Source organism: Bacillus sp. FSL W7-1346 (assembly GCF_038593335.1).
Taxonomy (GTDB): domain Bacteria; phylum Bacillota; class Bacilli; order Bacillales; family Bacillaceae; genus Bacillus; species Bacillus altitudinis.
Genome location: NZ_CP151988.1, coordinates 3,170,785 through 3,228,455, shown reverse-complemented (window position 1 = coordinate 3,228,455; position 57,671 = coordinate 3,170,785). Strand labels below are relative to the sequence as shown.

Annotated in this window: 53 protein-coding genes (1 of these 53 running past the window's edge); 49 read left to right on the top strand and 4 right to left on the bottom strand. The window is 38.5% G+C overall.

What is annotated here, in order from left to right:
- The 10 genes from NST09_RS16685 to tagH form a co-directional block, all read left to right on the top strand.
- Window positions 1-690, top strand: partial view of an alpha-glucosyltransferase N-terminal domain-containing protein gene (locus NST09_RS16685; RefSeq protein WP_116306323.1) — the 3' portion only. The gene continues 777 nt to the left of window position 1, outside the view; only the last 690 of its 1,467 coding nucleotides appear in the window; its start codon lies beyond the left edge, outside the window; it ends in the stop codon at window positions 688-690.
- Between the two features lie 47 nt (window positions 691-737).
- Window positions 738-3,011: a CDP-glycerol glycerophosphotransferase family protein gene (locus NST09_RS16680; protein ID WP_116306321.1), complete on the top strand. Its 2,274-nt coding sequence runs from the start codon at window positions 738-740 to the stop codon at window positions 3,009-3,011.
- Between the two features lie 211 nt (window positions 3,012-3,222).
- Window positions 3,223-4,107: a glucose-1-phosphate thymidylyltransferase RfbA gene (gene rfbA / locus NST09_RS16675; RefSeq protein WP_057078973.1), complete on the top strand. Its 885-nt coding sequence runs from the start codon at window positions 3,223-3,225 to the stop codon at window positions 4,105-4,107.
- A 20-nt stretch (window positions 4,108-4,127) separates the two neighbouring features.
- Window positions 4,128-5,189: a dTDP-glucose 4,6-dehydratase gene (gene rfbB, locus NST09_RS16670; RefSeq protein ID WP_057078974.1), complete on the top strand. Its 1,062-nt coding sequence runs from the start codon at window positions 4,128-4,130 to the stop codon at window positions 5,187-5,189.
- A gap of 102 nt (window positions 5,190-5,291) precedes the next feature.
- The gene (locus NST09_RS16665; RefSeq protein WP_116306319.1) at window positions 5,292-7,292 is read left to right on the top strand and encodes a CDP-glycerol glycerophosphotransferase family protein; all 2,001 of its coding nucleotides are present in this window, start codon (window positions 5,292-5,294) and stop codon (window positions 7,290-7,292) included.
- A 12-nt stretch (window positions 7,293-7,304) separates the two neighbouring features.
- Complete coding sequence (locus NST09_RS16660) at window positions 7,305-8,585, top strand: ATP-grasp domain-containing protein (protein WP_116306317.1); 1,281 nt, start codon at window positions 7,305-7,307, stop codon at window positions 8,583-8,585.
- Window positions 8,586-9,764 (top strand): DegT/DnrJ/EryC1/StrS family aminotransferase, encoded by a 1,179-nt coding sequence (locus tag NST09_RS16655; protein WP_039170374.1) that lies wholly within the window; start codon window positions 8,586-8,588, stop codon window positions 9,762-9,764.
- A complete protein-coding gene (locus tag NST09_RS16650) occupies window positions 9,751-11,583 on the top strand; it encodes a glycosyltransferase family 2 protein (RefSeq protein ID WP_057078978.1) in 1,833 nt (610 codons plus the stop codon). The genes NST09_RS16655 and NST09_RS16650 overlap by 14 nt, the downstream gene beginning before the upstream one ends.
- A gap of 150 nt (window positions 11,584-11,733) precedes the next feature.
- A complete protein-coding gene (locus NST09_RS16645; protein ID WP_116306315.1) occupies window positions 11,734-12,561 on the top strand; it encodes an ABC transporter permease in 828 nt (275 codons plus the stop codon).
- A gap of 19 nt (window positions 12,562-12,580) precedes the next feature.
- Window positions 12,581-14,185: a teichoic acids export ABC transporter ATP-binding subunit TagH gene (gene tagH, locus NST09_RS16640; RefSeq protein WP_116306313.1), complete on the top strand. Its 1,605-nt coding sequence runs from the start codon at window positions 12,581-12,583 to the stop codon at window positions 14,183-14,185.
- Window positions 14,186-14,211: 26 nt separating this feature from the next.
- Here tagH and galU read toward each other — a convergent pair whose 3' ends face one another.
- Window positions 14,212-15,093 carry a UTP--glucose-1-phosphate uridylyltransferase GalU gene (gene galU / locus NST09_RS16635; protein WP_057078980.1) on the bottom strand — a complete coding sequence of 294 codons (882 nt, stop codon included), beginning with the start codon at window positions 15,091-15,093 and terminating at the stop codon, window positions 14,212-14,214.
- A gap of 233 nt (window positions 15,094-15,326) precedes the next feature.
- Here galU and wecB point away from each other — a divergent pair, with 233 nt between their 5' ends.
- Window positions 15,327-16,466: a UDP-N-acetylglucosamine 2-epimerase (non-hydrolyzing) gene (wecB, locus tag NST09_RS16630; RefSeq protein WP_116306311.1), complete on the top strand. Its 1,140-nt coding sequence runs from the start codon at window positions 15,327-15,329 to the stop codon at window positions 16,464-16,466.
- 233 nt (window positions 16,467-16,699) lie between these two features.
- Here the strand turns inward: wecB and NST09_RS16625 are convergent, their stop codons facing one another.
- Window positions 16,700-17,623, bottom strand: a complete 924-nt coding sequence (locus NST09_RS16625) for a LytR family transcriptional regulator (RefSeq protein WP_116306309.1) — start codon at window positions 17,621-17,623, stop codon at window positions 16,700-16,702.
- 182 nt (window positions 17,624-17,805) lie between these two features.
- Here NST09_RS16625 and NST09_RS16620 point away from each other — a divergent pair, with 182 nt between their 5' ends.
- The 15 genes from NST09_RS16620 to NST09_RS16550 all read left to right on the top strand — a co-directional run bounded on the left by NST09_RS16620 (window position 17,806) and on the right by NST09_RS16550 (window position 35,429).
- Window positions 17,806-18,129 carry a LytA gene (locus NST09_RS16620; RefSeq protein WP_342493131.1) on the top strand — a complete coding sequence of 108 codons (324 nt, stop codon included), beginning with the start codon at window positions 17,806-17,808 and terminating at the stop codon, window positions 18,127-18,129.
- 25 nt (window positions 18,130-18,154) lie between these two features.
- Window positions 18,155-20,263 carry a SpoIID/LytB domain-containing protein gene (locus NST09_RS16615; RefSeq protein WP_008348301.1) on the top strand — a complete coding sequence of 703 codons (2,109 nt, stop codon included), beginning with the start codon at window positions 18,155-18,157 and terminating at the stop codon, window positions 20,261-20,263.
- Window positions 20,264-20,285: 22 nt separating this feature from the next.
- Window positions 20,286-21,776 carry an N-acetylmuramoyl-L-alanine amidase gene (locus NST09_RS16610; protein WP_024719256.1) on the top strand — a complete coding sequence of 497 codons (1,491 nt, stop codon included), beginning with the start codon at window positions 20,286-20,288 and terminating at the stop codon, window positions 21,774-21,776.
- Window positions 21,777-21,915: 139 nt separating this feature from the next.
- The gene (locus tag NST09_RS16605; protein ID WP_250026659.1) at window positions 21,916-23,406 is read left to right on the top strand and encodes an N-acetylmuramoyl-L-alanine amidase; all 1,491 of its coding nucleotides are present in this window, start codon (window positions 21,916-21,918) and stop codon (window positions 23,404-23,406) included.
- 135 nt (window positions 23,407-23,541) lie between these two features.
- Complete coding sequence (locus NST09_RS16600; protein ID WP_223255607.1) at window positions 23,542-24,120, top strand: hypothetical protein; 579 nt, start codon at window positions 23,542-23,544, stop codon at window positions 24,118-24,120.
- A gap of 198 nt (window positions 24,121-24,318) precedes the next feature.
- The gene (locus tag NST09_RS16595; protein WP_008348294.1) at window positions 24,319-24,978 is read left to right on the top strand and encodes an exopolysaccharide biosynthesis polyprenyl glycosylphosphotransferase; all 660 of its coding nucleotides are present in this window, start codon (window positions 24,319-24,321) and stop codon (window positions 24,976-24,978) included.
- 18 nt (window positions 24,979-24,996) lie between these two features.
- Complete coding sequence (locus tag NST09_RS16590) at window positions 24,997-26,448, top strand: MOP flippase family protein (protein WP_342493130.1); 1,452 nt, start codon at window positions 24,997-24,999, stop codon at window positions 26,446-26,448.
- On the top strand, window positions 26,445-27,629 hold the full coding sequence (locus NST09_RS16585) for a glycosyltransferase (RefSeq protein ID WP_342493129.1): 1,185 nt from the start codon (window positions 26,445-26,447) through the stop codon (window positions 27,627-27,629). Before NST09_RS16590 ends, NST09_RS16585 begins: the two co-directional genes overlap by 4 nt.
- A 75-nt stretch (window positions 27,630-27,704) precedes the next feature.
- The gene (locus NST09_RS16580; RefSeq protein ID WP_342493128.1) at window positions 27,705-29,042 is read left to right on the top strand and encodes a UDP-glucose/GDP-mannose dehydrogenase family protein; all 1,338 of its coding nucleotides are present in this window, start codon (window positions 27,705-27,707) and stop codon (window positions 29,040-29,042) included.
- A gap of 14 nt (window positions 29,043-29,056) precedes the next feature.
- Window positions 29,057-29,986, top strand: a complete 930-nt coding sequence (locus tag NST09_RS16575; RefSeq protein ID WP_017368146.1) for an NAD-dependent epimerase/dehydratase family protein — start codon at window positions 29,057-29,059, stop codon at window positions 29,984-29,986.
- 39 nt (window positions 29,987-30,025) lie between these two features.
- Complete coding sequence (locus NST09_RS16570) at window positions 30,026-31,492, top strand: O-antigen ligase family protein (RefSeq protein WP_144683529.1); 1,467 nt, start codon at window positions 30,026-30,028, stop codon at window positions 31,490-31,492.
- Window positions 31,493-31,553: 61 nt separating this feature from the next.
- Window positions 31,554-32,231 carry a hypothetical protein gene (locus tag NST09_RS16565; RefSeq protein WP_035389676.1) on the top strand — a complete coding sequence of 226 codons (678 nt, stop codon included), beginning with the start codon at window positions 31,554-31,556 and terminating at the stop codon, window positions 32,229-32,231.
- A gap of 24 nt (window positions 32,232-32,255) precedes the next feature.
- A complete protein-coding gene (locus NST09_RS16560) occupies window positions 32,256-33,011 on the top strand; it encodes a glycosyltransferase family 2 protein (RefSeq protein WP_135226382.1) in 756 nt (251 codons plus the stop codon).
- Window positions 32,980-34,227, top strand: coding sequence for a glycosyltransferase (locus NST09_RS16555; protein ID WP_017368143.1), 1,248 nt, complete (start codon window positions 32,980-32,982; stop codon window positions 34,225-34,227). The genes NST09_RS16560 and NST09_RS16555 overlap by 32 nt, the downstream gene beginning before the upstream one ends.
- Window positions 34,228-34,361: 134 nt before the next feature.
- Window positions 34,362-35,429, top strand: a complete 1,068-nt coding sequence (locus tag NST09_RS16550) for an MraY family glycosyltransferase (protein ID WP_007499956.1) — start codon at window positions 34,362-34,364, stop codon at window positions 35,427-35,429.
- Between the two features lie 37 nt (window positions 35,430-35,466).
- Here the strand turns inward: NST09_RS16550 and NST09_RS16545 are convergent, their stop codons facing one another.
- Both NST09_RS16545 and NST09_RS16540 read right to left on the bottom strand, forming a co-directional pair.
- Window positions 35,467-36,564, bottom strand: a complete 1,098-nt coding sequence (locus NST09_RS16545) for an LCP family protein (protein ID WP_007499958.1) — start codon at window positions 36,562-36,564, stop codon at window positions 35,467-35,469.
- Window positions 36,549-37,217, bottom strand: a complete 669-nt coding sequence (locus NST09_RS16540; protein WP_017357860.1) for a YigZ family protein — start codon at window positions 37,215-37,217, stop codon at window positions 36,549-36,551. Before NST09_RS16540 ends, NST09_RS16545 begins: the two co-directional genes overlap by 16 nt.
- Window positions 37,218-37,438: 221 nt before the next feature.
- Here NST09_RS16540 and NST09_RS16535 point away from each other — a divergent pair, with 221 nt between their 5' ends.
- From NST09_RS16535 to prfB, 23 genes are all read left to right on the top strand, one after another.
- Complete coding sequence (locus NST09_RS16535; protein ID WP_003213166.1) at window positions 37,439-38,614, top strand: sensor histidine kinase; 1,176 nt, start codon at window positions 37,439-37,441, stop codon at window positions 38,612-38,614.
- Between the two features lie 64 nt (window positions 38,615-38,678).
- Window positions 38,679-39,368 (top strand): two-component system response regulator DegU, encoded by a 690-nt coding sequence (degU, locus tag NST09_RS16530; RefSeq protein WP_008348273.1) that lies wholly within the window; start codon window positions 38,679-38,681, stop codon window positions 39,366-39,368.
- A gap of 211 nt (window positions 39,369-39,579) precedes the next feature.
- On the top strand, window positions 39,580-40,422 hold the full coding sequence (locus tag NST09_RS16525) for a DegV family protein (RefSeq protein WP_144683538.1): 843 nt from the start codon (window positions 39,580-39,582) through the stop codon (window positions 40,420-40,422).
- 371 nt (window positions 40,423-40,793) lie between these two features.
- Window positions 40,794-41,921 (top strand): DEAD/DEAH box helicase, encoded by a 1,128-nt coding sequence (locus tag NST09_RS16520; RefSeq protein ID WP_234898350.1) that lies wholly within the window; start codon window positions 40,794-40,796, stop codon window positions 41,919-41,921.
- A 64-nt stretch (window positions 41,922-41,985) separates the two neighbouring features.
- A complete protein-coding gene (locus NST09_RS16515; RefSeq protein ID WP_008348267.1) occupies window positions 41,986-42,279 on the top strand; it encodes a competence protein ComFB in 294 nt (97 codons plus the stop codon).
- Window positions 42,276-42,962, top strand: coding sequence for a ComF family protein (locus NST09_RS16510; RefSeq protein WP_216942854.1), 687 nt, complete (start codon window positions 42,276-42,278; stop codon window positions 42,960-42,962). Before NST09_RS16515 ends, NST09_RS16510 begins: the two co-directional genes overlap by 4 nt.
- Window positions 42,963-43,018: 56 nt before the next feature.
- On the top strand, window positions 43,019-43,438 hold the full coding sequence (locus tag NST09_RS16505) for a TIGR03826 family flagellar region protein (protein WP_017357864.1): 420 nt from the start codon (window positions 43,019-43,021) through the stop codon (window positions 43,436-43,438).
- Window positions 43,439-43,517: 79 nt separating this feature from the next.
- A complete protein-coding gene (gene flgM / locus NST09_RS16500) occupies window positions 43,518-43,781 on the top strand; it encodes a flagellar biosynthesis anti-sigma factor FlgM (RefSeq protein ID WP_003213252.1) in 264 nt (87 codons plus the stop codon).
- Window positions 43,782-43,799: 18 nt separating this feature from the next.
- The gene (locus tag NST09_RS16495; RefSeq protein ID WP_007499977.1) at window positions 43,800-44,282 is read left to right on the top strand and encodes a flagellar protein FlgN; all 483 of its coding nucleotides are present in this window, start codon (window positions 43,800-43,802) and stop codon (window positions 44,280-44,282) included.
- A 15-nt stretch (window positions 44,283-44,297) separates the two neighbouring features.
- Complete coding sequence (flgK, locus tag NST09_RS16490; RefSeq protein WP_216942853.1) at window positions 44,298-45,818, top strand: flagellar hook-associated protein FlgK; 1,521 nt, start codon at window positions 44,298-44,300, stop codon at window positions 45,816-45,818.
- Between the two features lie 8 nt (window positions 45,819-45,826).
- Window positions 45,827-46,738: a flagellar hook-associated protein FlgL gene (gene flgL / locus NST09_RS16485; protein WP_008348257.1), complete on the top strand. Its 912-nt coding sequence runs from the start codon at window positions 45,827-45,829 to the stop codon at window positions 46,736-46,738.
- A gap of 46 nt (window positions 46,739-46,784) precedes the next feature.
- Window positions 46,785-47,363 (top strand): DUF6470 family protein, encoded by a 579-nt coding sequence (locus tag NST09_RS16480; protein WP_216942851.1) that lies wholly within the window; start codon window positions 46,785-46,787, stop codon window positions 47,361-47,363.
- A gap of 28 nt (window positions 47,364-47,391) precedes the next feature.
- Complete coding sequence (gene fliW / locus NST09_RS16475; RefSeq protein WP_025208061.1) at window positions 47,392-47,826, top strand: flagellar assembly protein FliW; 435 nt, start codon at window positions 47,392-47,394, stop codon at window positions 47,824-47,826.
- Window positions 47,820-48,044, top strand: coding sequence for a carbon storage regulator CsrA (csrA, locus tag NST09_RS16470; protein ID WP_008348252.1), 225 nt, complete (start codon window positions 47,820-47,822; stop codon window positions 48,042-48,044). Before fliW ends, csrA begins: the two co-directional genes overlap by 7 nt.
- 164 nt (window positions 48,045-48,208) lie before the next feature.
- Window positions 48,209-48,550 (top strand): flagellar protein FlaG, encoded by a 342-nt coding sequence (flaG, locus tag NST09_RS16465; protein ID WP_191096372.1) that lies wholly within the window; start codon window positions 48,209-48,211, stop codon window positions 48,548-48,550.
- Window positions 48,551-48,570: 20 nt separating this feature from the next.
- Entirely contained in the window at window positions 48,571-50,085 is a 1,515-nt protein-coding gene (locus tag NST09_RS16460) for a flagellar hook-associated protein 2 (protein WP_213407028.1), read from the top strand.
- Between the two features lie 17 nt (window positions 50,086-50,102).
- Window positions 50,103-50,507: a flagellar export chaperone FliS gene (gene fliS, locus NST09_RS16455; protein ID WP_008348247.1), complete on the top strand. Its 405-nt coding sequence runs from the start codon at window positions 50,103-50,105 to the stop codon at window positions 50,505-50,507.
- On the top strand, window positions 50,504-50,845 hold the full coding sequence (locus NST09_RS16450; RefSeq protein WP_008348246.1) for a flagellar protein FliT: 342 nt from the start codon (window positions 50,504-50,506) through the stop codon (window positions 50,843-50,845). The genes fliS and NST09_RS16450 overlap by 4 nt, the downstream gene beginning before the upstream one ends.
- A gap of 13 nt (window positions 50,846-50,858) precedes the next feature.
- Complete coding sequence (locus tag NST09_RS16445; protein ID WP_008348244.1) at window positions 50,859-51,239, top strand: hypothetical protein; 381 nt, start codon at window positions 50,859-50,861, stop codon at window positions 51,237-51,239.
- Between the two features lie 33 nt (window positions 51,240-51,272).
- Window positions 51,273-52,958 carry a methyl-accepting chemotaxis protein gene (locus NST09_RS16440; RefSeq protein WP_342493127.1) on the top strand — a complete coding sequence of 562 codons (1,686 nt, stop codon included), beginning with the start codon at window positions 51,273-51,275 and terminating at the stop codon, window positions 52,956-52,958.
- Between the two features lie 189 nt (window positions 52,959-53,147).
- Window positions 53,148-53,711: a ribosome-associated translation inhibitor RaiA gene (raiA, locus tag NST09_RS16435; protein WP_007499992.1), complete on the top strand. Its 564-nt coding sequence runs from the start codon at window positions 53,148-53,150 to the stop codon at window positions 53,709-53,711.
- Between the two features lie 198 nt (window positions 53,712-53,909).
- A complete protein-coding gene (gene secA, locus NST09_RS16430) occupies window positions 53,910-56,435 on the top strand; it encodes a preprotein translocase subunit SecA (protein WP_035701569.1) in 2,526 nt (841 codons plus the stop codon).
- Window positions 56,436-56,502: 67 nt separating this feature from the next.
- Window positions 56,503-57,604, top strand: a protein-coding gene (gene prfB, locus NST09_RS16425; RefSeq protein ID WP_098680723.1) for a peptide chain release factor 2 whose coding sequence is annotated in 2 segments (ribosomal slippage) — window positions 56,503-56,574 and window positions 56,576-57,604 — 1,101 coding nt in all. Because the reading frame shifts where the segments join, the coding sequence is not laid out codon by codon here.
- Window positions 57,605-57,671 lie beyond the last annotated feature (67 nt).

The following is a 57,671-nucleotide window of genomic DNA, read 5'->3' as shown; positions in this document are numbered from 1 at the left end:
TTGTTTAAAATAAATCAACCGGAATCAACTTATTATGCTGCTTTTGTGCATGAAGCCCATTATGAGGAAAATCCGCTCCATATCAATTCTCAATATGGAGAATTATTTAAACAAATAAGAAAACAGCAAGTGGATGCCGTCTTCTTTGGCGATACTAAGCATAAAGAAGATGTTGAGAAGGTTTTAGGAGAACAAACTTATTTCTACCATGTGCCTTCTGATGAAATGTCAGCTTGGAAAACAGTACTTCATCAGATGCTGGAAAACCGTATACGTAAAGATGAGCTGAGAAAGATCGTGGATCGCACGAAATGGGTACTGCATGATCTTAGCTCTGAACACCATGTTCTTCATCTTCAGCTTAAGATGACAGACGAAATGAGCCAAGTGGATCATGTGGAAATTGATTTTGCAGGATATGATCGAGTGAATGGAGCTGAAATCATTTCTCAAACAATTGATGAGAATGATCAAGTCAGTTTCCCAATTGGTCATTTTCAAACAAAGAAAAACATCGAAACCAACCAAACAAAATTTGTGGATTTTTACATCCGCTTTAAAACAGAAGAACTTCAAGAAGTGTTGCAACGTCTAGAAGTAGAGGGAGAGCTCCTTACCAATAAACCATCTTCAATTGATGGTTGGTCGTATCAAACGAAACAGGGGAACTATTCTTGGAAAGTAAAATAATGATACAAATAACGGTAAGATTTTTGAACAGAGGAGATTAACGATTAATGATTGAAGAGGGAATCCATAAGAAGAGTGTCGTTGAAGGTTTAAAAAATCATCATGAAAAATTGGAAATGCTCGTTCGCATCTACGATGACATGCCATTAGCAGATAGAGAGTTTTATCTGTTTATGAGGGAAAGGGTCTCAAAACAAGAACTATTCCTCCCGCTTGTTCATCAAGAAGGGAATCTATTCAAATTGGTACTGAGTGAAGCATCGCTTCCGCTTGCGTTAGAGCAAGGCCAGACATACAACTTGTATGTCACGGACTATCTGAGCACAAACAAAGAAGAGGACGAAGACGAGCTTGAAGACTCAGCCTATGATTCTGATTCGGAAGAAGAGGATGAAGACGCAAAAGAAGCGGATACCAGCGCGACTTCCGAAATAGAAGAAAAAACACCATATTATAAACGTCGTTTGAAAATGGAAATTGAAACGCCAGAGCTGACATTTTTAGAAAATAAAGAAGCGCTGTTGTATGTTATTCCATATCGTACAGACAAAGGCAATGCTTCATTGAAAATCAAACGGGAGCTCAAAGTTGTGAAATTCCATCATATCGAGCTCAACAAAGAATGCACGCTATCTTTATCTGGGTATGCAGGCGTTCTAAGTGCAGAGCATCCTTATCAGATCAAAGAAGTAAAGCTTCTATTGAAGAAAAATGGTGAGGAACCAGTTGAGCATCGTTTTCCTGTCAAGATGACACATAAAAAAGATGAAGTCATTCAATATCGTGACGACCATCAAACACCACAACTGTATCAATTTTCAGCAGAAGTTCCTTTAGAGGAGTTAACTTATTCTTTAAATAAACGTCTTATATACCGCTTTTATCTAGAATTTATTTGCGACGTCAACGGAGTGGAGGAAACATTAACAACTGCTTCTTTGGTACTTGGAGATCGTTCAAACAAACTCAAAGGGCTTGTTCAAATTCATAAAAGAGACGACGTACCAATTCGTTATGAAGTGTACAGAAAGAAAAAAAGACAAACCCTTGGTATTCGAATTAATGATTACACCATGAAGACACGTGCTAAGTACTACGTGAAAAGCAAGTGGAAGAAATTCAAAAAGCAATTTGGGAAAATCAAAAAAATTCGAAATCGTCTTGTAACAAGAACCTTTAAAACAACCTTTAAGCTGGCGAGTAAGCTGTCCGTCAAAAAGAAAACTGTTGTGTTTGAAAGCTTTAATGGAAAACAATTCAGCTGTAACCCGCGTGCTATTTATGAATATATGAAAGAAAATCACCCTGAATATACGCTGATCTGGAGTGTTAAAAAAGGGCATGAAGCACCATTTAAAGAAAAGGGCATCTACTATATCAATCGTCTGTCATTGAAATGGATTTTTGCAATGGCAAGAGCCGAGTATTGGGTCGTAAACAGTCGTTTGCCGCTATGGGTTCCAAAACCAGAACACACCCAATACTTACAAACATGGCACGGCACGCCATTAAAACGACTGGCGATGGACATGGACGAAGTGCATATGCCTGGAACAAACACGAAGAAGTACAAAAAGAATTTCACGAAAGAAGCATCGAATTGGGATTATCTGATTTCTCCTAATGCATACTCGACCGAAATCTTTACCCGTGCGTTCCAATTCCAAAAGACCATGATTGAGTCAGGATATCCGAGAAATGATTTCCTTCACAATCAAAACAATGACGAAACAATGAGAGCGCTCAAACAAAAAATGAACTTGCCACTTGATAAAAAATTGATTTTATATGCACCGACATGGAGAGACGATCAATTTTATAAAAAAGGGCAGTACAAATTTGATTTAGATCTTGATCTGCATGAGCTACGAGCATCAATCGGAGAAGAATATATCATCATCCTTCGTATGCACTATTTAGTAGCGGAAAACTTTGATCTCGGACCATATGAAGGCTTTGCCTATGACTTCTCTCATTACGAAGACATTCGAGACCTTTATATGATTTCCGACCTACTCATTACAGATTACTCTTCCGTGTTCTTTGATTATGCAAACCTTAAACGTCCGATGCTGTTCTATGTACCAGACATCGAAACATATCGTGACAAGCTCAGAGGATTCTACTTCGACTTTGAACAAGAAGCACCTGGGCCGCTTGTGAAAGAGACAGCAAGTGTCATTGAATGGGTAAGAGAAACAGAACAACCGACTTTTACATTACCAGCTTCATTCGCACCGTTTTATGAAAAATTCTGCTATCTAGAGAGTGGAAAGTCATCGAAGCGAGTGGTGGAAGTGGTATTTAAAAAGGAATATTGAGAAGCACTACTAAGGGATCCTCATGCCTAAGAGTGAATCCCTTAATAGTGCTTTTTTTGGTTTATTTATTTAGAATTGTAATTTAGGACCGAATTTTAACTATTAACTTTGTATTAGGTATATGTTATTATAAAGCTGATATTCAAATAAAAAACAAATAATTTCTTAGGATTTAAGGCTTTTCTGAGTATTTTTTCATAGGAGGATCATCTTGAAAGGAATAATTTTAGCTGGTGGTACGGGCTCGCGGCTTTATCCAATTACAAAGGGTATCTCTAAACAATTAGTTCCCATTTACGACAAACCAATGATTTATTATCCACTATCAGTTCTAATGCTAAGTGGTATTAAAGAAGTACTTATTATTACTACCCCAGATGATTTAGAACAATTTAGACGTCTTCTAGGGACGGGAGAAACTTTAGGAATACAAATAAGTTATGAGGTACAAAAAGAACCTAAAGGACTTGCAGATGCTTTTATTATTGGAGAAGAATTTATAGGCCAAGATAATGTGTGTCTTGTGCTCGGTGATAATATATTTTATGGACAAGGTTTAACTGAAATCCTAAACAAAGCAGTAGAACTAACGACAGGTGCGCTTGTTTTTGGGTATTATGTAAAGAATCCAGAGGATTACGGTGTTGTCCAATTTGATAATAGCGGAAATGTTCTTGGCATTGAAGAAAAACCTAGCCAACCTAAATCAAACTATGCGGTACCTGGTCTCTATTTTTATGATAATAAAGTGGTGGAAATCGCAAAAAATGTTAAACCCTCTGCAAGAGGGGAAGTTGAAATTAGTTCTATTAATGATTTTTATTTGAAAAATGGTGAATTGAAAGTGGAAATTATGGGTAGAGGAATGGCTTGGCTAGACACTGGTACACATAAAAGTTTACTAGAGGCAAGTAATTATATTGAGGCAGTTCAAAATAGACAAGGGCTCTATGTCGCTTCATTAGAAGAAATTGCTTATCGTAAAGGGTATATAAATGAAGAACAACTTTCTCGTTTAGCTCTACCATTAACGAAAACTGAATATGGCAAATACTTATTAGATTTAGCTGAAAATAAAGAAGTCATTCTTAAATAGAAGTTACAAAGGAGAGAATAATGAAAACTTACCTTGTTACAGGTGGAGCAGGTTTTATTGGTTCTAACTTTATATCATATATGTTAGACAAGTATACAGATATAAAAATTATAAATCTAGACAAACTAACTTATGCAGGGAATCTTGAAAACTTATCTCAATATGAACATTTCGTGAATTATAAATTTATTAAAGGTGATATTAAGGATTCGGAATTATTGAGTGAAATTTTTGAAAATAACGAAATTGATTATGTAGTGAATTTTGCAGCTGAATCTCATGTAGATAGAAGTATCGAAAATCCGCAAGTATTTGTGGAAACCAATGTGCTTGGTACATTGAATCTTTTGAATACAGCTAAAGAATTCTGGCAAACAGATGCAGACTCTTATAAAGAAGGAAAAAAGTTTATTCAGATTTCAACAGATGAAGTGTACGGTTCATTGAGTGAGGAAGGGTATTTTACAGAAGAAACACCTTTAGATCCTCATAGTCCGTATTCAGCTAGTAAGGCTTCGGGTGATTTACTGGTACAATCGTTTTTTGATACGTATAAATTCCCTATGAATATTACAAGATGCTCTAACAACTATGGACCATTTCAGTTTCCAGAAAAATTGATACCACTTGTTATTCATCACTGTATTGAAAAAAAGAGCATCCCTGTTTATGGAGATGGATTGAACGTTAGGGATTGGCTTTTTGTTGAAGACCATTGCAGTGCTGTAGACTTAGTTATTCAAAATGGCCAACTTGGAGAAGTATATAATATTGGCGGACATAACGAAAAGACAAATATTGACCTTGTGAAAAAAATCATAACTTATTTAAATGAGAAGGTAGATCACACGGTTACCGAAGACTTAATAGCCTTTGTTAGAGATCGAAAAGGTCATGATAGACGTTATGCGATTGATCCAACAAAAATAGAAAAAGAACTCCAATGGCAGCCGAAATATCATTTTGAAACAGGTATTATAAAAACAATTGATTGGTATTTAGATAACTCTCTATGGTTTAAAAATATTATAGACGATGAGTATAAAAATTACTATCAAAAAGCATACAATACAGTAAAGTAATATTTTATTTTTGAAAAGCCCTATTCAACACCATGAATGGGGAATTTTTTCTTTATTGCTATTGTGAAAAATGTAATTGAGATGAGGTTACGAAGACTAAAAATGAAAATTAAAAAATTAGTTTCTAAAATATTAAAGTCAAAAATAAGTAAACATAAAGTGAAAATCCAAATTAAAAAAGAAGAACTCCATTTAGTTGTTAATCATTTAGGCTTTAGTTTATTTAATAAATATGTAATTTTGAAAGATCGTGAGAGTGGCAGATTTTTAAAGAGCAAAATTAAAAAAAACATCTCTGTTTTTAATCTTCAAGATATTGTAGATCTTAATAGTAATGGAACTTTGGATGTGTATATTACTCTTCAATTTTATAGTAAATATTTTCGTAAGAGAACTGTATTTAGCATAAATAATCAAGGGTTTACATCATATTCAGAGGATTTGAACTTAAAACTAAAAAGTTTTAAAACCAAAAACGGAAATCTATCTTTTGATTATAAAAAAAATATTTTTACTCAGCATATAAAAAATTTAAAAAGTGTAGGCTCGAACTTTTATATTGAGGGGGAAGTAATCCAATTTTCAGATGAATATTCAGTTAGACAATTAGAATTAATTGCAGTAAGAAGAGACAATAACAAGTCATATGGCTACTCTTTAGATTTTCAGAAAGAAAAGAATAAATATATTTTTAAAAAAATTATTTTGATAGATAAATTAAAACAACATTTGGATCTCAATAGCAGATGGGACTTCTTTTTGCAAATAAGGGATGATAAGAAACGAATCTGTTATAAGGAACTAGTAGATATGACAGGTTATAATGATTTCTCAAGAGAAGAAGATAGGTATCTACTAAATAATGAATATAAAGATAACTTCAAGCTTATTATATATGTAACTATGGGAAAAGAGAGCTTAGCATGCTGGTTTACTGATAATGAACAATATATTAAGACATACAATATCGCTAGAGGTAAAACTATCTTTAATAATACTTGTGATAATCATCCAATTCATAAGAAAATGATTTTCTTTGAAAGTTTTTTAGGAAAAAGTTACTCAGGAAATCCAAAATATATATATGAATACTTATTGGAAAATGGATATGGTGAAGAGTATCAATTTGTATGGTCTTATCAAGGAGAATCGAAATTACCAGGAAACCCAATTGTAGTAAGTAGAGAAGAAGAAGATTATTATCGATACCTGGCGCTTTCAAAATATTGGGTGAACAATATTATTTTCCCGGTACATCGGAAAAGAGAAGGTAATGTGTATATCCAGACATGGCACGGAACGCCTTTAAAAAGATTGGGTTATGACATAGAAGTAGATGGTCCTGAAAAATTGGCTAGGGAAAATTTTTATTTAGAATCTCGTAATTGGGATTTTCTATTGGCAGCTAATAAATACTCTGGTGATATCTTTAAGCGGGCTTTTAAGTTTGAAAAAGAGATCATATTAAATGGCTATCCATCTAATGATATTTTTTATAAAACGAATAATATAGAAAAAATTGAATCCATTAAAAGAAAGTTGAGTATTCCTAAGGAAAAACAAGTTATATTGTATGCTCCAACTTGGAGAGATAATGAATCCAATGGATCATGGAACCATTCCTTTGAGATACAATTCGATTTAGATCAGTTCCAGAATGAATTTGGTGATGATTATGTATTAATCTTAAGAATGCACCATTTAATTTCAGATTATTTAGTGCTTAATCCAAGCAAACATTCTTCAATCATTGATTTATCTAAATATGATGATATTCAGGAATTGTATTTAGTCAGTGATATTTTAATCACGGATTATTCTTCTGTGTTTTTTGAGTATGCAAATAGCAAAAAGCCGATATTGTTCTATGCTTATGATTATCAACTTTATAAACAGGAGATAAGAGGTTTTTACTTAGATATGTACAAGGACTTGCCAGGTCCAGTATTACAGGAACAAACAGAGTTATTTGATGCGATAAAAAATATTCATCGTGTGGAAAAAGAATATGAAGAAAAATATAATGAATTTTTCCAAGATTATTGTAGCCTGGAAACAGGAAATTCAGCTAAATTAGTTATCGAAACAGTATTCAAAAAATAATTGGAGGTAACAATGAAAAAAGTTCTAGTGTTTCCATGTGGTTCTGAGATTGGCTTGGAGATTCACAATTCTCTTAAGTACTCAAAAGACTTTGAATTGATCGGTGCTTCCAGCGTCTCTGATCATGGTAAGTATGTATATAAGAATTATATAGAGGGTATGCCAAATATCCATGACGAAGGCTTTATTGATCAATTAAATCGTATAATTAAAGAAAATGAAATTGATTTTATTTTCCCTGCACATGATAGTGTGGTATTAAATTTAGCACAGAATCGAGAGCGACTTCATGCCATAGTTATAACATCAGATCAATTGACTTGTGAGATTTCAAGATCGAAAAAGAAAACGTATGAATTTTTTGAAAAACAATCTTTTGTTCCAAAAATGTATGAAAAGGTTGATGATGTAGATACATTCCCCGTATTCTTAAAGCCAGATGTTGGACAAGGATCAAAAGGAGTAGCACTTGCAAGAAATAAAAAAGAGCTGGAGTTTTATAAAAATAATCAATCCGACTTATTAATACTAGAATATCTCCCAGGTAAAGAATATACAATAGATTGCTTTACAAATAGAAATGGAGAACTTGAATATACTGGGAGACGTGAAAGAAAGCGTATTAAGAGTGGTATAAGTGTAAACTCTTCCACGTTACCGATGGATGAGCAAACAACACAGATAGCGCAAGAAATTAATAAACATCTTAAATTTAGAGGAGCTTGGTTTTTTCAAATTAAAGAAGATGTGAACGGTCAATACAAGTTGTTAGAAGTGGCACCGCGAATTGCAGGAACTATGGCATTATATCGTAACAAAGGTGTAAACTTCCCTTTACTGAGTTTATATGATCGAATGGATTTTGATATAAAAATAGAAGATAACGGTGTGAACCTTGAAGTAGACAGGGCTTTGATTAATCGATTTAGCATTCAATACTCTTATCAAAGAGTGTACGTGGATTTTGATGATACGATTACGTATAAAGATAAAGTTAATCCTCATTTAATGTTATTTTTATATCAATGTTTTAATAATGAGAAGGAAATTATCCTAATTACAAAGCATATCAATGATATCAAAGAAACTTTGGAAAAGCTTCGAATCCACATTAACCTTTTTGATCGTGTCATTCATCTAAAAAAAGAAGATATGAAATCAAAGTTTGTAGATAATCAAATACCTTCTATATTTATTGATGATTCTTTTAGCGAAAGAGATCAAATTAAAGCAATTGACATCCCTGTGTTTGACGTAGACTCGATAGAAGCATTAATTGATTGGAGAAATTAAATGATAAGACAATTTAAATTTCAAACGCCAATTCATGTGACAAAACCAAAACTTCCAAAACTTGAATATTACACGGATAAGATAAAAAGTATTTGGGAGAATAAATGGTTAACAAATGACGGTCCATTACATGAAGAGTTTAAAAAAAATCTTCAAGAATATCTTGGGGCACCCCAAATTGAACTCTTTACCAATGGCCACTTAGCATTAGAAATTGCTTTAAAAACAATAGAAGAAAAGGGTGAAGTGATTACAACACCTTTTACTTTTGCTTCTACAGTTCATGCAATAAAAAATACAGGTTTCCAGCCAGTTTTTTGTGACATAGAACCAAATACATTCAATATCAATATCAATCATATTGAAAAACTCATTACTGAAAAAACAAAAGCAATTGTAGCAGTGCATGTTTTTGGAAACCCTTGTGATGTGAATGAATTAGATCGAATTTCAAGGGATTATGGAATACCTGTTATCTATGATGCAGCACATGCTTTTGGAATTAAAATAAATGGTAAACCGATTGCAGAATTTGGCTATGCATCTATGTTTAGTATGCATGCAACCAAAGTTTTTCATTCGATTGAAGGTGGAGTTCTTTGTTTTAAACAGAAAGGATTAATTCAACAATTAAAAGCTTTGAAAAATTTTGGTATTACTTCAAATGAAACAGTTGATTATATTGGAATTAACGCAAAGATGAATGAATTCCAAGCTGCTATGGGATTAGTGAATTTGGAAGAAATTGATCAAGATATAATAACAAGAAAAAAAATTTATCATCAATATGAAGAAAAATTATCTGAGATACCAGGAATTAATGTTGTAGCAATTGATGATAATGTCCATCACAACTATTCATACTTTCCAATAATTTTAGAAAATCAAGAGATGAGAGATTATGTAAATGAAGAATTGAAAGCATATAATTTGTTTACCAGGAAATATTTCTATCCTCTTTGTAATGACTTCGGTTGCTATACATTTGATTCAAGTGAAACGCCAGTAGCAGTATATGTTAGTAATCGAATTTTAGCATTGCCAATGTACACAGAACTATCCTTAAGTGAAGTTGAACAAATCTGTACCATCATGAAAATAGTTTTGGACAATTTTCATAATCAAGTCAACATAAGAATGACGAATCAAGTGGGTGAACTATCGAATGAGTCAGTATAAACTAAGCGTTGTTGTATTGGTTTATAATACAGAATACTATTTGAAGGAGTGCCTTGATTCACTTGTTAATCAATCATTGCCAGATTTGCAAATTATTGCAGTAAATGATGAGAGTCCTGATAATAGTGCCGAAATTTTAGATGAATATGAAAAAAAATATTCAAATATGATGGTAATTCATCAAAAAAATAGTGGGGGCGCCAATGCGGGGAATCACGGATTAAAATATGCAACAGGAGAATACATTACGCTCATGGATTCAGATGACATTCTTCCTCTTGATGCCTATGAAAAATTATATTTAGAAGCAAAGAAAACTGAGTCTGATATTGTGATAGGAAGGCCTAATATCTTAATAAACGGTTTTCAAAAAGAAATTATTTATAAAAAGGAAAGAGAAGTTTGGCAAAAGAATAAATTAATCGAGAAAGTAAAAGATTATCCTGATGTTTTTTATGATGGATTTTATTGGAACAAGATATTTCGGAGAGAGTTGATCTTTGAATATCAATGTTTTATGCCTCCAGGTATGCTATATGCAGATCGCCCAATGGTTCATAAGGCATTTTTATATGCGAAAAAAATATCAATCATTACGGATGTTGTTTATCTTTGGAGAAAAAGAGGAGAAGAAGCAACTCAAAAGTCAATAACTCAATTAAATGGTGATTTACGAAACTTTCAAGATCGGATAGAATCACTTAAATATCAATTAGAATATTTCGAGAATTATGGTGATAAAGAGCTTTTAAATGAATTTCTTAAAAGAAATATTGAACGTTTGTTCTTTCCGATTAAAAATATCGTTTGGGATAAAAAGTTTAGGCACGTATTTTATAAAGAAATTAAACCGATTTTACAAAAGATTGATAATATCTTTGACAATGATTTAGGGATTACTAGTAATTTATATATCTACTTTATTTTGAATGAGCTTCATGAGGAATTAATATATTATTTAGCTGGTAATCAAAAAGGAAATATATTAAAAGAGAATGGTAAATACTATTGGGCCCTTCCCTTTTTTAGAAACGAAAGTCTCAATATTCCGGATGAACTCTTTGAAATTAAAGTACTAAAAGAAGAATTTATCAAAATAAATCATATAGATGTTGATGGTCAAAAAATTATATTCAGAGATATCGATATACCAAAAACGTTTAATGATGCTCAGGTATTTCTTTCTTTTGAGTCAAGACATAATTTATCGGAAAAAAAATTGATCAATACATTTACAAATGATGTTGGTCAATTAAATGCGGAATTTTCTTTAGAAGATTTGAATCAAATTGCAACATATGATATTTATCTTATTGTTCAAAGAAACGACAAAGAAGATAAATTTAGAATTTCTAAGCAAATGTACAAGGGAGCCCTTAATCATTGCAATCAATCTAATTTTCATCTCTTTTTCACTATTAACGGAAACCTATCTATTGAAAATATAAATGTAAAAGTAGAACAATTGATTTTGAATGATGAAGGTGTTTCTATATTAGCAGAAAAGCCAATAATAGAAACAGGGACATTCTATTTGAAAAATCGAATAACAAGAGAAGTAATTTTTCTGAAAAGAACATCAAGTACAGAGTTCAATATTAAATGGGAACATTTCTTTGAAGGGTTTAAGACATATGACCTTTTTTACTGCTCGCAAGATCGTCACTTTAGATTAAGAAAAAATTTATTAACAGATAGACTATATAATAGGTATAACTTAAGACCTTTTCAGGTAGAAATATACGAAACGGCCAAAGGAAACATTTCTTTAAAAAGTTCAACGAATATTACCCGATTCTTATCAAGATTGAAAGTTTAATTTTAAAAAGGAGGAAGTAGCTTCCTCCTTTTTATATTGTTTATGATGTGTATTTCCTGATAAGTGAAATATTCCTCAACTTCTGGTACAATTATGAGCGGTGCTTTTAAAAAAAGTAATTCCAAAAACTTATATCTAAGGAAGATTAGAATGAACGCAATGTTGACGATATTAAAGGAGCAAATCAGCTCATTTCCGCTGATTATGCGACTTGCTGTTTATGAAACAAAATCAAAATATCAGATGAATTATTTAGGTGTTTTATGGCAGTTTTTAAATCCATTGATTCAAATGCTGGCTTACTGGTTTGTTTTTGGTTTAGGCATTCGCGGAGGACAGCCAATTATCATTGGAGGCATGGAGATTCCATTTATCATCTGGATGCTTGCTGGATTAATACCGTGGTTCTTCATTAGTCCGACGATCCTTGATGGATCAAACAGTGTGTTTAAACGCATTAATATGGTATCAAAAATGAATTTTCCGATTAGTGCGCTGCCGTCTGTGGTCATCATGTCCAATTTGTTCAGCTATTTTGTCATGATGGGTGTCTATCTGATTGTGCTGATTTCTTATGGCATATATCCTGACGCGCATTGGCTACAATATATTTACTACCTTATATGTATGATCGCGTTTATGTTTTCGTTTAGTTTGTTTAATTCAACAATTAGTGTACTCGTAAGGGACTATCAATTTCTTTTACAATCAGTGACACGTTTACTTTTCTTTTTGCTGCCGATTTTTTGGAATATCTCAGAAAAGCTCACTGGAGACAAAGCATGGATAGGGGATATTTTAAGATTAAATCCTCTTTTCTACATTATTGATGGTTTCAGAAATAGCTTGTTAAAGGGAGAATGGTTCTTCCATGATGTGAAATATACACTTTATTTCTGGTTGATTACGCTTCTTCTTTTAACAGTCGGTTCATTGCTTCATATGAAATTTAGGGATAAATTTGTCGATTTTCTTTAAAAAGTAAGGAGATTATACGATGAAACTAAAGGTTTCGTTTCGAAACGTATCCAAGCAATACGTCCTATATAAAAAACAGTCGGATAAGATTAAAGGGCTGTTTTTACCTAATAAAAATGAAAAAGGTTTCTTTGCCGTTCGTGATGTATCGTTTGATGTCTATGAAGGAGAGACGATTGGTTTTGTAGGGATCAACGGGTCTGGGAAATCCACAATGTCGAACCTTCTAGCGAAAATCATTCCACCGACAAGCGGTGAGATTGATATGGACGGTCAGCCATCGTTAATTGCCATTGCTGCAGGGCTGAACAATCAGTTAAGCGGTAAAGACAACATTCGTTTAAAATGCTTAATGATGGGTCTGACAAATAAGGAAATTGACGATCTTTATGAAAAAATCGTAGAGTTTGCGGATATCGGTGACTTTATTGATCAACCCGTGAAGAGTTATTCAAGCGGAATGAAATCACGTCTAGGTTTCGCCATTTCAGCGCATATCGATCCAGATATCTTGATTATTGATGAAGCGTTGTCCGTTGGTGACCAAACCTTCTATCAAAAATGCGTGGATCGTATCACAGAATTCAAAGAACAAGGGAAGACAATCTTTTTTGTCAGTCATTCCATTAGTCAAATTCAAAAAATCTGTGATCGGGTTGCTTGGATGCATTATGGTGAGCTTCGTATGTTTGATGAAACGAAAAAGGTCGTGAAAGAGTATAAGGAGTTTGTTGACTGGTTTAACAAGCTTTCCAAAAAAGAGAAACAAAAATACCAAATGGAACATAAGGAAGGTAGAAAAGGCGTTCAAAAGACGGAAAAAGTCACCCGTTATAAAGAAAGTGGGAAACGACGTTCATTTTTTGGACCAGCCTTTCAAGTGACCATAATAGCTGTTTTAACCATCTTACTTGCCCTTTCTATGTTTTCGGATCGTCCGCTGCGTACACTGGCGACATTTGGTGCAATTCCCTCAGGTAAAACAGAGGCGCCCCAATCAACGAACCATGAGACGAAAGGTGCCTCTGATGATATGAAAAAGATTGATCAACAGGCTGTAGTTAAGGCAGATCCAATGACGGTTTATACAGACAGGGCCATGAAAAAAAAGGCAGACGTCACATTATCGTTTGGACAAGAAGTGAAGGCTGTGGCTAAAAATAAACAAGTCGTTCAAATCAAAACAGCATCAGAGACGTATTATGTGCAACCTGATGCGCTACAAAACGCAGATGAATTGAAACCATTATCTATCGGACCAGCACAGTTCAATTCCTACGTATCACCCGCATCTGCGGGTTCGTATGAGTACTTACTTTCTTTCCTTGGAAAAGAAGAGTCTGTGCTGAAGCAAAGAATGCAAACACTTAGCTCGGTCAAAAGTGAGCAAGGTGATACCGTTGAGCGGCTGACCACTGAGAAAACCGATTATGTGATTCAAAATGGTCTGGCGAATACGATGGTGTTCCGCGAGATCATGCCTATCTCTCCTTCAACACTTGGACTGACAGAACAGAATGTCTGGATGAATGAGAAACAAACGAAGTTCGCAGTAAAGGGCGAACATAACCTGTTTGTCATTGATAATGAACAGCATACGCTGACCGTTTCAGCGACCAAATAAAAAAGCTGCCGATGCCGGCAGCTTTTTTAATTCACTTCTTCTTTTTCAAGAAGCTGTTTCATAAATGGGATGAGTTTTTTCTTTAGCTCTTCATCTTGAAGGGCAAACTCTAGCGTCGTTTCGATGAAACCTTGCTTCTCTCCAACATCATATCGTTTTCCTTCAAAATCATAGGCAAATACCCGCTGGATGTCATTGAGCTTTTGGATGGCATCTGTCAGCTGAATTTCTCCGCCCGCACCAATTTCTTGTTGATCAAGGTACATAAAGATCTCAGGCGTGAAAATGTAGCGCCCCAAAATGGCTAAATTGGATGGTGCTGTTCCTTGCGGCGGCTTTTCAACAAAGTTTTTCACTTGATAGCGGCGTCCTTCTTGGGTAAGAGGATCAATGATTCCATAGCGATGCGTATCGCTGTCTGCTACCTGCTGAACACCGATCACGGACGAAAGGGTTTTTTCATATTCATCCATCAGCTGGCGAAGTCCAGGTGTTTCGGCTTGGACAATATCATCACCTAATAAAACAGCAAAGGGTTCATCACCGATAAAGTTGCGTGCGCACCAAACGGCATGTCCTAAACCTTTTGGTTCTTTTTGGCGGATGTAATGAATATCTGCAATATTAGATGATTTCCTTACTTTTTCTAGTAATTCTATTTTTCCTTTTTCTTCTAGATTCCTTTCTAGTTCGGGAGCAAAATCAAAATGATCTTCTATAGCTCTTTTCCCTTTCCCAGTCACAATAATAATATCTTCGATGCCTGAATCAACAGCTTCTTCAATAATATACTGAATAGTTGGTTTATCTACGATAGGGAGCATTTCCTTAGGCATGGCCTTTGTTGCAGGAAGAAAACGTGTTCCTAGACCGGCAGCTGGTATAATGGCTTTACGTACTTTTTTCAATGAACTTTGCACCTTCCTTTTGTATATATACAGAGTTTACTATTAAATTCTATCTTACTTTTAAAAGGAGTCAAACTCTATTGTGATGTTTAAAATAATTTTAAGATAAATTTGTAAACATGATTGATGTTTTGTATAGATATTTTATTAAGCTATAATGAAGTTCAATTATCAATTGTAGATAATTTTTGTATAATGGACTCATAAAATGAGAAGAAAAGAGGCATCGACTATTGAGAACATTACATGTAATGACTGTATTCGGGACGAGGCCTGAAGCGATTAAAATGGCACCCCTTGTCCTTGAGCTAAAAAAACATCCACAAATTAAATCTTCAGTTACTGTGACGGCTCAACATCGACAAATGCTTGATCAAGTGCTGAAAGCTTTTGATATTACGCCCGATCATGATTTAAATATTATGAAAGAACGTCAAACATTATCTGAAATCACATCAAATGCACTGTTGAAATTAGATCAATTATTCCAACAGGAAAAACCTGATATTGTGCTTGTACATGGAGACACAACAACAACCTTTGCAGGAAGTTTGGCTGCGTTTTATCACCAAATTTCAGTAGGTCATGTTGAAGCGGGGTTAAGAACACATAATAAATACTCACCGTTTCCAGAAGAATTGAACCGTCAAATGACAGGAAATATAGCCGATATTCATTTTGCGCCGACACATGAGGCAAAGCAGAATCTTTTAGTTGAAAATAAAAAAGAAGAGACCATCTTTGTAACAGGAAATACAGCAATTGATGCATTGCAAACAACGGTTACAGAGCAGTATCAACACCCTATTTTAGAGAAAATAGGCACAGATAAAATGATCTTGTTAACGGCTCATCGCAGAGAAAATCTTGGTCAGCCGATGAAGAACATGTTTAGAGCGATTCGCCGTGTTGTAGAAGAATTTCAAGATGTTCAAGTCGTATACCCTGTCCATTTAAATCCTGCTGTTCGTGATGCGGCACAGACGGAATTCAGTGATCTTGATCGTGTGCACTTAATTGAGCCGCTTGAAGTGGTTGATTTCCATAACTTTGCTGCTGCGTCGCACTTTATTTTAACGGATTCAGGCGGTGTGCAGGAGGAAGCTCCCTCTTTAGGAAAGCCAGTATTAGTGCTGCGTGATACAACAGAACGTCCTGAAGGCGTGAAAGCTGGTACGCTTAAGCTTGCAGGAACGGATGAAGAAACCATTTATCAGATGGCAAAAGAGCTGTTAGAAGACCGGGAAGAGTACGATAACATGTCGAAGGCTTCTAACCCTTATGGTGATGGACAAGCGTCGAAACGAATTGTTGAAGAGCTTCTCCATCGTTATGGTTTAAGTGATGAAAAACCAGCCCCATTCCAATCATAAAAAAAGAAGACTACATTTCTGTAGTCTTCTCAGCATGTAGACAAACCCTCGCATTCTTTGTCAGTCCTGCGTGCTGGTGCTCACGAATTCAAATTCGCTCCGCGTCAGTACTCGTCCTTCCTAGACTGCAAAGGTTTTCTATCACGCTGAAAAGAAGACAAAAGGCTAAAATAAAGTTCATTTTAGCCCTTTGTCAACAATCTGACACCTTTCTCAAAAAAGGTGTTTTTTATTTACGAAGCTTCCAAACTATCCTTCAATTCCTTCTTCACTTTCGCTAAACTGCTGTCATCAAGCTGATAGTAATAAATATTATTGATTCGTGCGCCTGTACCTTTCAGCTCGTGCTGTTTCACATTTTGTCTTGCATCACGATAATCATTCATCATCGTCCACATGTCGTCAAAGGACATATTGGTTTTCATGTTGTTTTCAACGACTTTAAACATATCGCCGAATTTCGTAATAGAGGAAATGTTAGCCCCTTTTGCAATAATACCTTCGATGACTTGGCGCTGTCTTTGCTGACGGCCGAAATCACCTTTAGGATCTTGCTTTCTCATTCTTGTATAGGCAAGGGCTTGATCGCCGTTCAGGTTAATTTCTCCTGTACCAAATGAATGTCCATCATAGCTGAAAGCAAACGTGCTGTTCACCGTAATGCCGCCAAGTGTATCGACAATGTCTTTAAAACTTTCCATATTCACTTTCACAAAGTAATCCACAGGTACATCAAGCAGTTCCTCTACTGTATCTGCCGCCATTTGTGTACCGCCGAAAGCGTAGGAGTGGTTGATTTTATCCATTGTGCCTTTTCCGACAATTTTTGTATACGTATCACGGGGGATACTCACCATTTCAGTTGTTTTCGTTTTCGGATTCACTGTCATGTATATTAATGTATCTGCACGGCCTCGGTCATTCTTTCTTTCATCGACACCCATGACTAAAATGGAGATCGGGTCTTTTTTACTTAAATCGACATCTTTGTCACGCTTATCTGACTTCTTTAAGTTCTCTTGAATGCCTGCGACAGTTGATGCGGCTGTATTCCAAAGATGATACGCGTATCCGCCAGTGGCTAATACGAATAAGCCAATAATCGATAAAACAATCCAAAGAACCTTCTTTTTCTTTCTTTTTCTCTCAGCTCTCATAATGTCCCTCACCTTTTCTATCATTCTTCCATGATTATAGGTTTACGAATCTTGATAAACAAGTTATTTTTTTACTCTGAACCTAGATATAGACGTTGTAACAAAAAAAAGGTTTCAAAAAACCTTAAATTTACCTTAAAATATTAAGTTATAAGACGATACAAAGACATGAGGTGAAAAAAATGAAGAAAATCGTCGTTTTACCGTTCTTAATACTACTACTAGGTATCGTGCTCACAGCATGTGGAACGGCTGAGCAATCCTCAGGAGAAAACAAGACAAGCAGTTCAACTCCTCAGGTGCTGGAAGAAAAAGCTGAATTTATTGGAATGGCTGATGCACATACAGTCGAAGCGAAAAAAGTGAATACGACTTTAAGCTATGAATTTACGGATAATTTTAAAGATGTATTAAATGAATTTAAACCAGGTGACAAAGTAGAAATCTCTTACTTTATCAATGACAAAGGTCAAAAAGAAATTCAAAAGATTGAAAAACAGAAGTAAAAAAAGATGGGCGGGATGAACAAAATTGAAGAAAACAGGCATTACACTTATCGTTCTCATGACACTGACACTACTAATTGCACCTTTTCAGTCTGCCATGGCCAGCTCGACAATTTCAGTAAAACTGTCTAACTATATCGGAAACAAAAACAGCATGGATTTCTCAACAACGGGGGAATACAAACTATCAGGATCAAATGTCGCTGTGACGAAAAGATACGACGGCAAAAATCGTTACGAAGTAGCCAATAGTATCGCTTCTGCAGGCTGGAAAAATCCTTCAACTGTTGTGATTGTGAGCCGAGATGCATTTGATCATGCCATTTCTGTATCGCCGTTAGCATACAAATTAGGCGCCCCAATTTTGTACACGAACATTGAAAAGCTAACGAAGACAACCGAAAATCAGTTGAAAAAGATGAATCCTGATAACATCTTAATTGTCGGGAATACGAAAAGTATTTCAACAGCTGCTGAGAAATCAATCAAAAAGTATGGAAAAGTGAGACGCATTAGTGGGAAAGACAAATTTGAAATTTCCCAAAAAATCGCCAAAGAAATGGGTAACTATAAGCAAGCAATTGTTGTCGGCGGGAACTCATTCATGAATGGGATTGCAATTGCATCCTATGCATCGAGAAAAGGATACCCAATCCTATTAACAAAAAAAGATTCCATTCCGTCTTATAAAATGCCAAGTAAAGTCATTATCATCGGCAGTACAAAAAGTACGGGACAAAAAGTAGAAAATCAAATCAAGAAAACCTCACAGGTGACACGAATCAGCGGTGCCAATCGCTACGAATTATCTGTGAATATCATTAAAAAATTAAACATTAATGCAGATAAAGTGTACTTGGCAAAAGCCTCTAGCTATATTTATGCAATGCCTTTGTCGCAATTGGCTGCAAAATCTAACAGTACCGTTGTGTATGTGAAGCCGGATTCTGTCACAGCGTCATTAAAAGCATTGCTGAAAGAAAAAGGTACATATGCTTACCATCTTGCTGGTAGCACAAGTGCGATTACAGATAGTTTAAAAAATTCTTTAGCCAAACAAGTCTATCTGAAAAAAAATCAAAACTACCAATTGAATATTTCTAACGGAAAAATTTCATTAAAAGGCATTAAGACGTATAACACATTAAGAGTTGTTCCTGAGAAATATTCAACCAAAAATGTCCTTCAAATCGCAGGGAAGCCTTACTTAGGTAACGTCAACTTTGCCATTGAATCAGGATATATCAGGCCGACTAATGAAAATATTCCATTTGAAGACTATCTAAAAGGTGTTGTGCCAAACGAAATGCCTGCGAGCTGGCATGTTGAGGCATTAAAAGCACAAGCTGTTGCCGCTAGAACGTATTCAGTGAAAAGTATTGGAAAAGTCGTACCTGATACAACAGCCTTCCAAGTATATGGAGGATATAACTGGTACACAAATTCGACAAAAGCTGTGGATGCCACAAAAGGCAAGGTTCTGAAATACAACAATCAACTTATTTCAGCCACCTATTATTCTAGTAATGGCGGATACACTGAGGCGAGTGAAGAAGTATGGGGGAATGCACTGCCATACTTAGTCGCCAAAAAAGACACAAAAGATCCTGTCAATGCGTGGACACTGAAGTTGTCTAAAAAGCAATTAGGCACTACGTTGACTGCAAGTACAGCAGCTTCTGAGTGGTCTAAGGCAAAAGAAGCCAATGCTGCCGACCTTGCTGGTCTAAAATCATGGCTGTTGAAAAATAAAGAAACAGCTGCATCTGACATGAGAATTGCATCTATTTCAAGCCTGACATTCTCAGGAAAAACAAAAGGTCAGCGTGCGAAGACCGTTTCAATCAAGCTGAATTACCATCTGAAAAACAAAACAGGTACGTATACAGTGAACAAAAGTACAACGGCAAGTATGAAAATGACAGAGTTTAGAACAGTCATGGGCGCAACAAAGGTGAAAAGTACGTTTGCGTCAGTAAAGAATAATACAAATGATTTCACGATTTCAGGAAAAGGCTATGGTCACGGCATTGGTATGAGTCAATACGGCGCCAAAGCTAGAGCTGAATCTGGAAACTCGTATTCTTCCATACTTTCGTTCTACTATCCAGGTACAAAACTAACAAACTATTAAGAATAAAAGGAGGACTTAGAAGATGCGCTCAATGATCAAAACAGCCATCCTCAGCCTCATCGCCATTTTCGTTATTGTTCCAACAGCTTCAGCAGATAACTCGGTCTCCCGAATTGATGGTGGGAGCCGGTATGCTGTAGCAGCAAACGTAGCGAAAAAAGGATGGGGAACAGCAAGTACAGTTGTTTTAGTGGGGAAAACTGCATATGCAGATGCAACAGCAGGAATTCCACTGGCACATCAAAAAAATGGACCAGTTCTTTACACAAATAGTACAAGCCTTTCTGGAGATACAAAAAAAGCCTTAACGGCTTTAAAAACGAAGACAGTTATTGTTTTAGGCAGCACATCAAGTGTGTCAAACAACGTGGTCAATCAAGTAAAGAAAATGGGCATCTCTACACAACGTATTTCAGGAAAAAACCGATATGAGCTATCGGCAAATATCGCGAAAAAAATGAAAACGCCAGCTGGCGTCGTTGTGGTTGAAGGGTCATTCTATGCACATGGAATTGCCATTGCACCTGTAGCGGCACAAAAAGGGTTCCCAATTCTATATACAGATAAAAAGGGCCTTCGTTCTGAAATCGCTTCTGTTGCAAAAGCAAGCAATGTGAAACAAACCATTGTCGTAGGCGGAGAGAATTACGTCACAAAAGCAGCTTATAATCAATTAAAATCTCCAACGCGAATCAAAGGCTCTACTCGTTATGACGTGGCTGCGAATATTGTGAAAAAATACAATATGAGCACAAATAATACCTATGTAGGAAGAGGGTTTGGCTATGCCACTTCATCTTCTGCGGCAGGAATTGCAGCAAAGCAAAACAAAGCATTGCTCCTAACGAATGAAAAGACGCTGCCAAAGGTAACAAGAGCGACGATTAGCAGCAAAAAAATCACCAAATTTACTGTCGTTGGCAGTACAAATACAGTGACACCAACTGTCGTGAATCAATTGAAAAATCCTGTCGTTGGCAAAAAAGTATTCATTGACCCAGGTCATGGCGCTCATGATTCAGGAGCGGTAGGCTACGGATTATATGAGAAGAACTTAAACTTAGATGTAGCCAAACGTCTAAATACAAAGTTAAACAACGCAGGTGCACTTGTGACGATGTCAAGAACATCAGACACATTCGACAGTCTTCAAACACGGGTGAGCAAAGGTGCGTCAGCAAATGCAGATATCTTCATCAGTGTCCATGCGAACTCAAATGATAACAGCAGTGCAAATGGAACTGAAACGTATTATGACAAAACATATGCGGCAACAAACAGCTTGAAGCTCGCGCAAAATATTCAGCCTAAAATGGTCAGTGCATTAGGCACAAGAGACCGTGGCGTGAAGACAGCTGCCTTCTACGTCATTAAATATTCTAAGATGCCAAGTGTTCTCTTAGAAACTGGTTTTGTTTCCAGTCCAGTTGATTCAAATATTTTGAAATCCGCTACTTATAAAGATCGATTGGCGTCAGGTATTTCAAGCGGTGTTTCAGGCTATTTTAGATAAGAAAACATACAGATGAGGGGTGCTGGATACACCTCTTAGGCTGCTCGAGAAACGACTCTCGGCAGCCTTTTTTCAAAAGTACATGAAGTGTTTCCATGGGTTCCAGGATGAAGGGTTCAAAACCAAGGAGGTTGACTTCATGCATTCTTATATCAAATGTTTTGTTTTAATTGTGGTTTCACTATGTTTATATGCACCAACAGCATTTGCGCAGCACAATGTATCGAAAATTGAGGGAAGTAATCGATATGAGGTGGCAGTTAACGCTGCAAAACGAGGCTGGTCGACAGCACCTACAGTTGTTTTAGTAGGCGGTGAAGCTTATGCAGATGCGCTAAGTGCTGTGCCGTATGCCTTTCAGCAAGGAGCCCCAGTGCTGTTAACGAATACTAGCAGTCTTTCAGGTGCAACTAAGTCAGGTCTTCAGCAGTTGAAAACGAAGCGTGTTATCATTCTTGGCGGAACCGCAAGCATTTCGCAAAAAGTCGTAGCGCAGCTAAAAGCAATGAATCTATCCGTATCGCGAATACAAGGAAAGAATCGATATGAATTGGCGGCAAACGTTGCTAAGCAAATGAAGAGTGCTGATACAGCTGTGATTGTGAATGGTTCTGCTTATGCAGACGCTGTGGCGATTGCTCCGTATGCTGCAAAACAGGGCTTTCCTATTTTATTAACCGATGCAAAAGGGCTGCGGCAGGAAACAGCCAATCTATTAAAAAGCAAAGCGGTGAAACGGACGATTGTGATTGGCGGGGAAACAAGTGTCAATCAAGCAGCCTATCAAAAGCTGCCATCACCCGTGAGAATCAGTGGAGCCAATCGGTATGAAGTGGCAGCCCGAATTGCGAACACATACCCAATGAAGACAACCCAAACGTATATGAGTAACGGCTATGCATATGCCGATGCGGCAGCTGCGGCAAGTACGGCAGCCAAGCAAGGGCAAACCCTTCTTCTTACAGACGCTCAATCAGTGCCAGATGCGATTCGTCGTGTCATTGGGTCTAAAAAGATTTCAACATTTACAGTGTTGGGCGGAACATCAACCATACGAACCAGTGTGATCACACAGCTGAAAAATCATGTGTTAGGTGAAACCATCTTTATTGATCCAGGTCATGGTGCACAGGATGCTGGAGCGGTAGGAAATGGGCTGTTTGAAAAAAACGTTAATCTGGATGTCGCGTTAAAACTGCAAGCAAGGCTCAAACAAGCGGGTGCGCTGACGGTCATGTCTAGAACATCTGATACATTTGATTCCTTGCAAACACGTGTAAGCAAAGGATCACAGGCTGGTGCGGATGTGTTCATCAGCATCCATGCCAATGCAAATGATCATAGCGGTGCAAATGGAACAGAAACGTATTATGATGCGACGTATGCTTCGGCCAATAGTTTAAAGCTGGCACAAAAGGTACAGCCCCAGATGGTGAAAGCCCTTGGCACAAGAGATCGCGGTGTGAAGACAGCAGGGTTCTACGTGATCAAGTATTCAAAAATGCCCAGCATCTTGCTTGAAACGGGGTTCGTAACTAGTCCGATTGATGCCAGTATATTAAAATCAACGACTGCCAAGGAGCGGCTGGCTTCAGGAATCGCAGCAGGTGTATCTCAATATTTTGAATAAAATAGATCGGATGAATGATATGTCAAGTTAAAAATACATTTCATTTCAGGTTATTTTTGTTATAATCGAAACATAGAGGGTGGATTTTTCACGTATTTGCCTTCCAATGACAGCAAATCGACAAATCATGAAGAGGTGACGATCTTGAAAAAATTAATCACAATGCCGTTTTTAGTCTTACTTCTAGGTGTAATGCTCACAGCATGCGGCACATCAAATCAGTCAAACGATAACAATACGGATAACAGCAAAAAAGAAACAACTGAAGCAGCAGATCAAAAGAAAGAAAATGCAACAGACGAAAAGACGGAAGACAAGTCTGCAAGTGAAAAAGCAGATGATGAAAGCAAAGAAACAGCTGCTCAAACAGAAGACCAAGCAGGTCAATCTGATGAAGATGCAAAAGAAAGCTCAAGTAAGGAAATCACAAAAGAAGAAACGACAAATGATCAGTCAAAAGCTGAATCTAAAACAAAAAAAGAATCTACAACGAAGAAAAATGAAGTCACCAAAGAAGGCACATATGTCGGTTTGGCTGATGGACATACAATTGCTGTCAACATTGATGGAAAAGAAGTAGCCATTCAATTCGGAAATACATTTTCTAAACAAGTGAACAGCCTAAAAGAAGAATCAAAAGTGAAAGTAACGTATACAAAAGATGCAAACGGAACGCTTAGACTGAAGACGATCGAATCCGTAAAGGCAAAATAAAAAAAGACACGTAGACCCGCAGATATGCGGGTCTTTTTTACGTTTAAAAGGGCATAACTTGATATAAGGGCACATTCTTAACACACTTTTACAAGACTTAACAGCCCATTTACATTTGCTTAATGTTGCTCTGCTAAACTGACTTTCATAGAACATCTCTTTACACAACAACTACTTTGAATGGTGAGGTGCAGGTCAGTGAGCGCAGAGAAAGCGATGAACCTTTACAGAGAATATGAAGTGAGACGAAACCACTCTTTTGCTTTAACAGAACATATGGTTCGATATTTATTTGCAAAACGTTTCATAGATGTCGTGTTCTCGTTCATCGGATTGATGTTGAGTACGCCAATCATTTTACTGTTTGCCCTTTTAATTAAGCTAGAAACACCAGGGCCAGCCTTTTATATGCAGGAAAGGGTCGGAAAAGACGGTGTCTACTTTAAATTATGGAAGCTCAGATCGATGAGAACCAACGCAGAAAGCGGAGGAGCGAAATGGGCGCAAAAAAATGACCCTCGTATCACCAAAGTGGGTGCATTCATCAGAAAAACAAGAATTGATGAACTGCCGCAATTTATCAACGTGTTAAAAGGAGAAATGAGTATTGTAGGTCCACGTCCTGAAAGACCAATGTTTACTGCCGAATTTAATCGGACGATTCCAGGCTTTACAAAAAGACTGACAGTGAAGCCAGGGTTGACAGGTCTTGCTCAAGTAAATGGGGGATATGAAATGAGTCCAAGTGAAAAATTATCACACGACTTACAGTATATTCAAAACTTGACATTTTCTCTCGACACGAAGATTATGGTAAAAACGTTAAAAGTCATCGTGACTGGTGACGGAGCCAGATAAGTAAAGTAGGGAAGAGAAATGGCAAGTATGAAAAATCGCCTGCTGGGCGGAGCAAAATGGACAAGCTTGTCCGCATTGATCATTACCATCATCCAAATTGCACAGTTCGCCTTTTTAGGGAACGTAATGTCACTGAAAGAATTTGGACTCGTTGGCATGATCACAACGGTCACAATATTTACACAGATTTTACTTGATCTAGGCATCGGTGCTGCGATCATTCAAAAGGAACAAACGACGAAACGTCAATTATCTACATTATATTGGATCAACTTGCTGACGGGAATTCTCTTGTTTTGTGTATTGATCCTCGCAAGTCCCTTGATTGCCGCCTTTTATGCCAGACCTGAGCTGGAAGGCTTGCTCAAGTTATTATCAATCATGTTTCTCATTGCACCAATTGGTCAGCAATACCAATATATGATGCAGAAAGATTTAGCCTTTAAAACCTTAAGTACGATTGAGACGATAGCGACGATCATTTCGCTGATTGTTCTACTGATCCTAGCCTTTTTTATCAATCCAATTGTGGCCTATGTGATCTCTCAAGTGCTGCTTCAATCAGGAAAAGGTCTCATGTATGCAGCGGCTTATTGGAAGAAGTGGCGCCCAGCACCCGTTTTCGCATTAGGGGAAGTGAAAGAGTTTTTCTCCTTCGGGGCTTTCCAGCTTGCGTCAAGACTCGTCAATCGGGCAGGCTCAAACATCGACATGATTTTAATAGGACGGTTTCTTGGAGCAGAAGCTTTAGGGATTTACAGCCTGGCTTATCAAATCGTCACAATCCCGGTGCTGAAAATTAACCCGATTGTGACGAGAGTGGCTTTCCCAGTTTTCGCAAAAAGTCAGCGTGATCATTCTAGGCTGCGTGAGGGCTTCCTCAGTATGACGAATATGCTCGCACTCATTAGTTTTCCACTCCTCATCGGTCTTGCTGCCGTATCAGATAGCTTTATAGAAGTGGTGTTTGGAGAGAAATGGCTAGTGGCGGTCCCGGTTTTGAATATTTTGTGCATTGTTGGTCTACTCCGTGTGCTGATGAATCCAAATGGTTCCATCCTTCTTGCAAAAGGAAGAGCGGACTTAGCTTTTTATTGGGATACAGGCATGCTCATCGTATATGGATGCGCCTTATATGCAGGAGTCCATACCGGCAGTCTATTGACTGTAGCTTGGGTCTACTCAGGGGTCAGCCTGCTGAACTTCATTGTCGGCAGGTGGCTGATGGCTTATGTCATTCAGCTAGATATGAAGGTGTATGTAAAATCACTCGTAAAGCCTGCTGTCATGACGTTGTTAATGGCCGGCTGCGCAGTGGCTGTTCATCAAGGGATGAAGCTGATATCAGCGGATATACTGCTTCAATTACTACTGACGATTGGTTTAAGTGCGGCTTTATATAGCTTGCTGCTTGTCAAAATGTATCCGCAGATGGCAGGAAAATTATGGAGAAGAGGTCGTTCGTCATGAAGGTGCTATGGCTGACAAGTGTATATCCTAGTGAAAAACATCCAAGTGAAGGCGTCTTCCATGAAACGCAAGTGCAGGAGCTGGTCAAAAAAGGCGTAGAAGTGAGCGTGATTTGTCCTACTCCTGTCAATCCGCCCATCTTACGGATGCTTAAAGCTTCCTATCGTCAGAGAAAAGATCTTCCCGAGCAGGAAGTGAGGTGCGGCGTGCCGGTTTACAGACCGCCCTATACAGCGCTGCCTGGACAGCTAAAATGGGCTCAGCCGAGTAAAAGAATCGCAGCTTCTGTCCTGCGCACAATGGAGCGTTATGAATTGTCACCGGATTTCATCCATGCGCACTTTGCCATGCCGTCTGGCGGCGCAGCAGCTGTGATCAAAAAGGAAGCAAACATCCCTTATCTTCTGACCTTACACGGCAGTGATGTGAACGTCTATCCAACCTATAGCCAAGGGGCGCTTGCAGCCTTCGAAGCAGCAGTAAAACAGGCGTCTGCTGTTCTCACAGTGAGTGAAGAGCTGGCAAAGAAAACACATGACATGACAGAGGTGGATGCACAATGTCTCCCGCTGGGAATTCCGCTCAAGTCATTTTCTAGAACACCAGGGGATCAAACAGCGATCAGAAAGCAGATCGGTTTACCGCTTCACGACAAGCTCGTCGTTTTTGTCGGCCGTTTAGTCAAAGAGAAAGGTTTGCTTGAATTAGCGGAAGCTGTCAGCGGGATGGAGGGTGTAAAAGCCGTCTTTGTCGGAAAAGGCCCCCTCGCAAAGGAGCTGGCCGAACGGGCGGGAGAATCCATTATACTCCCGGGGCAGGTGCCGAATAAACAAGTCAAACATTATTTAATGGCAGCTGACCTGTTTGCCCTTCCATCCTACAGTGAAGGAATGCCGACTGTCGTCCTTGAGGCGCTCGCTTTAAAACTGCCTGTCATCGCAACACGGGTTGGTGGTCTCCCATCACTATTTTCTACCTATCAACATCTGCTCATTGAACCGCGTTCAACGAGTCAGCTAAAAGAAGCGATTCACGCTTATCTTTATGAAAACAGATGGAACGAACAAGTGAAGAACGATCTTCACCACATCGTCCATACAGATTATTCATCATCACATAATGCTACGCTCCTGATTCAGCAATATGAAAAGGTGCTGAATCAATCAACATCCACCGTTTAAACAGGATGAAATGTGCAAAGACTGATAGATAAACAGTTTGGAACGACCAATATGCTTTTACTGAGAGGATGAAACATGTTGAAGAAAATTGCTGTGATTGGAACAGGATATGTCGGGTTAGTATCGGGTACTTGTTTTGCTGATATCGGAAATCGCGTCATTTGTTGTGACATCGACGAATCAAAAATCAACAGCTTAAAAAGCGGTCTCGTTCCAATTTATGAACCGGGCTTAAAGGAATTGATTGAGAAGAATACAGAAGAGGGAAGATTGTGTTTTACAACCAATATTCCCGCTGCAATTCGAGAATCAGAGATTATTTATATTGCGGTAGGAACACCAATGACACCTCAGGGGGAAGCGGATTTAACATTCGTGAAAGCTGTGGCTCAAACGGTTGGAGAACACCTGAATGGCTACAAAATCATCGTGAATAAGAGCACAGTGCCAGTTGGAACAGGACGTCTTGTTCAAGCCATTGTTCAAAAGGCTTCACGCAGTAAATATCCATTTGACGTCGTCTCCAATCCAGAGTTTCTGCGGGAAGGTTCAGCTATTCAAGATACGATGAATATGGAGAGAGCGGTCATTGGCTCTACAAGCGCACATGCATCCACGATCATTAAAAAATTGCATGATCCGTTTCAAACAGAAGTGGTTGAGACCAATCTAGAAAGTGCAGAAATGATTAAGTATGCGGCAAATGCCATGCTCGCCACAAAAATCTCATTCATCAATGATATTGCGAACATTTGCGAGAGAGTTGGTGCTGATGTGGAAAAAGTCAGCGAAGGCGTTGGGTTAGATAGCCGTATCGGGCATAAATTTTTAAAAGCAGGCATTGGATTTGGCGGTTCTTGTTTCCCAAAAGATACGATGGCTCTTCTCAAAATTGCCGAAACAGCCGGCTACCGGTTCAAGCTGATCGAATCTGTCATTGAAACAAACAACCACCAAAGAGCCCATCTTGTCAGCAAACTGATGAGTGTGTTCGGTGATATTAAAGGAAAAACGATTTCCGTTTTAGGGCTCGCATTTAAACCAAATACAAACGATATGCGTTCAGCACCAGCACTAGATATTATCCCAATGCTGAGAGAGCTCGGAGCTTTTGTCAAAGCCTATGATCCAATTACTTATATAGAAGCAGAAAGAGAGCTTGGCCCGCAGGCGGTCTTCAGCAATGATCTCTATGAAACAGTGAAAGATACAGATGCTTGTCTCATCTTAACGGAATGGGATGACGTACAGAAGATGGATAAAGATCAGATCAAGCAGCTGCTTCGTTCTCCCATTTTAATTGATGGAAGGAATTTGTTTGATCCAGCAGAAATGAAAGAGAGAGGATTTATTTACCAGTCCATCGGCCGCCCAGGCGTATGGGAAACAGAATTGGTATCGAAGGCACAATAATAGGGGGAACTTGGATGAAGAAAGTATTGGTCACTGGGGGAAGTGGATTTATAGGATCTCATACGGTAGAGGCTTTATTAGAGAAAGGATATGAGCCTATCGTTCTTGATAACTTTTCAACTGGATCGAAGGAAAATATCGCTCATCTATCCGTACAATGCATTGAAGCAGATGTCACAAAATCAGAAACGGTCGATTTGATCAAACACATTGCACCAGATTATATCATTCATCTTGCAGCGCAAGTGAGTGTAGCCGTTTCGGTTCAACATTTCGTCTACGACGAAGAGGTCAATATTAAAGGCTCGCTGCATGTGATCAAAGCAGCGGCTGAAGCCGGGGTGGAGAAAGTGGTGTTTGCCTCATCGGCAGCAGTCTATGGAGACCCAGTCTATCTGCCGGTCGACACAGCTCATCCACTGCAGCCTGGCTCACCTTATGGCTTGTCGAAACTGACAGTTGAACGATACTTAGAGATGGCAAAATCACTCTATGATGTGGACTATTGTATTATGCGGTACAGCAATGTATATGGTCCGCGCCAAGACGCACTTGGTGAAGGTGGTGTTGTCTCAATTTTTTCTGATAAGTTTGCAAAACATGAGGCACCTTTCATCTTCGGAAACGGGGAACAAACAAGAGATTTTATCTATGTAGGCGATCTAGCCGCAGCGAATGTTGCAGCTTTAACAGCTCAATCAAACGTTTGTTTAAATATCTCATGTGGTCATTCCATCACGGTGAATGAGCTGTTTCAAACGATGAAGCGAGTCACGAGATCAGATCTTGAACCGATTTATAAGCCGCAGCGTGCAGGAGATATTGTGCATAGTACATTGGCAAATGAGGAAACGAAACAAGTCTTAGCATGGGAGCCTGTTGTGACTTTACAAGAAGGTTTGGCTCGTACCATTTCCTACTATGAACAGGAAGTAAAGGCTTAATCCCTCAAATCGGATGGGTTGCTTAGGAGGAAAATAGGTATGAGTATGAAACAAACAGCATGGCAAATCATGATCGGATGTATGTTATTAGCAGCGGGTATAGGGCTTGTACAAATGGCATCCGCACAGCCTATCGGGTTAAAGAAGATGGTGGTCATTCCGGTTTTGATTGTGGTGCTCATAGCGGCTGCTATATGTATGAAGCTCTACATGAATGGTGAGCACATATTCATGTCAGCCATTTACCTTTTGATTGCATTAACATTTCTCAATAATGCTTTTTTCTCTATTAGTGTTGGGTTCTTTAGTCTCTTTCTCTACCGCATCATGCTCTTGGCTGTCTTTGCTTTATTCATATGGCGGATGAGAGACAAAGGAACGTACATATCCCAGTGGCAGCAAATTCGTGTTAAAGGCATTCTTGGTTTTTTCGCTGCATGGTTTCTTTACGGGCTCATCTCACTGCTTTGGGCTCATTCGGTCACAGACGGCCTGAAATATATGTCTCTTCTTGCGATGGGAATGGGTTTTGTCTTTCTTGTGGTCATGTACATTCAGCGAATGGATCAGATCGTGACTTTTTATAGTATTTGGCTAGTCATGACTGTATTTGTGATGGGAATCGGGTTCTATAATCACTTGACCTTGAATCATTTACCGAATACCTCATTGTATCTTGGACCAGCGTACAAACAGCACTATCCTACGGCTGTCTTCTTTAACCAAAATGACTTTGCGACGTTTTTATCTATTAGCTTTTTCTTATATGTGGCGTGTATGCGCCAAATGAAAAATGGTTATATCAAAGCGTTCGGATTACTAGGAGCCATCTTAGCGCTGTATCTCATTTTGTTAACAGAATCGCGCGCCAGCTTGCTTGGCATATTAGCTGGAGCGGTCATCTATGTATGGCTACTGATGCCTCGCTTTTTAAAAAAGTGGTCCATCATGGCAGCAGGCGGGCTTGGTATCATCTGTATCGCCATTTTTTCAGCCAAAATCTATTCTGTCTTTGATGACTTGTTTCTCGCTTCTCAGGTCGCTCATTCTTTTAGCGAACCACTTCCGTCCAACATTGCCCGGGCGAATTTAATCAAAAACGCCTGGCATTTCTTTACGAATTCATATGGCTTCGGAGTCGGAGCGGGCAATGTGTCTTATTACTTAGCTCACTTTTCTATCTTTGATACAGATCAGGTCGTCGAAGTTCACAATTGGCTGCTAGAGGTGATGACGAATTTTGGGTTTGCCGTCATGCTAGGTTATATCTCAGTGTATGCCTATCTCATGTTCTCACTGTACAAACAATACCAATTGGCTGACACGAGATCAGCCAAGATGATCATTGAAGGTCTATTTGCTGCCATGCTGAGCTTTCTCGTCTCAAGTATCAGTCCGAGTTCGGTCTCGAATTTATATTTCCACTGGGTGTTTCTAGGTCTAGTGATCGCAGCGGTCAATATCATGAAAAATAAACAGCGCTTCAAGCCGTGGGCAAACGTGTGATGCTGAGTTTGTATGGCTACACTAGTGAAAAAGCAAATACGTCAATGTTGGGAGAATGAGCATGTCTGGTTTTATGTTAAGAATAGGGAAGCGAATGAAAAAATATATCGTATGGCTTGTGCTGCTGCCCGTTGTATTGGCTGCTTTTGGTTTCTTTTTTGCCAAGGGGACAGTAGAACAGTCTAGTTACACAGCTGCTGTGACCTTGACGCTTGGGAAATATGACGACGGTGTGTATAACAATATGGAAGAAGTGACATCTCTATTAAAAAGTGATGCATTTCTGAATCAAGCACTCCGTGATGTAAAGGAAGAAGAAAGGCAGGATGTGAAAAATCGTTTGATTCTCACGAACCAGTCCGATACACAATTGCAGTTGTCGTTTACAGATGCTGATCAAGCTCGAGCTTTGGCGGTAGTGAAACAAGTGTCAGATACATTTTTAAAGCAGGACAAAGCCTTATTTACGAAAAGACAGCAAGTCATTGAAAGAAGACTATCCGCTCTTGAAGATGAATCTGTCAGCAATGACTCCAAAGTCGATAAAGAACGATTTTTATATGAATTGGAATCGACAAAGCTCGGGATGAAGCAGGCAAAGATTGTCGATCCTGCCCAAGTACTTGATGAAGGGAACAAAGGGATGTCAGCGAAAAAACGAGCACTGCTTGGACTTGTCATTGGCCTTAGCATCTCGCTTATGTTTGTGGTGTTACCTGAAGTGTTCAAAGAATCTTAATGATGAACTGGAGATGAGTCTTAGGTGAACAATCAACCGTTAGTATCAATTATTACACCGGCGTATAATGCGGAACGTTATTTAACGGATACAGTTCATTCCGTCCTTGCCCAAACCTATTCCAACTGGGAGCTGATCATTGCAGATGATTGCTCAACAGATGGCACAAGGAAGTTGTTAGGGGAATTAAGTCAGACGGACGACAGAATCAACGTCATTTATTTAGAGGAAAACGGGGGAGCCGCTATTGCTAGAAACACAGCCATCAAACAGGCGAAAGGCCGCTTTATCGCTTTTTTAGATAGCGATGATATTTGGAAACAGACAAAGCTCGAAAAGCAGGTCAAGTTTATGTTAGAAAATGATCATGCCTTTACTTTCACGGCATATGACATCATTTCAGAAAATGGAGAGCCGTTACAAAAAACCGTCACAGCGCCGGCTCAGTTGAACTACAATGAAGCTTTAAAAAATACGATTATCGGCTGTTTGACGGTGATGCTCGATCTTCAACAAGTAGGACACGTGGAAATGCCAAACATTCGAACAAGGCAGGACTTAGCCACATGGCTCTCTATTTTAAAAAAAGGATTTACTGCCTATGGAATGAGTGAGCCGCTCAGTGAATATCGCATCGTGGGAAACTCGATTTCTAGTAACAAGTGGAAAGCAGCGAAAAAAACATGGTTTGTCTATAGAGAAATTGAGCAGCTTCATTTTGTGAAAGCATCTTGGTGTTTTATGCACTATGCCACAAATGCTGTCAAAAAGCGTTTATAAACAGAAGGGAAAAAAGGTGATAAAGGTGAAAGCAGACTCGATCATACATGTGATTGTCGCAACGGGAGAATGGGGCCACGATGGCTTAAGGTACAGACGGCATCGACTGGCGGAATTTCTTGCATCTGATCCAGAAACGAAAGAGGTCATCTGGGTATGCCCATCTTCCACTCGTCATTCAACTCCCTTTCAGCCTATAACGGATCGAATGAAGCAAATGACCATTCCTGATGTGCTCAAGAGCAAGTTTTTTCGCTTTGGCCGTTATCAAGATATGTTTTATTTTCATAAATTATCTCCTCTTCTTGAGCATTTGCGTCAAGAAGAAAAGCAGGGCATAGCCGTCTGTTTATGGTATACGTTTCCGGGATTTCCGCTCTTATCTTCTTTATTTGAATGGAAACATATTGTGTATGATTGCAGTGACCTGTGGGGAGAGCCCATCAGCGGAAAAAACAACATTCTCTCTTATATGAGACAGCGAGTCATTGTAAAAGCTGAAAACCGCATTATTAAATATGCACACAGCATTACATGCTCTTCACAATACTTACATGATCAAATCAAAAAAAGGCTCATGGGTGAACCGAAAGATGTCTTTACAGTAGAAAATGGCGTCGAGTATGATGTGTTTGCAAAAAGCAACCTCCCTAGCAGGGAAGACGTGCTAGAGGGAAGAGAGGGAACGGTTCTTGGCTTTATAGGTGGGATCAAGCCGAAGCTCGATTTTGACATGATCGCTCAAGCTGCTCGAATGCAGCCAGATTGGACATTTTTATTTGTCGGTCCGGATGGAACGAATGGAGATCCATCTTTTCAGCATGCACTCAAACTGCCCAATGTCATATGGACAGGAGCAGTCGCACCAGAAGAAGTGCCTGCTTATATGAAATTAATTGATGTAGGGATGATGCCATACAAACAGTCTCCTTACAATCAAGCGGTTTTTCCGCTCAAGCTGTATGAATTTTTAGCTGCCGGAATCCCTGTTGTTGGTTTAAATCTTCCATCAACGGAAAGGCTAAAAGAGAATGATGTGTATGAATATGTAGAGGGCGAAGATCCAGCTCTCTTCGTCGAAGCCTGTCAGAAAGTGATCAGTAAAAAAGATGACATGACATGCAGACATCTAAGACAAAGCCGAGCAAAGAAAAAAGATTGGCACGCACTGTTCACAAACATGGTGGAATTAACGAATATTAAAGAAAACGCATAATTCATTCAGGATTGTGCGTTTTTATTTGTTTCTTCTTCTTAGGGGGAGCTTGTGATCATCCTATATTCAATTGTATAATGGAAAGAGCGGCCAATATACAAAATACAGATTTCAATTTAGAAGGAGACTGACCTATGGATTACGAACGCGCCTTATTAGCGTTTTTTGTCTCTCTGGCTACAGTTTTAATTGTGACACCAATCGTCAAAAAGTTTGCAATTAAGATTGGTGCAGTGGACCAGCCGAATAAACGAAAAGTTCATGATAGAGTAATGCCTCGAATGGGCGGTTTGGCGATTTTTATTGGGGTAGCGGCTGGAGCACTAGCAGGCGGGCTGTTTCTACATAATAAAATTACAGCTATATCAGTTGGCGCTGTACTCATCGTCATTTTAGGTATATTTGATGATAAATATAATTTAAGTGCAAAATTTAAATTTCTTGTGCAAGTTCTCGTTGCTTGCTTAATCGTGAGCACGGGCTTAAAAATGGACTTTTTCTCTGTTCCTTTCTTAACAGATCGACTGGAGTTAGGATGGATGGCATATCCCCTGACTGTACTATGGATTGTTGGGATTACAAATGCGATCAATTTAATTGACGGATTAGATGGACTGGCTGCCGGAATTTCGGTTATCGGTTTAACCACGATTGCCGTCATGGCATTTTCTGCGGACAAGATCCTGATTCTTTCGTTATCTCTTGTCGTCATTGGCAGTACCATCGGTTTTCTTTTTTATAACTTCCATCCAGCAAAAATATTTATGGGTGATACAGGGTCGTTATTTTTAGGCTATATGATCTCGGTCCTGTCACTTTTAGGATTGTACAAAAGTGTTACTTTGTTTAGTGTTGTTGTCCCTGTAATTATTTTAGGTGTGCCTATTTTTGATACGACCTTTGCGATCATAAGACGAATATTGAATAAACAGCCTATCTCAGCACCTGACAAATCACACATCCATCATCGACTGATGGCCTTTGGCTTATCACATCGAATGGCAGTGATTGTGATTTACATGATTGGTTTAGTCTTCAGCTTAAGCGCGATTTTGCTGACAAGTGCCACCATTTGGCTGTCATTGATCATCATCTTTTTACTGGTCATGTTTATGCAAGTTATCGCTGAAGTCACTGGTTTGGTGAACGAAGAGTTTAAACCATTTACGAAATTCTACAAACGTATGGTCAAAAGACAATAAAAAACAGCCCGCTTCCAAGGAACGGGCTGTTTTCCTATTATTGTCCTGATGTGCTGGTCGAAGGGGCCTGGGTATCGGCTGACCCTGTTGCATCAGAAGATGAATCGGTTTGTGTATTTGTTTCAGTTGAGGACGATGACTCAGCAGGAAGCTTTAAATGCGTCCTTAACTCATTTTGCACCTCAGCCAAGTTGGTTTGATCTGGCTCAAAGAAGTATGTTCGATTTGGTCCTAAATAAAGGTCTGATCCTTTAATAGATAGTGTTTCAGTATCGTCTCCTTTGAAACCACTGTAAATTTGCTGTAGAGCAAGTCCTTCTGTGATGCGGAAGTTGGTTGTTATATGATCACTTACTTCTTTTGCGATATTATCCACGTTTGCAATGTTATGAGGTTTCGCCATTTGATCAATCATGGCACGTAAGATTTGTTTCTGACGATCGTTACGCCCGAAATCACCACGTGGATCTTGTTTTCTCATTCGCGCATAAGCAAGTGCCTCTTCCCCGTTTAAATGCATATTCCCTTTTTTAAAGTAAATCTTTTTCGATTTTTTGACGTCACTTTTTTCATTGAAGTCAAATGGAACGTCTATATCGATTCCCCCAACTTCATCAATGACATCCTTAAAACCGTCAAAGTCCACTGTTGCATATTTGTCAATTGGGATATGCAAGAATTGTTCGACAGTTTCAATCGTTTCGTCTTTACCGCCTTTAGCAAATGCCGCATTGATCTTTACTTTATTTCCCGTTGTGTCACTAGCAAGCTGTACTCGTGTGTCACGGGGGATACTGACCATTTTCATCGTTTTATCCTGAGGATTAATCGTTGCGACGATGAGTGAATCTGAACGGCCGTGATCACCATTTGTGGCGTAATCCTCTATACCAACAAATAGGACAGAGAAAGGTTTTTTCTTTATATCAATGACAGCATCACGGAGTTTCGATTTCTCCCCACGCTCTAATTCATCATAAGTTTTGTCAGCAGCCTGGAGTGTATTCACAATCTTATAAACTGCAAATCCGCCCATGCAGATGAAGAGAAGCAAAAATAAGACCAGAATCCGTTTGAAAATCTTTTTCTTCTTACTCTTTTTCTTTCGTACACGCACTTTTACTCGTTGTGCCATTCATCTGTCTCCTTTATCGGACCAACGTCCTTTTCTAAATAAATCAATTCGCCTTCTTTAGTAACACTCTTTCCATTCGTTAACTCAGTCATCCATTCAATGAACTGCTCTGTTTGTGTTTCTTCTACATACGTTTCAAAAATCACATCTTCTGCATAATGGATGTCTTTTAGCTGAAAAGATGAGGCTCTAAGCTCATTCTCTACCTTTCCAAGCCATGTATAATCTATTGTTGTGTGCATCGTACGCATTAAACAGCGTTCTACCATACCAACATGATTAATTGCTTCAGACACAGATTTTCCGTATGCGCGAATTAATCCACCGGCACCTAGCTTAATACCGCCGAAATAACGAGTGACGACAACAACTGTATCTTTCAGCTTGCGTTTTTTAAGCACTTCAAGCATGGGTACCCCTGCCGTACCGCTTGGTTCACCATCATCATTTGCTTTTTGAATCAGATCATGTTCACCGATCAAATAGGCGGAACAATTATGAGTGGCGTTCCAATGTTGTTTTTTTATGGATTGTATAAAGGCTTGTGCTTCTTCTTCTGAGACAGCACGTTGTATATGACAAATAAAACGTGATTTTTCAATGACGATCTCATGCTCGCCACGGCTTTTGACTGTGAGATAGCGGTTCAGCAAAAGACATACCCTCCTGACAAGCAAATTGTAAGGCTAGAGAAAATTTGCATTGGTTTTAGAATTTTACAGCGTATTTTGTTATGATGATAGGAGCGGAAAAAGGGTCGTCATAAAAATTTCATGATTTATACGCATTCTTTCATTATAATTCGACATAAAATGCAGATCAATGACATTTATAATAAAAAAAGATGACATCACTGTTACGGGAGGGAAAAGCCATGACAACACCTAAAATGGATCCGAAGTTATTGGATTCAATCATCATGAAAATGCTAAGTACAGTTGATGGCAGTAAGGACGAAGTATTTAGAATCGGCGAACAGTCCCGTCAACAATATGAAAGCCTAGTAGAAGAGCTCAAGCAAATTAAACAGCAAGTCAACGAAGTAATTGATTTTGGGGATAAACTAGAAGTACATACGAGACATGCTAGAAATCGATTATCTGAGGTCAGCAGAAACTTCAACAAATTCAGCGAAGAAGAAATACGAGAAGCCTATGAAAAAGCACATAACCTGCAAGTAGAATTGACCATGATCCAGCAGCGCGAAAAACAGCTGAGGGAAAGAAGAGATGATCTCGAAAGACGATTGTTAAGCTTACAAGATGTCATTGAACGTTCAGAAACGCTTGTGAGCCAGATCACGGTCGTCCTCAACTACTTGAACCAAGATTTACGTCAGGTCGGTGTTTTACTTGAAGATGCTCAGGCAAAACAAGATTTTGGACTAAGAATTATTGAAGCCCAGGAAGAAGAGCGCAAAAGGGTATCACGAGAAATCCATGATGGACCTGCTCAGATGCTGGCAAACGTGATGATGCGTTCAGAACTAATAGAACGGATTTTTAGAGACCGTGGAACAGAAGAAGGCTTTAAAGAAATTAGAAGTCTAAGACAGAATGTGCGAAATGCACTGTACGAAGTGAGAAGAATCATTTATGATTTAAGACCGATGGCTTTAGATGATTTGGGTCTCATTCCGACACTGCGAAAATACTTAAACACAATTGAAGAATATGATGGAAAAACCAAAATTACGTTCCAGTGCTTAGGTGATACTGAAAGCGAAAGAATTGCTTCTCAATTTGAAGTGGCACTATTTAGACTAGCTCAAGAAGCTGTCACAAATTCTTTAAAGCATTCTGAAGCTGAAGAAATCTCTGTGAAGGTTGAAGTGACGAAAGACTTTGTCACCTTAATAATCAAAGACGATGGAAAAGGCTTTGATATGAAGGATGTTAAAACAAATAAAAACAAATCTTTTGGGTTACTTGGTATGAAAGAGCGCGTAGACTTACTAGAAGGTAAAATGACCATAGACTCAAAAATAGGTCTAGGGACATTCATCATGATTAGAGTACCGTTAACATTACAAAATAAAATTGTAAAATAGAGACAAAAGACATATTGACCATAAAGTTCAGGTGTAGAACAATAAACATGGGGAGGCGTAGCTTGTGACTAAAGTAAATATTGTAATTATCGATGACCACCAATTATTCCGTGAAGGTGTCAAACGGATTTTAGATTTTGAACCTACTTTTGAAGTAGTTGCAGAAGGAGACGACGGTGACGAAGCTGCACGTATCGTAGAACACTATCATCCGGATGTTGTCATTATGGACATTAATATGCCGAATGTAAATGGTGTGGAGGCTACAAAACAGCTAGTAGAGCTTTATCCCGAATCAAAAGTCATTATCCTATCTATTCATGACGATGAAAACTATGTGACACATGCATTAAAAACAGGAGCAAGAGGCTACTTGTTAAAAGAAATGGATGCAGACACCCTCATTGAAGCAGTAAAAGTAGTAGCTGACGGAGGCTCTTATTTACATCCGAAAGTCACTCATAACTTAGTAAATGAATTCCGACGCTTAGCAACAAGCGGCGTTTCAGCACATCCACAGCACGAGGTATATCCTGAAATTCGCAGACCACTTCATATCTTAACAAGACGTGAATGTGAAGTTCTTCAAATGTTAGCTGACGGAAAGAGCAACAGAGGTATTGGTGAGTCGCTCTTTATTAGTGAGAAAACAGTCAAAAACCACGTGAGTAACATCTTGCAAAAAATGAATGTAAACGACCGTACTCAAGCTGTTGTTGTAGCAATTAAAAACGGCTGGGTAGAAATGAGATAATGTTCCGGACAAGTACTCCTTTTTCGCCTGTTTTTAGTTCTCTCACATTCAAGTTAGAGAGCAATGATAGGCAGGTAAGGAGTCTTTTTCGGATATAGCGGGCTTGCCTATTGATTAGGCAAGCTTTTTTGATTAGTATTATAAATCTAGTGAAAAACAATGATCATTCTTTTTTAAAAAGCAACTTAACGGATAAGGAAGGTATTTAAGAATGAAAATAGCCGTTGTAACAGACAGTACTGCTTATATACCACAAGAACTACGTGATAAACATCATATTCATATGATCCCTCTGAATGTCATCTTTGGTACTGAATCATACCGTGAAGAAGTAGAAATGGATTGGAAGACATATTATGAAGAAGTCAAGAAACATAAAGATCTTCCAACAACCTCTCAGCCTGCTTTCGGTGAACTTATAGAATTATATGAAAAACTTAGCGAAACATATGATGCTGTGATTAGTATACATCTGTCAAGCGGAATTAGTGGAACATACAATAGTGCGGCCTCAGCAAATGAACTAGTTGACGGAATCGACATTTATCCGTTTGATACAGAGACTAGCTGTATGGCGCAAGGTTTTTATGTGTTAGAAGCTGCTGAAAAAATCCAAGATGGTGCTTCTCCAGAAGAAGTGATTTCCCATCTCAATTATCTGAAAGAAAATCAAAGAGCTTATTTTATGGTAGACGATTTAATTCATTTACAACGAGGCGGCAGATTAAATGGTGCTCAGGCTTTTATTGGAAGCCTCTTAAAGGTAAAGCCTATCTTGCATTTTGACAACAAGCTAATTGTCCCTTTTGAGAAGATTCGTACACGCAAAAAAGCCATTTCACGTATTTTTGAATTATTTGATGAAGATGCATCACGTGGTGTTCCAATGAGAGCAACTCTGATACATGGTAATAGAGAAGAAGAAGCAGATGAATTAATTGCGCACTTATTAGAAAAGTATCCTCATGTTGAATTTTATAAAAGCTACTTTGGTGCCGTGATTGGCACTCATCTAGGCGAAGGCTCTTTAGCACTTGGCTGGATCATCAGATAGATATCAAAATCCCCTTTTCTCATGGAAAAGGGGATTTGTTTTTCTATTTTTACAATTAGACGAAAGGCCTTCTCTTTGTACATAATGGGTCAACATGAATGGAAAGGTAGTGCGTGAAATTGAATCTGGAAAAAGCATTGGAACTCAGTCACAAGCTACAATCAAGGCACCTTCTTCCTGTTGAATGTCAATGTACACAGTCCGAATTGGAGTGGCTGGAGAATCAAGGATTTATCCATAGAACACCTGCAGTCGATAGGGTGGCGAGTGGTTTGATCTGCTGCCGGTGCGGTGTATCAAACATGCGCTACTTTGCCCTCTCTCCGTGTGAAACATGTAAAAAAGACTGTGTATACTGTAGATCCTGCATCATGCTGGGAAAAGTAAGCGAATGTGGCTTTCTCTACGAATGGACGGGTCCACAAAAGAAAGACACAAGACAAGTTGAATTAACATGGCAGGGGGAGCTTTCTAAAGGGCAAAAGAGAGCGTCCGATAGGCTAGTAGAAGCAATCCAAAACAAATTTGATCTGCTCGTTTGGGCTGTTTGTGGTGCGGGGAAAACGGAGGTGCTTTTTCATGGAATAAAATATGCGCTAAATAACGGAATGAGTGTTTGTATTGCGACGCCTAGAACCGATGTTGTACTTGAGCTTGAACCTCGAATGAGAAAGGCATTTCAAGGACTGAATATAGCTGCACTTTATGGCGGGAGTTCTCAAAGATTTCAAATGGCGCCGCTTATGATCGCTACAACCCATCAGCTAATGAGATATAAAAACGCCTTTGATGTCCTCATTGTAGACGAAGTCGATGCTTTTCCTTATTCAATCGATGAACGGCTTCAGTTTGCTGTTTTAAAGTCAATGAAAAAAACAGGAGTTAGAATTTACTTAAGTGCCACACCATCTAAAAAAATGCAAAAAGATGTTGCTCGTAGACAATTAGAAGCGATCAAAATTCCTCTGCGCTTCCACCAAAAACCGTTACCTGTCCCAACATTTCAATGGGTTGGAGATTGGAAAAAGAGATTAAAAAGAAATCGGCTTCCAGCATCTACAATGAACTGGCTGCATGAACATATCACAAAGAAAAAAAGAGTGTTACTCTTTGTTCCTTCTATTTCTACTATGAAGAAGGTAACTCATATTCTTCAAGGTCAAGATGTAAATGTACAGGGTGTTTCTGCGGATGATCAAGAAAGGAAGCAAAAAGTCCAGCATTTCAGAGATCATAGATACGATGTATTGGTTACAACAACTATTCTAGAAAGAGGCGTTACCATTCAAGATGTTCAAGTGGGCGTCTTAGGTGCGGAATCTCCTATTTTTACAGAAAGTGCACTTGTTCAAATTTCTGGTAGAGCAGGGAGACATCCAGATTTTTTTAACGGAGACGTGTACTTTTTTCATTTTGGTTTAACGAGAAGTATGAAACAAGCAAAGAAACATATCGTAAAAATGAATAATACAGCTGAAAAAGAGTTTTCTGAAAAATAGTGTGGGTTCAACTAAATCATGGTACATTATATTCACAAAACACAAATGGCAGGAGAGACAAAATATGCTACTCAACGCAAAAGAAATACTACTTAAAGAAATTCTCTATCAATATCTCAATCAATTAAACATGATTTGTCATTGTGAAAAATGTATAGAAGATGTATTAGCCATTTCTCTAAATCAAGTGAAACCGCAATATATAACAGATATCGATAAAATATCCTACAGTAAATCCGAGATGGTGGATAAACAGAAAAATACAGCGATGCTCGTCATTCTGACAGAAGCTGCTTCAACGGTCACTACATATCCAAGGTGCGAAAATCATTTGCCGTTGAACAAAGAAAAGCGTTGATTTGTCCAATTTGTGAGAGTCATTTTGTGGCTGATTTTACATGGAAATCATTCCTACTATTAAATGAAGATCGTTTATGTGTAGCATGTAAGAACCACCTGATGAAGATTCAAGGTCCTACTTGTCCCAAATGCGGAAGAGCGCAATCAAATGATCAATTGTGTCAAGATTGTTCAAGGTGGAATAAACGACGGGATTTTGCTGAGATTCTTGTAATGAATCGGTCTGTTTATGCTTACAACGACTTTATGAAAGATATTCTAGCTCGATTTAAATTTCGAGGTGATACGGCTTTAGCTGATCTATTTAAAAAAGATGTACAGTCAGCGTTTAAACGTTCTTTTTCAATCAAAGAACCGGTGCTTGTCCCAATTCCTTTGAGTAAAGAGAGATTAAAGGAAAGAGGATTCAATCAGTCAATGATGCTTGCTTCCATGATTGGCGGACCTATATTGGAGCCACTTATAAAAGTACATCAAAGGAAGCAGTCAAAGAAAAGAAAAAATGAACGTTTACATCAACAGAATTTGTTCCAATTAAGGCAGTCAAACCCGATCGTTCTAAAGGATATCATATTAATCGATGATATTTATACAACTGGGGCGACAGTCTATCATGCAGCAAAAATTTTAAAAGACGCAGGCGCCAAAAGTGTTTCCTCTTTTACGTTGATTCGTAGTTAAAAATCATGACAATCAACCGATATTAAGAAAAGAAAATAACGTAAGGGGTTTTGGTTATGAATCAATTGGCAAACTGTCCACAATGTAATCAGTTATTTTTAAAAACCACCATCCAAACGGTTTGTAACAAATGCTTTGAAGAAGAAGAACGTTCTTTTGATATCGTTTATAAATTCTTGCGTAAGCAAAGTAATAGACAATCAACCATTGCTGAAATAGTAGACGCAACAGAAGTTGATGAAGAATTAATCCTGAAATTTATCCGTTTGAAAAGACTTCAAATTAGTCAATTCCCGAATATCAACTATCCTTGTGAAAGATGCGGCCAACCGATCAGGAAAAACAAGCTGTGTAGCCATTGTGAAAAGGATATAAAGACACAAATCAGCCAAATGGACCAAGAAGAAGAGCGTAAAAGGGAGATTGAATCTAGGAAAAAAGACACCTATTATGCCATTAATCCTAAAAACGACTGATTCCCTAAACTAAGTTGCAGTTTGGTCGATAAAATGGATAGAATCAAGACAGACTGTAACGGAAAGCGAGAGGAATCCCGTGAAAATTAATCGATATGGAACACAACCAGTAAATCCTTACAAGAAAACATATGAGAAACAAACGTTGCAATCGAATCAAGCAAAATCAACTGACAAAGTCGAAATTTCTAAAAAGGCAATCGAAATGCAAAAGGTGCCGAATATCATGAAAGAACGTCAAGATAAAATAGACCAAATTAAAAAAAGCATTGAAGCCGGAACATATCAAGTAGATACAAAAGGCATTGCAGATAAAATGCTGAATTTTTATAAACAACAATAACAAAAGGGAGTAGCGTGAATGTCAGTAAAAATAATGATTGAAGAACTGCACCGTCTCTACGGATTACATGAACAGCTTCTAAAGCTGTCTAAGAATAAAACAGAAATGCTGAAAAATAATGAGATCGATGCTCTTTCAGAGGTTCTGAACCTTGAGCAAAAATATATTCAGGCCATTTCACAATTAGAAGAAAAGCGGATTGAAGCAGCAGTTCAATTTTTACAAAGTGATCAATCGCCGACAATCACCGCATGTATCGAAAAAGCTACAGGAACGGATCAAGAAGAGCTTATTTCGTTATATGAGAAGCTGAATGACATCATGGTGGAACTGAAAGATGTAAACGAACTGAACAAACAGCTTATTCAGCAGTCACTTCAATTTATTTCACTGACATTCGATCTTGTGAATCCTAACAAAGAAAATATGAATTACGGACAAAATGGTCTTGAGAGTTCAAAGCCTAAACAGCATAGGGCTTTGTTTGATTCAAAGGCGTAAACAAGGAGGATATCTATGGGTTCTACATTCATGGGACTAGAAACGGCAAAAAGAGGAATCACAGCCCAGCGTGCAGGGCTTTATGTCACATCAAACAACGTATCCAATGCAAATACTGATGGCTATTCAAGACAGAGAGTTACCTTTAAAGCAGAGAATCCTTACCCAGTGATTTCTGTTTATGATGGCAAGACATATGGCCAAATGGGGACAGGTGTCCAAGTTGGAACTGTTGAAAGAATTCGAGACAGCTTTTTAGATCTTCAGTATAGAGATCATAACAATAACTTGTCTTATTATGCGACGAAGTCTGATGCTCTTTCACAAATGGAAGGAGTGATGAATGATTTAACAGATGAAGGCTTGAATAGAGCCTTTGATAATCTCTGGAAATCATTACAAGTCTTATCAGAATCGAAAAATGCTGATACTGCTTCAGCCCGTACAGTTGTTAAGACAAGTGCTCAGGCTTTAGTAGATCAATTCCGCCTGCTAAATTCTTCTTTAACAACGATACAAAAGAATTTAAAAACTGAACTCGATTCAACGGCAAAAAATGTGAACACCATATTAACTCAAATTGATGAAGTGAATAAACAGATTGCAACAGTTGAGCCAAATGGTTATCTTCCCAATGATCTTTATGATACGCGAGACGCTCTTATAGATCAGCTTTCCTCACTTGTTGATATTAAAGTGAGCTACAACCCTTCTGGAGGAAATGCTCTGGAAATTGCTGAAGGAACCGTTAACATCGACATTATCGGTGCTAATGGGCAATCTGCTGGAACAATTTTAAATGGCATTACCAATGAAAAATCTGAATTGCAACTTTCCTATGATAATACGACAGGACTTGTTAACTCACTCCAATTTGGAACGACAACCATCGCAGCTGATCAATTACAAGTGAATGGTAAAGTAAAAGCACTTGTTGAGGCGTATGGCTATATGTCTAATGGAGATGAAAAAGGCATGTACCCGGATATGCTTGCTGAGCTGGATGAAGTAGCAAAAGTATTTATGGATACTTTTAACGACGTCCATAAGCAAGGGTACACGTTAAATGGCACAAGTGGACAAGACTTTTTCGATATTGAGAATAACAATGATTTGAATAAAGGCTTGGCAGCACGTATCAAAGTGAGTGACGTGATTTTAGCATCGACAGATAACATTGCTGCATCTCTTAATCAAACGCAAGGTGATGGTTCGAATGCTACGAAATTAGCTAATATTCAAAACTTAAAGCTGCCAATCGGCGGAACTACCACTACGATTCAGGATTACTATCAGAATGTTATTGCTGAAATGGGGATACAAGCTAAAAAGAACATGACCCTTGAAAGCAGTTCAGCTGCTCTTGTGAATTCAGCCAATGAACGCAGGATGTCAACTAGTGCTGTATCTATAGATGAAGAAATGACGAACATGATTCAATTTCAGCATGCGTATAATGCAGCAGCAAGAATTATGACGATGCAAGACGAAGTATTAGATAAAATAATAAACGGCATGGGAGTCGTAGGAAGGTAGGGTAACTGATGCGAGTCACGCAAAGTATGATTTCTCAAAATTCACTTCGAAATATTAGTAAAAGTTATGAAAAACTCTCTAAAATTAATGAGCAGGCACAGTCTGGAAAACGTTTCACAAAAACGTCTGATGATCCTGTGGCAGCAGTGAAAAGTCTTCAATATAGTACAGCCATGTTTCGAAATGAGCAATACCAAACTAATTTAAATGAGGCACGAAACTGGATTGATACATCTGAAACAAGTGTCACTGAAATCATTGATATCATGTCAAATATAAGAGATAAAGTACTCGATGCGGCCAATGGAACAAAACAGCCAGAAGATTTAGCTGCTATCGGAGTGGAAATTGGTCAGATGAAGAATCAAATCATTGATGCAATGAACACGCAGATGTTAGGTAAGTTTGTTTTTAATGGGACGAATACCAATGTTAAACCAGTTGTAGAGAATGCAGATGGTACGTTTACATTTAACTTTGAAAACTATACAGATGCAAACGTGGTTCAGTCGAACATTTCTGATGGAATCACATTAAATGTGAATTCAAATCCTCTTTCAGCTTTTGGTGGGCAATCTGCCAGTGGTCAAAATGTCATTGAAATGCTGACTGATTTAGAAAACTCATTAAAAAATGGAACGTTTACAAATTCAGATGATGCATTAGGAAATATCGATCAGTTTAAAGAAGTGATGAGTGCTGAGCGTTCAGATCTTGGGGCTAGATCCAATCGTATCGACTTAGTCGGGAGCCGTTTGACTTCGCAATTTGAAGTGCTGAAAAAGGCTAAATCAGATGCCGAAGATGTAGAAAGTGAAAAAGCCATTCTTGATCTTCTTCAACAAGAGACTGTGAATAGAGCTGCTTTAGCGACGACAGCTAAAGTGATTCAGCCATCCCTTGTCGATTTCTTAAGATAAGAAAAAGCATCCGTTGGGTGCTTTTTTGCATCATGGAGGTGAACCTATGCAAATCCCTAGATTGTTAATGGAGCAAACTTATGCAAAGCTGCAAATGTCGACAACCCCTTCCAAGCAAGAAGTAGAGCAGCCAAGAGCGGATCTTGACATTCAGCAGCCAAGAGCTGTCATGAATATCACAAGGACACCGTCGAAATTAACCATAGATCAAACCGAGGCATTTGCTGATATGGATATTAAGTCGATTTTTAGGCGTTCAGAGGAATGGGCGGCTGAGGGGAAACGTGCGATTGGAGAAGGAATGGGGCGTAGAGCGGAAGAAGGAAGTGAACTCATCAAGATCGAGAATGGTGGGAATGCGATTGCTGAGTTTGCGAAAATCAACGGCAGTCCTCCAGCAAAACAATTCAACATCGGTGTGATTCCTTCATTTTTTAGTGTAAAAATTCACTATCAGCCATCTGAACTTAAAATTGATGTGGAGCCACAAAAAGCTATTATAGAGGCAACACCTCATAAACCAATTGTTAACTACCAGCCAGGTAAAGTTCATATTGATATGTTACAATTCCCAGAATTAAAAATAGAAGTTGACGAAACAGGTCAAAATGGTGATAAGGTATAGTTAAGAAAAATGAAAAAGGTCGTGAATTATGATCATTCAAACAAAATACCATGGTGAAGTGACGATTAAAGAGGAGCAAATCATTCACTTCTCTAATGGGATACCAGGATTTCTGGATCAAAAACAATTTGTCATTTTACCTTTATCAGAGGAATCCCCATTTTTAGTTCTTCAATCTTTGAAAAATGCAGAACTAGGCTTTATTGTCAGCAGCCCATTTTTGTTCTTCAATCAATATGAATTTGACTTAGAAGAATCGGTTGTAGACATTCTTGGGGTAGAAGATGCCAATGATGTGGAAGTCATGGTTATTTTAACAATGGGATCTTCTATTGAAAAAACGACAGCCAATTTAAGAGCGCCTATTATTGTGAATCGGAAAAACATGAAAGCCAAGCAGGTCATTTTGCATGATTCAGCCTATCATACAAAACATTTGCTAGAGGTGGCTTCCTCATGTTAGTTCTATCTCGTAAATTAAATCAATCGATTCAAATAGGCGACGATATTGAAGTTAAAATTATTGCGATTGAAGGCGATCAAGTAAAAGTCGGAATTGAGGCTCCTAAGCATATTGATATTCACAGGAAGGAAGTATACCTGTCTATTCAAGAAGAAAACAGCCGTGCTGCTAGCTTGTCCTTCGATTTACTTTCTCAATTATCCTCACAAAAAAAGTGAGGATTTTTTTATCCTATTTGTCTTTAAACCTCCGTTTAAAATCATTTCTATATAGGGGTATGACACCATCTATATGAAACTTTAACAAATCGGTCCATCTATATTTAATTTAATAATTCAAAGCCGATATAAAAGATAGATTAAAGCACAGGAGCTGAATAACTATGTCTGTTGGTAAGTTGACTTCGCTAGAGCCACTGATTGATGCATTTCAAACCCGTGTTACGAATCATCAAAATGACAATGTAAACACTGATTTACAAGCAAATGGAAAAGTCGTTTCAAAAGAAGAAATTGAGAAAACGCTTCAAGGAGCAAATAAGCTGATTGAACCTACTCAATTTCATCTTCAATTTGAATTACATGAAAAACTCAATGAATATTATGTCAAAGTCGTAGATAACCAAACCGAAGAAGTCATTAGAGAGATTCCTTCCAAAGAATGGCTTGATTTCTATGCGGCAATGACAGAGATTGTCGGTTTATTTGTCGATAAAAGAATGTAATTGAAGGGAGATCATAAACAATGGTTAATCGAATTACTGGATTTTCAAATGTATTTGATATTGATGAAATCGTCTCAAAGCTAATGAAAACTGAGCAAGCACCACTTGATAAAATGACACGTCAGAAACAAACACTTGAATGGCAAAGAGACAGCTACCGCGAGGTCAATTCAAAGGTCAAAGAATTAGATGATCTCATTAACAAACTAAATTTAACATTACCAAGTACTTATGGCGCAAAAAAAGTCACAAGCTCCAATGAATCTGCTGTCACAGCAACTGGCTCAACAAATGCTTCTTCTGGCTCGATTAATGTGACCCAATTAGCGACAGCATCCGTATTCAAATCTTCTAGTACATCTGGATTTACTGCTTCAAACGGTACGTTTACGTTTGAGGTGACGACACCAGATTCTACAACACCAAAAACAGTGACCATTAATACCACTGATACAGATACCCTTGATACAATCGTGACAAAATTGAACAGCTCTCAACTTGGTGTCACGGCTTATAAAGGCCAGATCTTTGATGGAACCAACTACGTAGATACGATCGCTCTGACTTCGCGTACGACTGGTGAAGGTGTCAGTATTAAGGCGGCAGATGGTAATTCTGCTTCATTTTTAACGCAACTAGGCTTCCAAGTGGATGGAGATAACAAATTAGTTGCCACCACTCAAGGACAGAAAGCGCAATACGAAATTAATGGTCTCAAAATGGAAAATAACAATAATACCTTCACGCAGGCTGGTATCACATATGAGCTGAAAGGAACAACAGATAAGCCTGTCAGCTTGAACGTTTCAACAGATGTCGATGCCATCTTTGATAAAATTAAACAATTTGTTGATAAATACAATGAACTTGTTGAACAGGTCAATGGTAAAGTGAATGAAAAACGAAACAGAGACTATTATCCATTAACGGCTGAAGAGAAAAAAGCCATGTCTGACAAAGAAGTCGAGCTATGGGAAACAACAGCTAAGTCGGGCTTGTTGAGAAGTGATTCTATTTTACGATCAGGTACTGCTAAATTAAGAAGTGATTTTTATGCCGAAATTACGACAAGCGATGCGAATAAAATTCAAATCACCCAAATCGGCATTACTACATCATCGAAATATAAAGATGGTGGAAAGCTTGAAATTAATGAAGAAAAACTAAGAAAAGCCATTGGAGAAGACCCACAAAAGGTCAGTCAAATGTTTATCTCTGGTTCTTTAAATGTCGATTCTAAAGACAAAGACAAAGCACAGCAGCAATATAAAGAACAAGGAATCATCTATCGTGTCAAAAATTCTTTAACAGCCTATACAAAGAGTATTCAAACAAAAGCTGGTAGTACAACAATGGAGCTAAAAGAATACGGACTTGGTAAGGACCTTGATTCTTTGACCCAACGAATGAGTACATTCCAAGATCGTTTAAAAATGGTGGAAGCTCGTTACTACAAAAAGTTTAACGCCATGGATAGTGCGATTCAAAAGCTAAACAACCAATCTGGCTATCTTTCTCAACTGCTTGGACAATAATTGGAGGTTTATAACATATGGCAATTCAGAACCCTTATGCCGCCTATCAGAAAAATTCTATTGAGACCGCAACACCGGCCGAGTTAACGCTTATGCTTTATGAAGGATGCTTAAAGTTTATTAGACTAGCAAAGCATGGCATTCAAAAAGAAGATGCTGAAATGAGAAACTTGAACCTGAAAAAGGCTCAAAACATCATCCAAGAATTAAATGTCACCTTAAATCGTACGTATGATGTATCAAAGAGCATGGCAAGTATGTATGACTACATCTATCGAAGACTGATTGAAGCCAATCTGCAAAATGACGAAGAGATCCTGAATGAAGTAGAGCAATATGTGACTGATTTCCGAGATGCTTGGAAGGAAGTCATTCAAACCGATCGAAAAGGGCGTCACCACTCTATTGGGGGATCTCTATGAGTATTGTGGACCAACTGCATGACCAAACGTTAAAAATGGCAGCGGAAATAGAGGCCAACCCGCAAAGCGAAACACTCGTTGAAGACTTTGATGCTTTTTTAGTTGAGAGAGACGAACTAATGAGAGACATTCAACATGAGCTTTCCGTTCAAGAAAAAGAGAAAATCAAAGAAATCATTCAAACAGATCAACTGATGGCCAAGCAATTAACGGAAATTCAAAATGGAATCAAGGCAGATATTCAAGCCATTCAACGTAAGAAAACAAAACAGTTGAATTATCAAAATCCGTATCAGCCCATGACAAGTGACGGCGTATACTACGATAAACGGAAATAAATAGGTGAGACCTGTGGCGTATCGTTCAGATGACTATATTTTATTAACCACATATTATGACCTTCTATATACGATAGAAGAGAGTCTAAAATATTTAGATGAAATTGAGAAGGATTTCGCTAAAACAGAAGGGGATCGGATCTTTAATGATCTGATCCATGCCTTCTTTCATTTAGAGACAACACACCCGCTTCTGCTTTCAATTATTGAAAATGAGCACTTTGCCAAGACGATTCGATCGTTTGACCAAATTTTTTTAAGTTTCGATATACTAGCTTTCTATACATTCCCTTCAAATCACTTCCAGTCATTCCTTACATCATATTTTATACCTGAATATAGAAAGTGGATGGATGAAATACATGCCTGTATGAGGCCGTATGTCATTCATTAATTTTTGTTCAATTCAGACCATTCGGAGGAATTTATGAGACTAAAAAATCAATTTTTATTTGGGCTTATTGTCATATGTATATTGTTTGTCAGTATTTTAGGATTTTCTAGCTTTATCTACTACAAAACAGATCAATCGTATAAAGCACTCCTCACCAAAGAAGTGAAGCTGTACCAGACCTCGCTGGAATTAGAAGCACTGCTGCAAAAACAGGAAGCACAAATTAAAACGTATGTGGTTGTGCAGGATAGGAAAGTCTCACAAAATATTGAAGATACCTATGTTGATATTAATAAAAAAACAGGTGATGCTTTAAAACTGAGTACAGTCAAACAAGCAAAAAAATTGTTAGAAAAGATTTCTCAGAAGAATGAGCTTTACTATGAATCCACGAAAAGGCTATTTATCTCATTGAATACCAACAACCAAAAAGAATTTAACACCCGCCTCAGTCAAGAATTACAACCTATCGAACAAGAAATACATACCTTTACAAAAGAATTTGCTCAAACACAATTGAAACAGCGTGATCAAAAAATCAGTCAGCTCAATGAAGAAAGTAACCAATTATTGCTGACGCTTATTCTCGTTAGCGCAGCGATTATAGTCGGCTTTTTAGTCATTGGCACAAGGTTTGTTCATCGTATGACAAAACCGATTGTCTCTGTCACACATGCAGCAAGAAGAATGGCAGATGGTGACCTCACACTTGAAGAGATTGAAGTGACCTCTAAAAATGAAATTGGCCAGCTCGGTACGGCTTTTAACCAAATGACAGCTCATTTGCGTCAGCTCATCCTACAGGTGCAAAATGGATCAAGGCAATTAGCTGATTCTGCTACGCAATTTGAAGAAACCATCAGTCAAACCATATCGGCTAGTGAACAGACGTCTAGCTCGATTGAACAGGTCAGTGAAGCTTCACGTGAACAATCGGATGCAGTAGGAAAAGTAGCTTCTTCAATTCAAGAAGTTTCGACTGGTATGCATAATGCGGCTGAACATACGTCTGATGTTTCGGGTCACTCAATTTCAGTGACTGAAAAGGCTGAAGAGGGCGCATCCCTCATTCAACAATTTGTGAAACAAATGAGTTCTATTAAGGAATCTGTGAATGAACATCATTCTACAATGGCCAATGTACAAGTACAGTTTACCGGCATTCAAGACCTGCTGGGGAATATTCATGCCATTGCAGATCAGACAAATTTACTTGCTTTAAACGCAGCCATTGAAGCAGCAAGGGCTGGGGAACATGGACGAGGTTTTGCGGTTGTTGCAGATGAAGTCAGAAAGCTGGCGGAAGAATCAAGTCAGCTGACTGATCAAATTAGTCAGTTACTCGCCAACGTGAACAAAGATACTGAAAGATCGTCTCAATCTATGACGAAAGTGGAACGAGATGTAGCAGAAGGTGTGAAAGTATCGCAATTGTCTGAACAGAGCTTTCAAGAAATTCTGGAATCCATCCGTGATATCTCGATGAAAGCAGAGGAGCTTTCTGCCACGACAGAGCAAATCTCAGCTAGTACAGAAGAAATTTCTCAAACAATTGGTGTGATAGAAGAAGGAGCCAAGCGAAATTCTGAGGAAACAGAGTACATGTCGGCGGCTGTTGAAGAATCACTAGCGGCGAATGAGGAAATGAAAGCAGCTGCGGAAGATTTAAAATCTTTGTCTCAATCACTGAAAACATCTATTTCATCTTTCAAGATTTAACAGTGCGATGGTCTTTTTCAAGAATCAATCGAATATATATTCATCACCTATCAAGTAAAAGCTGAAGCACCGCAGGATTCGACAAATTTCAATAAAAATTCACATTTTTTTTACGTTTGAGCAGGAGAAAAGGAGGGAAAAGTAGAAATAAGTTTACATATCCTTAATTTTAAAGGAGGCGTTCTTTACATGAATTACAATGTCCGAGGAGAAAACATCGAAGTAACACCTGCACTAAGAGATCATGTCGAGAAAAAAATTGGAAAGTTGGAGCGTTATTTTGAGTCAGATGTTGATGCTTCAGTCAACGTGAACTTGAAATTTTACAACGATCAAGAATCTAAAGTTGAGGTTACCATTCCAATGACTGATCTAGCACTTCGAGCAGAGGTGCATAATGAGGATATGTACAATGCAGTAGACCTAGCAACCAGTAAATTAGAACGTCAAATTAGAAAACATAAAACGAAAGTGAACCGTAAATTCCGTGAGCAAGGTGCGAAAAAGCATTTATTTGCTGGAGGAAACGGTGCTTCCGAAGTAGCAGTTCAAGATGACGAAGAAATTGATGAAACAGAAATCGTCAGACAAAAACGCTTCAATCTAAAACCAATGGATAGCGAAGAGGCCATTCTCCAAATGAACATGTTAGGTCACAGTTTCTTTGTCTTCACAAATGCTGAGACAAATTTGACCAATGTGGTATACCGCCGAAATGACGGTAAATACGGACTCATTGAGCCGAACGCTTAATCATTCGTTCCTTTTGATCCGAAAATGACCTAAAAAAAGTAAACCCGTTCCCTTCATAAGGGGCGGGTTTTTTGTGCTAAATCATTGCAAATTCTTTGGAAATCAAGGAAGGTATGGTATGATAAATGCAGGTAAATATGGACCTGTCAAACTTTTGGACATGCCGAAAAATTGCATGAAATAGAGGAGCGTTATTATATGCTTGGAATCTTAAACAAAGTGTTTGATCCTACGAAACGTACGATCAGCCGATATGAAAAAAAGGCAAATGAAATCGAAGCTCTCGCTCAAGATTTCGAGAAATTATCTGACGAGGCTTTACGAAATAAAACGATCGAATTTAAAGAAAAACTTGAAAAAGGACAATCTGTAGACGACCTTTTGGTTGAAGCATTTGCAACGGTTCGTGAGGCTTCCCGCCGCGTGACAGGAATGTTCCCATTTAAGGTGCAGCTCATGGGGGGGATCGCCCTACATGAAGGGAATATCTCTGAGATGAAAACAGGTGAAGGGAAAACGTTGACATCAACGATGCCTGTTTATTTGAATGCTCTTTCTGGAAAAGGCGTCCACATTGTGACAGTCAACGAATATTTGGCAAGCCGTGATGCAGAGGAAATGGGCAAGATTTTCGAATTTCTTGGATTAACGGTTGGCTTGAACTTAAACAGTTTAGACAAAGATGAAAAAAGAGAAGCGTACGCTGCTGATATCACGTATTCAACAAACAATGAGCTTGGCTTTGATTATTTACGAGATAACATGGTGCTGTATAAAGAGCAAATGGTTCAAAGACCACTTCATTATGCCGTCATCGATGAAGTTGACTCCATCTTAATTGATGAAGCGAGAACACCTCTTATTATTTCTGGACAAGCTGCAAAATCGACGAAACTTTACGTACAAGCAAATGCCTTTGTTCGTACGTTAAAAATAGAAGACGATTTCACTTATGATATTAAAACAAAAAGTGTACAGCTGACTGAAAGCGGAATGACGAAGGCGGAAAAAGCATTCGGCATTGAGAACTTGTTTGATGTCAAACATGTCGCTCTTAACCACCATATCGCGCAGGCTCTTAAGGCACATGTTGCGATGCAAAAAGACGTTGATTATGTTGTGGAAGATGGTCAAGTCGTCATCGTTGACTCCTTCACAGGACGTTTAATGAAAGGACGTCGCTATAGTGAAGGTCTGCACCAAGCCATTGAAGCAAAAGAAGGTCTTGAAGTGCAGAATGAAAGCATGACACTTGCAACCATTACGTTCCAGAACTACTTCCGTATGTATGAAAAGCTATCTGGTATGACAGGTACAGCGAAAACGGAAGAAGAGGAATTCCGTAACATTTACAATATGCAGGTTGTCACAATCCCAACCAATAAACCGGTTGTGCGTGATGACAGACCTGATTTAATTTACCGCACAATGGATGGCAAATTTAAAGCAGTAGCTGAAGACGTCGCACAGCGTTATATGACAGGACAGCCGGTCCTTGTCGGAACTGTTGCGGTTGAGACATCTGAATTAATTTCAAAACTGCTTAAAAATAAAGGCATCCCTCATCAAGTGTTAAACGCGAAAAACCATGAGCGAGAAGCACAAATTATTGAGGAAGCTGGACAAAAAGGTGCCGTCACAATTGCGACAAACATGGCGGGACGTGGAACAGACATCAAGCTTGGCGAAGGTGTGAAAGAACTAGGCGGTCTTGCTGTTATTGGGACAGAGCGTCATGAATCACGCCGTATTGATAACCAGCTCCGTGGTCGTTCTGGTCGTCAAGGAGACCCAGGGATTACTCAATTCTATCTCTCAATGGAAGATGAATTGATGCGCCGATTTGGTGCAGAGCGGACAATGGCGATGCTTGATCGCTTCGGTATGGATGACTCTACTCCAATTCAAAGTAAAATGGTTTCAAAAGCTGTTGAATCTTCTCAAAAACGTGTTGAGGGGAATAACTTTGATTCCCGTAAGCAGCTTCTGCAATATGATGATGTTCTTCGTCAACAGCGTGAAGTCATTTACAAACAGCGTTTTGAAGTCATCGATTCTGATAACTTGAAATCGATTGTGATCAATATGATTCAATCGTCTATTGAGCGGGCTGTTGGATCTTACACGCCGAAAGAAGAACTTCCAGAAGAATGGAAACTAGATGGTCTTGTTGAATTAATCAACACGAACTATTTAGATGAAGGTGCCATTTCGGTCAAAGATATCTTCGGTAAAGAAGCAGATGAGATCACTGAATTCATCATGGAGCGGATTAAAGAGAAATATGATGCAAAAGAAGAGACATTTGGCGATGAACAAATGCGTGAATTTGAAAAAGTCATCGTTCTTCGTGCAGTAGATTCGAAGTGGATGGATCATATCGATGCAATGGATCAGCTGCGTCAAGGAATCCATTTACGTGCATATGCACAAACCAATCCGCTTCGTGAGTATCAAATGGAAGGATTTGCGATGTTTGAGCATATGGTCGCTTCAATTGAAGATGACGTCGCTAAATATGTGCTAAAATCAGAAATCCAAAACAACCTAGAACGTGAAGAAGTCGTTCAAGGACAAACAACTGCTCATCAGCCTCAAGAAGGCGATGAGGAGAAAACAGTGAAGAAAAAGCCAGTGCGTAAAGTAGTGGATATCGGAAGAAACTCACCATGTCACTGCGGAAGCGGCAAGAAATATAAAAATTGTCATGGGAAGACAGAATAAGTAATGGAAAGAGGTGAAAACCTCTTTCTATTCATGTCAGCCCCCATACATCTATGAGGTGAAGGATATGGAATTAGTAGAAATTAGACAAGAGCTTGAAAATATGGCTAGCAGGCTAGCTGATTTTAGGGGGTCTCTTTGACCTCGATACAAAAGAAGCGAAAATTGCAGAGCTTGAGGCCACGATGTCAGAGGCTGACTTTTGGAATGACCAGCAAAAAGCGCAAGGTGTCATTAATGAAGCCAATGCACTGAAGGATTATGTGAATACATATCATGAGCTCAGTGAATCTCATGATGAGCTGCAAATGACGCATGATTTATTAAAAGAAGACTACGATGAGGATCTTCATGCAGAGCTTGAAAAAGAGCTGAAGAACTTAACAAAACAATTTAACGAGTTTGAATTGCAGCTTCTTTTAAGTGAACCGTATGACAAAAACAATGCCATTCTTGAGCTTCACCCGGGTGCAGGTGGAACGGAATCACAGGACTGGGGATCGATGCTCCTCAGAATGTATACCCGCTGGGCAGAGCGCAGAGGTTTTAAGGTTGAAACCCTTGATTATCTTCCAGGGGATGAAGCGGGAATTAAGTCTGTGACATTGCTGATTAAAGGACATAACGCTTACGGTTACTTAAAAGCAGAAAAAGGTGTCCATCGTTTAGTCCGTATTTCTCCATTTGATTCATCTGGCCGTAGACATACATCTTTCGTTTCCTGTGATGTCATGCCAGAATTTAATGAAGAAATTGATATCGATATTCGTACAGAGGATATTAAGGTGGATACGTATCGTGCAAGTGGTGCAGGGGGGCAGCACGTCAATACGACGGACTCTGCGGTTCGTATCACACACATCCCAACAAATGTCGTCGTGACGTGCCAAACGGAAAGATCCCAAATCAAAAACAGAGAACGTGCAATGAAAATGCTGAAGTCTAAGCTTTATCAAAAACGGATCGAAGAACAACAGGCGGAATTGGATGAAATCAGAGGAGAACAGAAAGAAATTGGCTGGGGAAGCCAAATTCGCTCGTATGTTTTCCACCCATATTCTCTTGTGAAAGACCATCGTACCAACACGGAGATGGGAAATGTTCAAGCGGTGATGGATGGAGATTTAGATTCCTTTATCGATGCGTATTTACGTTCAAAATTATCATAAAAACTCGGCTTCTTGCCGGGTTTTTTTAATTGTGAGAAAATATAATGAATATAAAGGAATACATATG

What these genes read in the sequence shown, in the direction of transcription:
- NST09_RS16680 (WP_116306321.1), top strand. Translation starts at nt 738, where the DNA reads ATGATTGAAGAGGGAATCCATAAGAAGAGTGTCGTTGAAGGTTTAAAA.
- rfbB (WP_057078974.1), top strand. Translation starts at nt 4,128, where the DNA reads ATGAAAACTTACCTTGTTACAGGTGGAGCAGGTTTTATTGGTTCTAAC.
- NST09_RS16665 (WP_116306319.1), top strand. Translation starts at nt 5,292, where the DNA reads ATGAAAATTAAAAAATTAGTTTCTAAAATATTAAAGTCAAAAATAAGT.
- NST09_RS16660 (WP_116306317.1), top strand. Translation starts at nt 7,305, where the DNA reads ATGAAAAAAGTTCTAGTGTTTCCATGTGGTTCTGAGATTGGCTTGGAG.
- NST09_RS16655 (WP_039170374.1), top strand. Translation starts at nt 8,586, where the DNA reads ATGATAAGACAATTTAAATTTCAAACGCCAATTCATGTGACAAAACCA.
- NST09_RS16650 (WP_057078978.1), top strand. Translation starts at nt 9,751, where the DNA reads ATGAGTCAGTATAAACTAAGCGTTGTTGTATTGGTTTATAATACAGAA.
- NST09_RS16645 (WP_116306315.1), top strand. Translation starts at nt 11,734, where the DNA reads ATGAACGCAATGTTGACGATATTAAAGGAGCAAATCAGCTCATTTCCG.
- tagH (WP_116306313.1), top strand. Translation starts at nt 12,581, where the DNA reads ATGAAACTAAAGGTTTCGTTTCGAAACGTATCCAAGCAATACGTCCTA.
- NST09_RS16625 (WP_116306309.1), bottom strand. Translation starts at nt 17,623, where the DNA reads ATGAGAGCTGAGAGAAAAAGAAAGAAAAAGAAGGTTCTTTGGATTGTT.
- NST09_RS16620 (WP_342493131.1), top strand. Translation starts at nt 17,806, where the DNA reads ATGAAGAAAATCGTCGTTTTACCGTTCTTAATACTACTACTAGGTATC.
- NST09_RS16610 (WP_024719256.1), top strand. Translation starts at nt 20,286, where the DNA reads ATGCGCTCAATGATCAAAACAGCCATCCTCAGCCTCATCGCCATTTTC.
- NST09_RS16605 (WP_250026659.1), top strand. Translation starts at nt 21,916, where the DNA reads ATGCATTCTTATATCAAATGTTTTGTTTTAATTGTGGTTTCACTATGT.
- NST09_RS16590 (WP_342493130.1), top strand. Translation starts at nt 24,997, where the DNA reads ATGGCAAGTATGAAAAATCGCCTGCTGGGCGGAGCAAAATGGACAAGC.
- NST09_RS16585 (WP_342493129.1), top strand. Translation starts at nt 26,445, where the DNA reads ATGAAGGTGCTATGGCTGACAAGTGTATATCCTAGTGAAAAACATCCA.
- NST09_RS16580 (WP_342493128.1), top strand. Translation starts at nt 27,705, where the DNA reads ATGTTGAAGAAAATTGCTGTGATTGGAACAGGATATGTCGGGTTAGTA.
- NST09_RS16575 (WP_017368146.1), top strand. Translation starts at nt 29,057, where the DNA reads ATGAAGAAAGTATTGGTCACTGGGGGAAGTGGATTTATAGGATCTCAT.
- NST09_RS16570 (WP_144683529.1), top strand. Translation starts at nt 30,026, where the DNA reads ATGAGTATGAAACAAACAGCATGGCAAATCATGATCGGATGTATGTTA.
- NST09_RS16565 (WP_035389676.1), top strand. Translation starts at nt 31,554, where the DNA reads ATGTCTGGTTTTATGTTAAGAATAGGGAAGCGAATGAAAAAATATATC.
- NST09_RS16555 (WP_017368143.1), top strand. Translation starts at nt 32,980, where the DNA reads ATGCCACAAATGCTGTCAAAAAGCGTTTATAAACAGAAGGGAAAAAAG.
- NST09_RS16550 (WP_007499956.1), top strand. Translation starts at nt 34,362, where the DNA reads ATGGATTACGAACGCGCCTTATTAGCGTTTTTTGTCTCTCTGGCTACA.
- NST09_RS16545 (WP_007499958.1), bottom strand. Translation starts at nt 36,564, where the DNA reads ATGGCACAACGAGTAAAAGTGCGTGTACGAAAGAAAAAGAGTAAGAAG.
- NST09_RS16535 (WP_003213166.1), top strand. Translation starts at nt 37,439, where the DNA reads ATGACAACACCTAAAATGGATCCGAAGTTATTGGATTCAATCATCATG.
- NST09_RS16525 (WP_144683538.1), top strand. Translation starts at nt 39,580, where the DNA reads ATGAAAATAGCCGTTGTAACAGACAGTACTGCTTATATACCACAAGAA.
- NST09_RS16520 (WP_234898350.1), top strand. Translation starts at nt 40,794, where the DNA reads ATGCTGGGAAAAGTAAGCGAATGTGGCTTTCTCTACGAATGGACGGGT.
- NST09_RS16515 (WP_008348267.1), top strand. Translation starts at nt 41,986, where the DNA reads ATGCTACTCAACGCAAAAGAAATACTACTTAAAGAAATTCTCTATCAA.
- NST09_RS16505 (WP_017357864.1), top strand. Translation starts at nt 43,019, where the DNA reads ATGAATCAATTGGCAAACTGTCCACAATGTAATCAGTTATTTTTAAAA.
- NST09_RS16495 (WP_007499977.1), top strand. Translation starts at nt 43,800, where the DNA reads ATGTCAGTAAAAATAATGATTGAAGAACTGCACCGTCTCTACGGATTA.
- flgK (WP_216942853.1), top strand. Translation starts at nt 44,298, where the DNA reads ATGGGTTCTACATTCATGGGACTAGAAACGGCAAAAAGAGGAATCACA.
- flgL (WP_008348257.1), top strand. Translation starts at nt 45,827, where the DNA reads ATGCGAGTCACGCAAAGTATGATTTCTCAAAATTCACTTCGAAATATT.
- NST09_RS16480 (WP_216942851.1), top strand. Translation starts at nt 46,785, where the DNA reads ATGCAAATCCCTAGATTGTTAATGGAGCAAACTTATGCAAAGCTGCAA.
- fliW (WP_025208061.1), top strand. Translation starts at nt 47,392, where the DNA reads ATGATCATTCAAACAAAATACCATGGTGAAGTGACGATTAAAGAGGAG.
- csrA (WP_008348252.1), top strand. Translation starts at nt 47,820, where the DNA reads ATGTTAGTTCTATCTCGTAAATTAAATCAATCGATTCAAATAGGCGAC.
- flaG (WP_191096372.1), top strand. Translation starts at nt 48,209, where the DNA reads ATGTCTGTTGGTAAGTTGACTTCGCTAGAGCCACTGATTGATGCATTT.
- NST09_RS16460 (WP_213407028.1), top strand. Translation starts at nt 48,571, where the DNA reads ATGGTTAATCGAATTACTGGATTTTCAAATGTATTTGATATTGATGAA.
- fliS (WP_008348247.1), top strand. Translation starts at nt 50,103, where the DNA reads ATGGCAATTCAGAACCCTTATGCCGCCTATCAGAAAAATTCTATTGAG.
- NST09_RS16450 (WP_008348246.1), top strand. Translation starts at nt 50,504, where the DNA reads ATGAGTATTGTGGACCAACTGCATGACCAAACGTTAAAAATGGCAGCG.
- NST09_RS16440 (WP_342493127.1), top strand. Translation starts at nt 51,273, where the DNA reads ATGAGACTAAAAAATCAATTTTTATTTGGGCTTATTGTCATATGTATA.
- raiA (WP_007499992.1), top strand. Translation starts at nt 53,148, where the DNA reads ATGAATTACAATGTCCGAGGAGAAAACATCGAAGTAACACCTGCACTA.
- secA (WP_035701569.1), top strand. Translation starts at nt 53,910, where the DNA reads ATGCTTGGAATCTTAAACAAAGTGTTTGATCCTACGAAACGTACGATC.